The organism is Microbacterium schleiferi (assembly GCF_038150145.1).
GTDB lineage: Bacteria > Actinomycetota > Actinomycetes > Actinomycetales > Microbacteriaceae > Microbacterium > Microbacterium schleiferi_B.
On the sequence record NZ_JBBWSA010000005.1, the window covers coordinates 225,160 to 274,692 of the forward strand.

Annotated in this window: 43 protein-coding genes, 3 tRNA genes and 1 other RNA gene (1 of these 47 only partly in view); 32 read left to right on the forward strand and 15 right to left on the reverse strand. The window is 65.6% G+C overall.

The window, feature by feature from the left end; genetic code table 11:
• Both AADH62_RS07580 and holA read left to right on the forward strand, forming a co-directional pair.
• Nucleotides 1-1,684: the 3' portion of a ComEC/Rec2 family competence protein gene (locus tag AADH62_RS07580; RefSeq protein WP_341578906.1), read on the forward strand. It extends 665 nt beyond the left edge of the window; only the last 1,684 of its 2,349 coding nucleotides appear in the window; its start codon lies off the left edge, out of view; the stop codon is at nt 1,682-1,684.
• A 9-nt stretch (nt 1,685-1,693) separates the two neighbouring features.
• Nucleotides 1,694-2,722 carry a DNA polymerase III subunit delta gene (holA, locus tag AADH62_RS07585; protein WP_341578907.1) on the forward strand — a complete coding sequence of 343 codons (1,029 nt, stop codon included), beginning with the start codon at nt 1,694-1,696 and terminating at the stop codon, nt 2,720-2,722.
• A gap of 57 nt (nt 2,723-2,779) precedes the next feature.
• Here the strand turns inward: holA and rpsT are convergent, their stop codons facing one another.
• Nucleotides 2,780-3,040 carry a 30S ribosomal protein S20 gene (gene rpsT / locus AADH62_RS07590; RefSeq protein WP_341578908.1) on the reverse strand — a complete coding sequence of 87 codons (261 nt, stop codon included), beginning with the start codon at nt 3,038-3,040 and terminating at the stop codon, nt 2,780-2,782.
• Between the two features lie 107 nt (nt 3,041-3,147).
• Entirely contained in the window at nt 3,148-3,873 is a 726-nt protein-coding gene (locus AADH62_RS07595; protein ID WP_341578909.1) for an alpha/beta hydrolase, read from the reverse strand.
• A 75-nt stretch (nt 3,874-3,948) separates the two neighbouring features.
• Between AADH62_RS07595 and lepA the strand changes: the two genes are divergently transcribed.
• The 11 genes from lepA to era all read left to right on the forward strand — a co-directional run bounded on the left by lepA (nt 3,949) and on the right by era (nt 14,890).
• A complete protein-coding gene (lepA, locus tag AADH62_RS07600; protein WP_341578910.1) occupies nt 3,949-5,796 on the forward strand; it encodes a translation elongation factor 4 in 1,848 nt (615 codons plus the stop codon).
• Nucleotides 5,797-5,806: 10 nt separating this feature from the next.
• Nucleotides 5,807-6,451, forward strand: coding sequence for a DUF1990 family protein (locus tag AADH62_RS07605; protein ID WP_341578911.1), 645 nt, complete (start codon nt 5,807-5,809; stop codon nt 6,449-6,451).
• The gene (hemW, locus tag AADH62_RS07610; protein WP_341578912.1) at nt 6,451-7,659 is read left to right on the forward strand and encodes a radical SAM family heme chaperone HemW; all 1,209 of its coding nucleotides are present in this window, start codon (nt 6,451-6,453) and stop codon (nt 7,657-7,659) included. Before AADH62_RS07605 ends, hemW begins: the two co-directional genes overlap by 1 nt.
• A gap of 111 nt (nt 7,660-7,770) precedes the next feature.
• The gene (gene hrcA, locus AADH62_RS07615) at nt 7,771-8,805 is read left to right on the forward strand and encodes a heat-inducible transcriptional repressor HrcA (RefSeq protein WP_341578913.1); all 1,035 of its coding nucleotides are present in this window, start codon (nt 7,771-7,773) and stop codon (nt 8,803-8,805) included.
• 48 nt (nt 8,806-8,853) lie between these two features.
• Entirely contained in the window at nt 8,854-9,969 is a 1,116-nt protein-coding gene (gene dnaJ, locus AADH62_RS07620; protein ID WP_341578914.1) for a molecular chaperone DnaJ, read from the forward strand.
• 2 nt (nt 9,970-9,971) lie between these two features.
• A complete protein-coding gene (locus tag AADH62_RS07625; RefSeq protein WP_341578915.1) occupies nt 9,972-10,709 on the forward strand; it encodes a 16S rRNA (uracil(1498)-N(3))-methyltransferase in 738 nt (245 codons plus the stop codon).
• A gap of 37 nt (nt 10,710-10,746) precedes the next feature.
• Nucleotides 10,747-11,094, forward strand: a complete 348-nt coding sequence (locus AADH62_RS07630) for an HIT domain-containing protein (RefSeq protein ID WP_341578916.1) — start codon at nt 10,747-10,749, stop codon at nt 11,092-11,094.
• Nucleotides 11,095-11,158: 64 nt separating this feature from the next.
• On the forward strand, nt 11,159-12,187 hold the full coding sequence (locus AADH62_RS07635) for a PhoH family protein (RefSeq protein WP_341578950.1): 1,029 nt from the start codon (nt 11,159-11,161) through the stop codon (nt 12,185-12,187).
• Nucleotides 12,184-12,654: an rRNA maturation RNase YbeY gene (ybeY, locus tag AADH62_RS07640; RefSeq protein ID WP_331792321.1), complete on the forward strand. Its 471-nt coding sequence runs from the start codon at nt 12,184-12,186 to the stop codon at nt 12,652-12,654. Before AADH62_RS07635 ends, ybeY begins: the two co-directional genes overlap by 4 nt.
• The gene (locus AADH62_RS07645; RefSeq protein ID WP_341578917.1) at nt 12,651-13,994 is read left to right on the forward strand and encodes a hemolysin family protein; all 1,344 of its coding nucleotides are present in this window, start codon (nt 12,651-12,653) and stop codon (nt 13,992-13,994) included. The genes ybeY and AADH62_RS07645 overlap by 4 nt, the downstream gene beginning before the upstream one ends.
• Nucleotides 13,991-14,890, forward strand: a complete 900-nt coding sequence (gene era, locus AADH62_RS07650) for a GTPase Era (protein WP_341578918.1) — start codon at nt 13,991-13,993, stop codon at nt 14,888-14,890. The genes AADH62_RS07645 and era overlap by 4 nt, the downstream gene beginning before the upstream one ends.
• Before the next feature lie 23 nt (nt 14,891-14,913).
• Here the strand turns inward: era and AADH62_RS07655 are convergent, their stop codons facing one another.
• Complete coding sequence (locus AADH62_RS07655) at nt 14,914-15,531, reverse strand: hypothetical protein (protein ID WP_341578919.1); 618 nt, start codon at nt 15,529-15,531, stop codon at nt 14,914-14,916.
• Between the two features lie 186 nt (nt 15,532-15,717).
• On the opposite strand from AADH62_RS07655, the gene leuA reads away from it, so the two are divergent.
• Nucleotides 15,718-17,478, forward strand: a complete 1,761-nt coding sequence (gene leuA, locus AADH62_RS07660; protein WP_341578920.1) for a 2-isopropylmalate synthase — start codon at nt 15,718-15,720, stop codon at nt 17,476-17,478.
• A gap of 27 nt (nt 17,479-17,505) precedes the next feature.
• On the opposite strand, the gene AADH62_RS07665 is transcribed toward leuA, so the two are convergent.
• Nucleotides 17,506-18,231 carry a trimeric intracellular cation channel family protein gene (locus AADH62_RS07665; RefSeq protein ID WP_341578921.1) on the reverse strand — a complete coding sequence of 242 codons (726 nt, stop codon included), beginning with the start codon at nt 18,229-18,231 and terminating at the stop codon, nt 17,506-17,508.
• A gap of 36 nt (nt 18,232-18,267) precedes the next feature.
• Here AADH62_RS07665 and recO point away from each other — a divergent pair, with 36 nt between their 5' ends.
• From recO to AADH62_RS07685, 4 genes are all read left to right on the forward strand, one after another.
• Complete coding sequence (gene recO / locus AADH62_RS07670; RefSeq protein ID WP_341578922.1) at nt 18,268-19,044, forward strand: DNA repair protein RecO; 777 nt, start codon at nt 18,268-18,270, stop codon at nt 19,042-19,044.
• Nucleotides 19,041-19,853, forward strand: coding sequence for an isoprenyl transferase (locus tag AADH62_RS07675; RefSeq protein ID WP_341578923.1), 813 nt, complete (start codon nt 19,041-19,043; stop codon nt 19,851-19,853). Before recO ends, AADH62_RS07675 begins: the two co-directional genes overlap by 4 nt.
• 125 nt (nt 19,854-19,978) lie before the next feature.
• Complete coding sequence (locus AADH62_RS07680; protein ID WP_341578924.1) at nt 19,979-21,439, forward strand: APC family permease; 1,461 nt, start codon at nt 19,979-19,981, stop codon at nt 21,437-21,439.
• 56 nt (nt 21,440-21,495) lie between these two features.
• Nucleotides 21,496-22,890, forward strand: a complete 1,395-nt coding sequence (locus tag AADH62_RS07685; RefSeq protein ID WP_341578925.1) for a glutamate decarboxylase — start codon at nt 21,496-21,498, stop codon at nt 22,888-22,890.
• An 18-nt stretch (nt 22,891-22,908) separates the two neighbouring features.
• On the opposite strand, the gene AADH62_RS07690 is transcribed toward AADH62_RS07685, so the two are convergent.
• Nucleotides 22,909-23,412, reverse strand: a complete 504-nt coding sequence (locus AADH62_RS07690; protein WP_341578926.1) for a glutathione peroxidase — start codon at nt 23,410-23,412, stop codon at nt 22,909-22,911.
• Nucleotides 23,413-23,483: 71 nt separating this feature from the next.
• On the opposite strand from AADH62_RS07690, the gene dusB reads away from it, so the two are divergent.
• From dusB to AADH62_RS07715, 5 genes are all read left to right on the forward strand, one after another.
• Nucleotides 23,484-24,647: a tRNA dihydrouridine synthase DusB gene (dusB, locus tag AADH62_RS07695; protein WP_341578927.1), complete on the forward strand. Its 1,164-nt coding sequence runs from the start codon at nt 23,484-23,486 to the stop codon at nt 24,645-24,647.
• Between the two features lie 13 nt (nt 24,648-24,660).
• Nucleotides 24,661-25,956, forward strand: a complete 1,296-nt coding sequence (locus tag AADH62_RS07700) for a deoxyguanosinetriphosphate triphosphohydrolase (RefSeq protein WP_341578928.1) — start codon at nt 24,661-24,663, stop codon at nt 25,954-25,956.
• Between the two features lie 10 nt (nt 25,957-25,966).
• Entirely contained in the window at nt 25,967-27,862 is a 1,896-nt protein-coding gene (gene dnaG, locus AADH62_RS07705) for a DNA primase (RefSeq protein ID WP_341578929.1), read from the forward strand.
• 53 nt (nt 27,863-27,915) lie between these two features.
• Nucleotides 27,916-28,704, forward strand: a complete 789-nt coding sequence (locus AADH62_RS07710) for an ATP-binding cassette domain-containing protein (RefSeq protein ID WP_341578930.1) — start codon at nt 27,916-27,918, stop codon at nt 28,702-28,704.
• 84 nt (nt 28,705-28,788) lie between these two features.
• Nucleotides 28,789-28,864 (forward strand) — tRNA-Asn (locus AADH62_RS07715).
• Between the two features lie 24 nt (nt 28,865-28,888).
• Here the strand turns inward: AADH62_RS07715 and def are convergent.
• Nucleotides 28,889-29,455, reverse strand: coding sequence for a peptide deformylase (def, locus tag AADH62_RS07720; protein ID WP_341578931.1), 567 nt, complete (start codon nt 29,453-29,455; stop codon nt 28,889-28,891).
• Nucleotides 29,456-29,511: 56 nt separating this feature from the next.
• On the opposite strand from def, the gene AADH62_RS07725 reads away from it, so the two are divergent.
• Both AADH62_RS07725 and AADH62_RS07730 read left to right on the forward strand, forming a co-directional pair.
• Nucleotides 29,512-30,519, forward strand: coding sequence for a DMT family transporter (locus AADH62_RS07725; protein ID WP_341578932.1), 1,008 nt, complete (start codon nt 29,512-29,514; stop codon nt 30,517-30,519).
• A gap of 28 nt (nt 30,520-30,547) precedes the next feature.
• A tRNA-Ile gene (locus AADH62_RS07730) sits at nt 30,548-30,621 on the forward strand.
• Between the two features lie 63 nt (nt 30,622-30,684).
• Here the strand turns inward: AADH62_RS07730 and AADH62_RS07735 are convergent.
• Nucleotides 30,685-32,271 carry an SPFH domain-containing protein gene (locus AADH62_RS07735; protein ID WP_341578933.1) on the reverse strand — a complete coding sequence of 529 codons (1,587 nt, stop codon included), beginning with the start codon at nt 32,269-32,271 and terminating at the stop codon, nt 30,685-30,687.
• Between the two features lie 241 nt (nt 32,272-32,512).
• Between AADH62_RS07735 and AADH62_RS07740 the strand changes: the two genes are divergently transcribed.
• Nucleotides 32,513-33,016 (forward strand): DUF3145 domain-containing protein, encoded by a 504-nt coding sequence (locus AADH62_RS07740; protein WP_341578934.1) that lies wholly within the window; start codon nt 32,513-32,515, stop codon nt 33,014-33,016.
• A gap of 137 nt (nt 33,017-33,153) precedes the next feature.
• Here AADH62_RS07740 and AADH62_RS07745 read toward each other — a convergent pair whose 3' ends face one another.
• The 7 genes from AADH62_RS07745 to aceE form a co-directional block, all read right to left on the reverse strand.
• A complete protein-coding gene (locus tag AADH62_RS07745; RefSeq protein WP_341578935.1) occupies nt 33,154-34,443 on the reverse strand; it encodes a lipocalin family protein in 1,290 nt (429 codons plus the stop codon).
• Nucleotides 34,444-34,880: 437 nt separating this feature from the next.
• Nucleotides 34,881-36,116 carry a beta-ketoacyl-[acyl-carrier-protein] synthase family protein gene (locus AADH62_RS07750; protein ID WP_341578936.1) on the reverse strand — a complete coding sequence of 412 codons (1,236 nt, stop codon included), beginning with the start codon at nt 36,114-36,116 and terminating at the stop codon, nt 34,881-34,883.
• 51 nt (nt 36,117-36,167) lie between these two features.
• Nucleotides 36,168-36,416 carry an acyl carrier protein gene (locus AADH62_RS07755; protein ID WP_195691493.1) on the reverse strand — a complete coding sequence of 83 codons (249 nt, stop codon included), beginning with the start codon at nt 36,414-36,416 and terminating at the stop codon, nt 36,168-36,170.
• Between the two features lie 93 nt (nt 36,417-36,509).
• Entirely contained in the window at nt 36,510-37,511 is a 1,002-nt protein-coding gene (locus AADH62_RS07760) for a beta-ketoacyl-ACP synthase III (protein ID WP_341578937.1), read from the reverse strand.
• Nucleotides 37,508-38,443 (reverse strand): ACP S-malonyltransferase, encoded by a 936-nt coding sequence (locus AADH62_RS07765; protein ID WP_341578938.1) that lies wholly within the window; start codon nt 38,441-38,443, stop codon nt 37,508-37,510. Before AADH62_RS07765 ends, AADH62_RS07760 begins: the two co-directional genes overlap by 4 nt.
• Nucleotides 38,444-38,528: 85 nt before the next feature.
• Complete coding sequence (locus tag AADH62_RS07770) at nt 38,529-39,746, reverse strand: PucR family transcriptional regulator (RefSeq protein WP_292709427.1); 1,218 nt, start codon at nt 39,744-39,746, stop codon at nt 38,529-38,531.
• 10 nt (nt 39,747-39,756) lie between these two features.
• Entirely contained in the window at nt 39,757-42,486 is a 2,730-nt protein-coding gene (aceE, locus tag AADH62_RS07775; RefSeq protein WP_341578939.1) for a pyruvate dehydrogenase (acetyl-transferring), homodimeric type, read from the reverse strand.
• Between the two features lie 209 nt (nt 42,487-42,695).
• Here aceE and AADH62_RS07780 point away from each other — a divergent pair.
• The 3 genes from AADH62_RS07780 to rnpB all read left to right on the forward strand — a co-directional run bounded on the left by AADH62_RS07780 (nt 42,696) and on the right by rnpB (nt 43,922).
• Nucleotides 42,696-42,768, forward strand: a tRNA-Val gene (locus AADH62_RS07780).
• Between the two features lies 1 nt (nt 42,769).
• Nucleotides 42,770-43,501, forward strand: coding sequence for a zinc ribbon domain-containing protein (locus AADH62_RS07785; protein WP_341578940.1), 732 nt, complete (start codon nt 42,770-42,772; stop codon nt 43,499-43,501).
• Nucleotides 43,502-43,563: 62 nt separating this feature from the next.
• Nucleotides 43,564-43,922, forward strand: an RNA gene (gene rnpB / locus AADH62_RS07790) — RNase P RNA component class A.
• 40 nt (nt 43,923-43,962) lie between these two features.
• Here rnpB and ppgK read toward each other — a convergent pair.
• On the reverse strand, nt 43,963-44,760 hold the full coding sequence (gene ppgK / locus AADH62_RS07795; protein ID WP_300593656.1) for a polyphosphate--glucose phosphotransferase: 798 nt from the start codon (nt 44,758-44,760) through the stop codon (nt 43,963-43,965).
• 72 nt (nt 44,761-44,832) lie between these two features.
• Between ppgK and AADH62_RS07800 the strand changes: the two genes are divergently transcribed.
• From AADH62_RS07800 to AADH62_RS07810, 3 genes are read left to right on the forward strand one after another with little or no spacing between them, the layout of a single operon-like run.
• Complete coding sequence (locus tag AADH62_RS07800; protein ID WP_228178877.1) at nt 44,833-45,045, forward strand: SPOR domain-containing protein; 213 nt, start codon at nt 44,833-44,835, stop codon at nt 45,043-45,045.
• 22 nt (nt 45,046-45,067) lie between these two features.
• The gene (glnA, locus tag AADH62_RS07805; protein WP_341578941.1) at nt 45,068-46,405 is read left to right on the forward strand and encodes a type I glutamate--ammonia ligase; all 1,338 of its coding nucleotides are present in this window, start codon (nt 45,068-45,070) and stop codon (nt 46,403-46,405) included.
• A 17-nt stretch (nt 46,406-46,422) separates the two neighbouring features.
• On the forward strand, nt 46,423-49,416 hold the full coding sequence (locus tag AADH62_RS07810; protein WP_341578942.1) for a bifunctional [glutamine synthetase] adenylyltransferase/[glutamine synthetase]-adenylyl-L-tyrosine phosphorylase: 2,994 nt from the start codon (nt 46,423-46,425) through the stop codon (nt 49,414-49,416).
• The last annotated feature ends 117 nt before the right edge of the window (nt 49,417-49,533 follow it).

A 49,533-nucleotide genomic window follows, 5' to 3' on the forward strand; every position in this document is an offset into this window, starting at 1 on the left:
GCTCGTTCCGGGGCTCGCGGTAGGGGACACGTCAGCTGTCAGCTCCCAGACGGATGCCGACATGAAGGCATCCTCGCTGTCCCACCTCACCGCGGTCTCTGGCGCCAACTGTGCGCTCGTCGTGGGGATCGCATTCGTCGTTGCGGCTGGGCTGGGAGCAGGCCGCCGCGTGCGTGTGATCGCAGGTCTCGGCGCGCTCGTCGGGTTCGTCATTCTGGTCACGCCGGAGCCGAGTGTCGTTCGTGCCGCGATGATGGCCGGAATTGCCATGATCGCCGTTCTTCTGGGTCGCGCTGGCGCCGGTGTCGCCCTGCTGAGCGCGGCCGTCGTCATCTTGCTCCTGGCCGACCCCTGGTTGGCGGGCTCTCTGGGGTTCGCGCTCTCGGTGGCTGCCACGGCCGCCCTCCTGACGCTCGCCCGGCCGCTCGCATCGGGGCTAACGCGAGTGATGCCTGCCCCGCTAGGGCTCGCCCTCTCGGTGCCGCTTGCCGCGCAACTGGCGTGCGGCCCGCTGTTGGTGCTGATCGATCCGTCGGTGCCGCTCTGGGGAGTGCCAGCGAATCTGCTCGCAGCGCCCGCCGCCCCTGCAGCGACGGTGCTGGGGCTCGCCGCCTGCCTTGCCGCGCCATTCCCTGTGCTTCAAAGCGGCCTGGCGGCACTCGCGTGGCTCCCGGCGACGTGGATCGCCGGGATCGCGGATGTCGCCAGCGGGTTGCCCTTCGCGCGGATTCCCTGGGCGGACGGGCTGGTCGGTGCACTCGCACTGGCTCTGGTGGGCGCACTCGTCGCCCTCGCGCTGGGCCTACCAGGACAGAATCGACGGTCCGCCCGCATCCGCCGCGGTTCGGCGCTCCTGGTCGCAGCTGTCGTCACCGTCTTCACCTGCACAACGGTGGTCACCACGATCACGCAGAGGTGGGGGATCCCCGGTGACTGGTCCATTCTGATGTGCGATGTGGGCCAGGGCGACGCGGTGCTCGTTCGTAGCGAAGGAGCCACGGCGCTCATCGACACGGGCCACGACCCCGCGCTGATGAGCGCATGCCTCGACAGAGTCGGCGTCACACGCCTCGACCTGCTCGTACTGACTCACTTCGACAAAGACCACGTGGGCGGCACCGAGGCGGTGATAGGGCGCGCCGCGACCGTACTCCACGGTCCGACGGACGGAAGTGCCGACGAACGGCTCTTGGCAGATCTCGCGCAAGCTGGAGCGGAAGTGGTCTCGGCGCAGCACGGGATGACCGGAACGCTCGGTGGCGCCCACTGGAGCGTGCTCTGGCCGCGTGCCACAGCGCTGTTCGCTGCGGGTAACGACTCGTCGGTGACCGTGAGCATCGAAGGCGGCGGCGTCCCCCGATCGCTCTTTCTCGGCGATCTCTCGGCGGATCCGCAACGGATGCTGCGCGCGAGCATCCGCGGCGCCGTCGAGGTCGTCAAAGTGTCGCACCACGGCAGCGCTGACCAGGACCCTGGCTTGTACGACCAGATCGCACCGCGCATCGGACTCATTGGCGTGGGAGCCGACAACACCTATGGGCACCCCACCGCAACGACACTGGCGATGCTGCAGGGCAGCGCCGTCGGACGCACCGACCAGGATGGGATCGTCGCGGTCGTCGGAGAGGGCGACACCCTCGCCCTGTGGCGGGAGCGCACCGCGTCTGTCGCGGGTGCCGGATAGGCTTTCGGCATGGCCGCACCCCGTCGCTCGAGTTCCTCGAAGTCGGCGATCCGGCAGGTGCCGTGGCGTGATCCGCGCCCCGCGTCCATCGTGCTGGTGTCAGGTCCTGAAGACGTCTGTGCAGAGCGAGCCATCGCTGGCCTGCGGGACTACGTGCGCGCCGAGGATCCGGCAGTGGAGGTGACCGATCTCCGCGCCGACGACTACGTCGCGGGAACGCTGCTGACCGTCACCTCGCCCTCCCTCTTCGGCGAGCCGCGCCTCGTGCGCGTGTTCGGGGTCGAGAAGGCATCCGACTCGTTCCTCACCGAAGCGCTCGCCTACCTCGAGGCGCCCCAAGAAGGTGCAACTGTCGTCTTGCGCCACACGGGCGCGAGCGTGCGGGGCAAGAAGCTCCTGGACGCGATCCGCAGCGGCACGGCGGATGCCGTCGAGATCGCGTGCCCGGCCATCAAGCGCGATAGCGACCGCTACGACTTCGCCGCCGCCGAGTTCGCCGGAGTGAGCAAGCGCATAGCGCCCGCAGCCCTGCGAGCGCTCGTCTCGGCATTCTCCGACGATCTGACCGAGCTCGCTGCAGCGTGTCAGCAGCTGATCGCGGATGTCGATGGCGATGTCACCGAAGAGATCGTGCGGCGGTACTACGGTGGTCGCGTCGAGACCACGGCCTTCGCGGTGGCGGACACTGCGATCGCGGGACGCTACGGCGAAGCGCTGATCACCCTGCGGCACGCATTGGCGAGCGGCGCTGATCCGGTGCCACTTGTCGCGGCGATCGCATCAAAGCTGCGAACGATGGCGCGCGTTGCCGGTCTGCGCGAGTCATCCGCCGCGATCGCTGCCCGGATCGGCGTGAAGGACTGGCAGGTCGACCGTGCTCGTCGGGATCTGGCCGGCTGGAACGAGGAATCCCTGGGCCGGGCGATCCAGGCGGCGGCACGAGCGGATGCCGAAGTCAAGGGAGCCTCCCGCGACCCGATCTTCGCCCTAGAGCGACTTGTGACGGTGGTCGCGACGCGCAGTGAGTTCGGGAGCTGACCGTCGGATAACGACAAAGCCCGCCCCGAAGGGCGGGCTTTGTGTGAAGCGTGAGGCTTAGAGAGCCGCGACCTGCTTGGCGATCGACGACTTGCGGTTGGCAGCCTGGTTGGCGTGGATGACGCCCTTGCTGACAGCCTTGTCGAGCTTCTTGGTCGCCGTGGCAAGAGCCTTCTCGGCGGCGACCTTGTCGCCGGCGGCGATGGCCTCGCGGGTGCGACGCACTTCGGTCTTCAGCGCGCTCTTGACGGCCTTGTTGCGCTCGTGAGCCTTCTCGTTGGTCTTGTTGCGCTTGATCTGCGACTTGATGTTCGCCACGTGGAGACGTTCTTTCGTTCGAGTGATGGATGGACTGCCGGCGACGAGAGAGGGGCGTCCACCAGCGATCGTGAGGGCAAAACCCACACACAAGCCAATCAGCGAGTCTACCAGGTCTGCTCGATGGTCGTGAGCGCGAGGTTCAGGACCGCGTTGAACACTCGCGGTCGCATGGCCGTGACCAAGTGACTCGTCCGTGGAACAACAATCAGTTCGGCATCCGGTGCGACCCGCGTGAACAGTCGCTCGTTGACCCGCAGCTGGTCGAACTGTCCGTTCACAAACCACAGCGGAACCTCGATCCGACTGAGTGCAGACAGCAGATCCAGCACCGACAGGCTCCGAAGCGCCGTGTCTTGCGCGTCGAGCGCGTAACCCCCGGCGCCGAAGTCCGCCCGCGTCTCGGGCGGGAGCGTGGCATCCAGTACCCGTTCGCTCAGCCATGCTCCGCGGTCGGGGAGCGAGTCGAAGCCGCGCGCGAGCAGGCGGTATGTCTGCAGGGCGGCACCCCGAGGGATCGCGGTGCATGATGCGGCGATGAGGCCAGCAAGCGGAGGGGCATCCTCGCTCCCGGCGTACTCGATCGAGAGCAGCCCGCCCATCGAGTGAGCGACCACCAGGACGGTGCCGTGTTCCTCCGCGGCACGGCGAACAGCCGCATCGATCGTTGCGAAGGCCCCGCCCAGCGAGAACGTCTCGCTCATCCGGGATCCGTGCCCGGGAAGATCGACCGCTGTCACGGGGTTACCGCGGTCGATCAGGTACTGCTCTTGCGCCCGCCACATCGTTCGCGAGGTGCGGATGCCGTGAACGAGAACCACCGCGACCGCCATGTCGGTAGAGTAGCCCGCCGACGCGCAGTGGCAGGGGCGATGCGACAGTACGCGCGCCGGTAGAATCGTGCGGATATGTCCCCCCGTGCCTCCACGCCGCTGCAGCCGGCAGCCACGCCACCCTCGCAGATCCGCAACTTCTGCATCATCGCCCACATCGACCATGGCAAGTCGACCCTGGCCGACCGCATGCTGCAGATCACGGGTGTGGTGTCCGATCGCGATATGCGCGCGCAGTACCTGGACCGCATGGACATCGAACGTGAGCGCGGGATCACCATCAAGAGTCAGGCGGTGCGGATGCCGTGGCAGACCGATGCCGGGACGTTCGCGCTCAACATGATCGACACTCCCGGTCACGTCGACTTCACCTATGAGGTGTCACGCTCGCTTGCAGCATGCGAGGGCGCAGTTCTGCTCGTGGATGCCGCGCAGGGCATCGAGGCGCAGACCCTCGCCAACCTGTACCTGGCGCTTGAGAACGACCTGCACATCATCCCGGTGCTCAACAAGATCGACCTCCCCGCTGCCGACCCCGAGAAGTACGCGGCGGAACTCGCGAGCCTCATCGGCGGCGATCCGGCTGATGTGCTTCGGGTCAGTGGCAAGACCGGTCAGGGCGTCGAGGAACTTCTCGACAGAATCGTCGCCGAGATCCCGGCACCCACCGGCGACGCGGACGCGCCGGCCCGCGCGATGATCTTCGACTCCGTCTACGACGCGTATCGGGGCGTGGTCACGTACGTGCGAATGGTGGACGGGAAACTGGAGCCGCGTGAGCGCATCCAGATGATGTCGACCCGGGCGACGCACGATCTGCTCGAAATCGGTGTTTCGAGTCCCGAACCGACCCCGACCAAGGGCCTCGGCGTCGGCGAAGTGGGCTACCTGATCACCGGTGTGAAGGACGTGCGCCAGTCGAAGGTCGGCGACACGATCACGAACCAGCGAAAGCCGGCATCCGATGCCCTCCCGGGCTACACCGACCCAAAGCCCATGGTCTTCTCGGGTATCTACCCGATCGACGGCAGCGACTACGCGGATCTGCGCGAGGCGCTCGACAAGCTCAAGCTCTCGGATGCCTCGCTGCAGTACGAGCCCGAAACGTCGGTGGCGCTGGGCTTCGGCTTCCGTTGCGGATTCCTCGGTCTTCTGCACCTCGAAATCATCACGGAGCGCCTGTCCCGTGAGTTCGACCTCGACCTCATCACCACGGCGCCGTCGGTGACCTACACGGTCACGACCGACACAGGCGAAACCGTGACGGTCACCAACCCCAGCGAGTACCCCGACGGTCGGGTTGCCGAGGTGTCGGAGCCGGTGGTGAAGGTCGGCATCCTGTTGCCCAAGGACTATGTGGGTACGGTCATGGAGTTGTGCCAGTCCCGGCGCGGGTCGCTGCTCGGTATGGACTACCTGAGCGAAGACCGCGTCGAGCTGCGCTACAACATGCCGCTCGGTGAGATCGTCTTCGACTTCTTCGATCAGCTCAAGTCCAAGACGCAGGGTTACGCGAGCCTGGACTACGAGCCGGCTGGGTCGCAGACCGCCGATCTCGTGAAGGTCGACATCCTCTTGCAGGGTGAGAAGGTGGATGCCTTCAGCTCCATCGTCCACCGGGAGAAGGCTTACGGGTACGGCACGATGATGACCGAGCGCCTGCGAAAGCTCATCCCGCGCCAGCAGTTCGAGGTGCCCATCCAGGCCGCCATCGGAGCGCGGATCATCGCCCGCGAGAACATCCGCGCGATCCGCAAGGATGTGCTGGCCAAGTGCTACGGCGGTGACATCACCCGAAAGCGCAAGCTGCTCGAGAAGCAGAAAGAGGGCAAGAAGCGCATGAAGATGGTCGGCCGCGTCGAGGTCCCCCAGGAGGCGTTCATCGCAGCGCTCTCGGGCGACGTCGAAGGCAAAGACAAGTAGTCTGATCGCCATGCGCCGCGGAACCTTCCGGGACGAGACCGTCGACTATGCAGCAGTCGGGGCCACACAGGCTCCCGACCTCATGCAGTACCCGCCGGAAAAGAGCGTCCCCGCCGAGGAGTCCTGGCGGATCGGCAGCGGTCAGGCACGATTCGAGTCGGCGACCGAGTCGCTCTTGTCGTGGGCGCCGCTGCGCGGGGCAGGGTTGTCGTTGGCCGACATCCGTCCGGCATCCGGGTCTGGTTACGCCGGGGTCGCGTACGACTCGGATGGCGCGCCGATAGCGCCGTCGCGACGCGACGCCGAGCAGCGTTTCGACGCCGAAGGCACTCCGTATGTCAGCGCCGGCGCGACGGTGCACGTGACCGGCCGGCTCAGCGGATACCGCGCGGATGCCGAACTGCGTGTCATCCTGGCCGTCGAAGAACCCCGGCGCACGGCATTTGCACTCGGCACCGTGGGCGGCTCTGTCGTCAGCGGCGAGGAGCTGTTCCTGGTCGAGTGGCGCGACAACGACGAGGTCTGGTTCACCGTGCGCGCGTTCGATCGTCCCGTCTCGACGCTGTATCGCCTGGTGCCGCGCTTCGTGCGCGGGCGGCGGCGACGGCTCTTCCGGGCCTACCTGACGGCGGTATCGCCCCTGTTCGCTTCCTGATGGGCGCAGCGCTTCCGCTCGGCGATCCCGTTCCCCGTGACGGATCGCTTCCCGGGGCGGTCATCGACCCAACCGCGCCCCTCTCTGCATACGTCCATATCCCGTTCTGCCGCGTCCGCTGCGGCTACTGCGACTTCAACACGTACACGGCACAGGAGTTGCGGGGCGCGCGCCGCGAGGACTACGCGGGCACGCTACTTCGCGAGATCGACCTCGCGTCGGGGGTCCTTTCTGCCCATCCGCGGCCACTGAGCACGGTGTTCTTCGGCGGCGGAACGCCGACGCTGCTTCCTGCCCGCGACCTTGCGGTCATCCTCGCAACCCTGCGGGATCGGTTCGGGCTCGTGCAGGATGCCGAGGTCACCGTCGAGGCGAACCCCGACACCGTGACTCCGGAGGTGACGGAGGAACTGGCCAGTGCAGGAGTCACGAGGTTGTCGATCGGGATGCAGTCCGCGGTGCCGGAGGTGCTGCGGACGCTCGACCGCACGCATCGGCCCGAGAACGTCGCAACGGCGGTGCGCGCAGCACGAGACAGTGGCCTGGCTGTGAGCGTCGACCTCATCTACGGCGCGCCGGACGAGACCCTCGACCACTGGCGACGCAGTGTCGAGGCTGCCCTCGCACTGGAGACCGACCACATCTCGGCGTACGCGCTGATCGTCGAAGAGGGCACTGCGCTGGAGCGCCGCATCCGACGCGGAGAACTCGCCACACCCGACGACGATCTGCAGGCCGCGATGTATGAGCACGCCGACACAGCGTTCGAGGATGCGGGCTACGGCTGGTACGAGGTGTCGAACTGGGCGAAGACCCCCGCCGACCGTTCGCGGCACAATCTCGCGTACTGGCGTGGGCACGACTGGTGGGGTTTCGGTCCTGGCGCCCACAGTCACGTCGGAGGTGTGCGGTTCTGGAATGTCAGGCATCCTGCTGCGTACACTCAACGCCTTGCCGGCGGTGAGTCGCCCGGGGCTGGAATGGAGGTCCCCGATGAGCAAGCCCGACTCCTCGAGCGTGTGATGCTGAGGGTGCGCACGGTCGACGGTCTACCCGTGTCGGATCTGTCGCCGGAAAGTCGGCGGGCCGTTGCAGGTCTCGTTGCGGACGGACTCGTCGACGGTCGAGAGGCGGTCCGGGGGAACCTTGTGCTCACGCGCGCCGGTCGACTGCTTGCTGACGCGGTTGTCCGCGCGCTGACCGCGTGATCCGGGGCGTGGGGGAGAGGCATCCGCTAGAATTGGCACTCTGAGGATGTGAGTGCCAGTACTCGGTCGGGCCTGCGGGCAGGGTCGACGCCGGATGCGGAAGGAGGCGACATGGTCAGCGAGCGAGGGCTTCAGGTACTGCGGGCTATCGTGCAGGACTACGTCGATACCCGCGAACCCGTCGGAAGCAAGGCGATCGTTGAGCGTCACGCGTTCGGCGTATCAGCGGCCACAATCCGCAACGACATGGCGCTTCTCGAAGACGAAGAACTCATCGCGGCGCCCCACACCTCGTCGGGTCGCGTTCCGACCGATAAGGGCTATCGCGTCTTCGTCGACCACCTCGCCGAGATCCGGCCGCTCTCACCGGCCCAGCGCGCAGCCATCGCGAGCTTCCTGCAGGGGCCCGGCGACCTCGATGATGCTCTGGCGCGAACGGTACGGGCACTCACGCAGCTCACCGGGCAGGTGGCCATCGTGCAATATCCGTCGTTTGCCAAGGCGACCATCACGCACGTTGAGCTCGTGGCGCTCGAGCCCACCCGGGTGCTTGTGATCGTCGTCACCGATACAGGACGTGTATCGCAACGCCTCGCGCTTCTGACCGGGGCACTCGATGAGACAGATCTCGCTCGTGTGCGAGCTGAGGTCTCAACGCTCCTGGTTGGTCGCAGTGTGCGTCAGGGGGCGAAGCGCGTCGAGGAGCAAGCAGACAGTGACGTGCGCACCGCCCACCAGTCGGCGGTCACCGAGATCCTCCGAGTCGTGCAAGAAGAGCTAGACGAGTTCCGTCAGGACCGGCTCGTGATGGCCGGTGCAGCTAATCTCGCGCGACGCGAGAGTGACTTCCGGGGGAGCATCTACCCGCTTCTGGAGGCGATCGAAGAGCAGGTGACGATCCTTCGCCTGATGGGTGAAATGGTCGCTGATGACAACGGGCTCGCGGCCAGCATCGGACGCGAGAACGAGGCGTTCGGGCTTTCGGAGGCATCGGTCATCGCCAGTGACTACGATGCGACGGGCGCGCGGGCACGCGTCGGGCTGATGGGTCCGACGCGAATGGACTATCCCAGCAACCTTGCGGCGGTGCGGGCTGTAGCGCGCTACCTCACCGGACTGCTGGCCGAGGACGAAATGGGCCGATGAGCCCGCACGAACTGCCCGCGACAACGCGCGGGATGCAGAAAGGTGACCGTGGCTGACCACTACGAGGTCCTTGGCGTGTCGCGAGACGCGTCGCCCGAAGAGATCAAGAAGGCATATCGTCGCCTTGCTCGAGAGCTTCACCCGGATGTGAACCCGGGTGAAGACGCCGCAGAGCGGTTCAAACTCGTCACGCACGCCTACGACGTCCTCAGCGACCCGCAGCAGCGCCAGCGCTACGACATGGGCGGCGGCCAGAACGGCGGTTTCGGCGGTGCAGGCGACTTCGGCGGCTTCAGCGACATCTTCGAGAGCTTCTTCGGCGGTGGTGGCGCTGCTCGTGGCGGGCGCCCGCGCTCTCGGAAGGAGCGGGGCCAGGATGCGCTGGTCCGCGTCGACCTCGAGTTGAAGGATGTCGTGTTCGGTGTTCATCGCGACATCGACGTCGACACCGCCGTCATGTGCGAGACCTGCAATGGTTCCTGCACGCAACCCGGAACGACGCCGGTGCGCTGCGATATCTGCCACGGCACGGGCCACATCCAGCGCACTGTTCGAAGCCTGCTCGGCAACGTGGTGACCTCGCAGCCGTGCGGCACCTGCCAGGGGTATGGCACGACGATCCCGTACCCGTGCGCGACGTGCCAGGGGCAGGGCCGCGTTCGCGCTCGTCGCACGGTCTCGATCGACATTCCGGCCGGTGTTGACACGGGTCTCCGGCTTCAACTTCCCGGATCGGGCGAAGTCGGACCGGGCGGCGGCACCCGGGGCGACCTGTACATCGAGGTCTCCGTCGCGACGCATCCGGTGTTCAGCCGTGAAGGTGACGATCTGCTCGCAACGCTGGAAGTGTCGATGCCGGATGCCGTTCTCGGCGCGGCCACGACGATCGAGGGACTGGACGGACCGGTGGATCTCGAGGTGCGTCCTGGCGTCCAGTCGGGAGACGTGCTGACCATCAAGGGTCGAGGCATTACGCCGCTGCGTGGCAATTCACGCGGTGATCTGCGCGTGGGTGTTCATGTGGTCACACCGACGAAGCTCGACGCCAAGGACCGGGCCCTCATCGAGGAGTTCGCCAAGCGGACGAAGGCTCCCGCGCCCCACCTGGCGGAGTTCCATCAGGGTCTGTTCTCGAAGTTGCGCGATCGGTTCCGGAACGGCTGATCGTGCCGCTTCATTTCGTCGTCGACGAGCGGCTGGACGCCGAGGCCGGCCAGACCGTGACCCTCACCGGGGCTGAGGCGCACCACGCAGCTACGGTACGCAGGGTGCGCGTCGGCGAGACGGTAACGCTCGGCGACGGCGCTGGCGTATGGCTCGAAGGCACGTGCGAGGCCGTCGCGGCGCGCGAGGTCGTCGTGCGTGTTACGAACCGGGATAACATGCTCCGCCCATCCGTGCGGATCGAACTCGTGCAGGCGCTCGCGAAAGGCGACCGCGACGAGCTGGCGGTCCAAGCGTCGACCGAACTCGGCGCGGATGTCATCACGCCCTGGCAGGCTGCCCGGAGCGTCTCGCGGTGGGACGCGGCCAAGCGTGAGAAGGGTGTCGCCCGCTGGCGCCAGATCGCGCGGGAGGCGGGTAAGCAGGCGCACCGAGCGTGGCTTCCAGAGGTTGGCGCACCGGTGACGACGGCGCAGTTGTGCGAGCGGGCAACGACATCCCGGATGCTCGTGCTCGAGCCGACAGCGACCGTACGCCTGGCGCAATGGATGCCCGAGCAGACCGACGGCCGTGACATCGCCCTTGTCGTCGGGCCTGAGGGTGGGATCGATGACGCGGAGTTGAGTTCGCTCGAAGCTGCCGGCGCGACGCTCGTGCGCTTGGGTGACCACGTCTTGCGCACCTCGACGGCAGGTCCTGCAGCGATCGCTATCCTCAGCGCCAGCCTCGGCCGGTGGTAGCTGGGCCCGTGGGAGAGGCCGTCGGTAGACTGAGAGCATGACCGAACCCTCCGTCTTCACTCGTATCCTGCGTGGCGAGATTCCCGCAGAGATCCTCAGCGAGACCGAGAACGTGTTCGTCATCCGCGATATCGCTCCGCAGGCGCCGCTGCACTTGCTTGTGATTCCCAAGACTGCCGAATACCGCGATGTCACCGAGCTTGCCGCGGGTGATCCTGCGTTGCTCGCCGAGATGGTGGCCGTGGCCAAGGCCGCCGCTGCAGAGCACGGCAGCGGTGATTTCAGGCTGGTGTTCAACACCGGGTCTGGCGCGGGGCAGACAGTCTTCCACGTGCATGCCCACGTGCTCGGCGGCGACCTCGCAGAAGGCAGTCTCGGTGGCTGATCCGGACAGCAGCGCGGCATCCGAAGATCGCGTCACGGAGCGACTGTTCGCCGACGGTGTCGCCATGGTCCAGCTTCTCGGGCCGCAAGACAGGCTCCTGCGCGTTGTCGAGCGGGAGCATCCGGATGTCGACGTGCACGTCCGCGGAAACGAGATCACTCTCGCGGGCAGCGCAGCAGCTGTGGCCGCGGCACGAGACCTCGTCGAGGAGCTGCTCACCATGACCCGCACCGGTCACGATCTCGCGCCAGCAGATGTCTCCAGTTCGAACCGCATCCTGCGAAGCGATGGCAACCCTCGTCCATCCGAGGTCTTGGGTGAGGCGATTCTCTCCAGTCGTGGAAGGGTGATCCGCCCGAAAACGCTGGGGCAGAAGTCGTACGTGGATGCGATCGAGCAGACCACGATCACGTTCGGCATCGGGCCGGCCGGCACCGGCAAGACCTACCTGGCCATGGCCAAGGCCGTGCAGGCGCTGCAGCGAAAAGAGGTCAGCCGCATCATCCTGACCCGCCCCGCCGTCGAAGCCGGCGAGCGACTCGGTTTTCTTCCCGGAACGCTGACCGACAAGATCGACCCGTACCTGCGCCCGCTCTACGACGCGCTGAACGAAATGATGGATCCAGAGATTGTGCCCAAGCTCATGGCGACGGGCACGATCGAGGTCGCGCCCCTCGCATACATGCGTGGCCGCACGTTGAACGACTCTTTCGTGGTTCTGGACGAAGCTCAGAACACCACCCCCGAGCAGATGAAGATGTTCCTGACCCGCCTCGGCTTCAACACGAAAATGGTGGTCACGGGCGATATCACTCAAATCGACCTCCCCCAGGGGGCATCGGGTCTGCGCCTCGTGACGAAGGTGCTGAGCAGGATCGACGACATCCACTTCGCATACCTCACGAGCGACGACGTCGTGCGCCACTCGCTCGTCGGCAAGATTGTCGACGCCTACTCCGAGTATGACGAGCAGCGACTGTCAGCAAAGCGGGAACGCGACGAAGCGAGCGAACTCAGCAATCGTGCTGAGCGCCGCGGCACGAGCCGGCCCGCCGGTCCCCGCGATCACATGCCCAAACGAGGACGCCGATGACGATCGAAATCACCAACGAATCCGGAATCGACGTCGACGAGACAGTCCTGCTCCGGCTCACAGAGAACAACCTCGCTGAGTTGTTCGTCAGCCCGGATGCCGACCTCGCGATCCTCCTGGTCGACGAGGGCGCGATGGAGTCGCTGCACGTCCAGTGGATGGATGAACCCGGCCCCACGGATGTGCTCAGCTTTCCGATGGACGAACTGCGCCCGGGAACGGAAGATGCGCCGACCCCCGAAGGGCTGCTGGGTGACATCGTGTTGTGCCCGCAGGTCGCTGAAACCCAGGCTCAGGCCGCCGGTCACTCCACGATGGACGAACTGATCCTGCTCACCACCCACGGACTCCTGCACCTGCTCGGTTTCGACCACGCCGAGCCGGCGGAAGAGCGTGAGATGTTTGCCCTCCAGCGCGACCTCATCGTCCGATTCCACGCGGCAGAACGCCGTCGTCTCAAGCCGTGACCGCGGCCCTCCTACTGGCTGCGGCAGCCCTCTTGGTCGCCTTCGGTGGTCTGATGGCGGCGGTGGACGCAGCACTCGGAGTGACCTCCCGCTCAGACCTCGAGGAGATGAGTCAGTCCGGTCGCAATGCCGCGTTCCTCCGCGGAATCGCCGATGACCCTGCGGCGCACGCCAACGCCGCGGGCTTCATGCGCGTCTTGTCCGAGACCACCGCGGCGGTGCTCGTGACGGTTGCGCTGACGATCCTGTTCGACAGCATCTGGTGGGCGATGCTCGCTGCCGCGATCATCATGACGGGTATCTCGTTCGTCGTGGTCGGCGCGAGCCCGCGCAGCGTCGGGCGCCTGCATGCGAAGGGGCTCCTCCGGGGCGCTGGTCCCGTCATCCGCGCTATGCGCATCGTGCTGGGCCCTCTCGCTCACGGTCTCGTGGCGCTCGGTGACCGTGTGACGCCCGGTGTCGCCCGTGGATCATCGTTCGCCTCTGAAGAGCAGCTACTCAGCATGGTGGACGAGGCGGCATCGCAGGACCTCATCGAGGAGGACGATCGCGAACTCATCCACTCCGTGTTCGACTTCACCGACACGTACGTGCGCGCGGTCATGATTCCGCGCACAGAGATGGTGACCGTCGAGGCTGACACCACCACGAAGGACGCCATGGAGGTGTTCCTCGACAAGGGAGTCTCGCGGGTTCCCGTCGTCGATGACGAAGCCGATGACGTCATCGGAATGCTCTACCTCAAAGACCTGGTGCAGTTCGCGTACCGCGACGAGGCCGGGTGGCGGGCTGCCGCGATCTCGCAACTCGCGCGACCTGCCGTGTTCGTGCCGGAGTCCATGCGAGCCGAGACTCTTTTGCAGCAGATGAAGCGCGAAGCCGTGCACGTGTGCATGGTGGTGGACGAGTACGGCGGGGTCTCGGGCCTCGTGACCCTCGAGGACCTGATCGAGGAGCTGGTGGGCGAGATCGCTGACGAGTTCGACCCGCGGGCCACCGAGATCGCCGAAGTCGCAGAAGGACGCTACCGCGTGAGTGCCCGATTGGGGCTGGCGGAGGTCGGGGAGCTCTTCGACCTCGATCTCGAGGACGACGAGGTCGATTCGATCGGGGGACTTCTGGGCAAGCAACTCGGCAAGGTGCCGCAGCCCGGAGCGGTGACGGATTTCGAAGGGCTGCGAATCACCGGCGGCGCTTCCCGCGGCAAGGGTCGCGGCATCTCGACCGTGTTTGTCGAACGCATTCCGCTCGAGACCGACGCGGAAAGCGACGCAGCTGCCGACGACGAGGGCTTGGCTGCGGTATCCGAGACGTCATCTGAACGGAAGGTGCGCTCGTGAGCGACGGCAATTTCCGATCCGGCTTTGTGACCTTCGTGGGGCGCCCCAATGTCGGCAAGTCCACGCTCATGAATGCGCTCGTTGGCGAGAAGATCGCGATCACCAGCGACAAGCCGCAAACCACCCGGCGGGCCATTCGCGGCATCCTGAATCGCCCCGGCGGGCAGATCGTGATCGTCGACACCCCAGGTCTCCACCGCCCGCGCACGCTCCTCGGTCAGCGCCTGAACGATCTCGTCGAAGAGGTTCTCGGAGACGTTGATGTGATCGCGTTTTGCGCACCAGCGACGGAGAAGGTCGGCCCCGGCGATCGACGGATCGCCGAGTCTCTCGACGGGTACGCGTCGGCGAAGAAAATCGCCCTGGTAACCAAAACGGATGCCGCATCCCGTGATCAGATCACGGAGCGGCTCATGGAAGTCGACGGTCTGCGTGAGGACTGGGCGGCGGTGATTCCGCTTTCAGCGGTGACGGCTGATCAGCTCGGGGTTCTGGCTGATGAGATCTTGAAGCTGCTTCCCGAAGGGCCTGCCCTGTATCCGGACGGCGTCGTCACTGACGAGTCGGACGATGACCGGATCGCCGAGATCATTCGGGAGGCTGCGCTCGATGGCGTCCGTGACGAGTTGCCACACTCCATCGCCGTCGTCGTGCAGGATGTCGAAGCACGTGAGGACTCGGACCTGATCGATGTCTATGCCGACATCGTGGTTGAGCGCGACAGTCAGAAGGCGATCATCATCGGCAAGAAGGGGTCGCGGCTCGCACGCGTCGGCGCCACTGCCCGTGAACAGATCGAGCCGCTCCTCGGGTCCCGTGTCTTCCTGTCACTGCACGTGAAGGTAGCCAAGGACTGGCAGCGAGACCCGAAGCAGCTCGGTCGCCTCGGCTTCTGACCCTCACGTGCAGATCCCGCTCCTCAGCCGAGTGAGCGGAGGGCTGACTGGATGATCACGACACCGTCGCCATACTCGGCATCCGCGGCATCCTGCAGCGTGCCGTCATCCCAGATCACCTGTGCCCAGACGTAGCCGTCCTGCGTCCATGTCGCCAGCAGCAGATCGCCGAGAGCTGTCGGTAGCTCACTTGCGATCTCGTCGAGCTCTGCGACTGGCGTTTCGCCCGAAACTCCTCCCGTTGGGTCCTCTGGACGAACCGGATCGTAGAGAGCGAGCATGATCGGCGGCTGAGTGGCGGTGAAAACATCGCCATCGAATGTTCCAAAGACCGCGTAGGTGCCCCATCTCATGTCACCGGATTCTTCGAAACCGTCGACACCGTCCCAGCTCCAGTCCATGAGCGGCAACCCCTCGCACTGCGGCGGGTAGGACTCGGCGATCGGGCCGAGGCAGAGACTCACATCCCCAGCGACATCAAGCACAGTTCCCGTGCCGACCAGTTCGCCGTCCGGCGGGCTGATTTGTGTGGTTGACAGTGACCCGCCGGCGGCACCGGACCCGCTGGCGCATCCGGCGGTGATCAGCAGGAGCGCTGCAGCGGCGAGCGCGGCAACACCGAGACGAGCGGTGATCCTCATACCCATACTGTGTCGAAGGCGAAAGAAACGTCTCACGGATCAGGGGACGAATTGCTGGTAGCATCGCCGTATGCGTGCACTCTCGCTTCTTCTTAGCTGCCGCGGCGGGGCCATCTAGGGCCTACCTCGTCGCGGAGCTTCGTGTCGGCCCGTTCACCTCGAGCCAGGAGCAGGAAGAGCGACACCATGAAGAACACTCAGCAGCCGTCGGGGATGCCGACGCACAAGTACGTTCCGTATCACGAGCAGATCCGCGTGTCGGTTCCCGACCGCACGTGGCCCGACGCGAAGATCACCCAAGCGCCCCGCTGGTGCGCCGTAGATCTGCGCGATGGGAACCAGGCGCTCATCGATCCGATGAGCCCGGAGCGCAAGCGGATCATGTTCGATCTGCTGGTGAAGATGGGCTACAAAGAGATCGAGGTCGGCTTCCCGTCCGCGAGCCAGACCGACTTCGACTTCGTGCGTCACCTGATCGAAGACGATGTCATCCCGGATGACGTCACTATTCAGGTCCTGACGCAGGCGCGCGAGCACCTCATCGAGCGGACGTACGAATCCATCCGCGGCGCAAAGCGCGCGATCGTACACCTCTACAACTCCACGAGCATCCTGCAGCGCGATGTCGTGTTCCGCACCGACAAGGAGGGGATCATCGACATCGCCCTCGAAGGTGCTCGCCTGTGCCGCAAGTTCGAGGCGACGGTTCCCGACACCGAGGTCTTCTACGAGTACTCGCCTGAGAGCTACACCGGGACCGAGCTCGAGTTCGCGGTCGACGTGTGCAACCAGGTTCTCGAGATCTTCGAACCGACGCCTGAGCGCAAGGTCATCATCAACCTGCCGGCGACGGTCGAGATGGCGACGCCGAACGTCTACGCCGACTCCATCGAGTGGATGAGCCGCCACCTGAACCACCGTGAGAACGTCATCATCTCGCTGCATCCGCACAACGACCGTGGCACTGCGATCGCTGCTGCCGAGCTCGGCTATATGGCCGGGGCCGACAGGATCGAGGGATGTCTGTTCGGCAACGGCGAGCGCACCGGCAACGTCGACCTGGTCGCGCTGGGAATCAACCTGCTGACGCAGGGAGTCGACCCTCAGATCGACTTCAGCGACATCGACCAGGTCAAGCGCACCGTCGAGTACTGCAACCAGCTGCCCGTGCATGAGCGCAGTCCCTGGGCTGGTGACCTCGTCTTCACCGCCTTCAGCGGGTCGCACCAGGATGCGATCAAGAAGGGCTTCGAATCGATGGATGCCGCGGCCGCGGCGCAGGGGGTCTCTGTCGACGAGCTGGTGTGGGCTGTGCCGTACCTGCCGATCGATCCCAAGGATCTCGGCCGCTCCTACGAGGCCGTCATCCGCGTGAACTCGCAATCGGGTAAGGGTGGCGTCGCGTACCTCTTGAAGACCGACCACGCCTTGGACCTGCCGCGTCGACTGCAGATCGAGTTCTCGGGCGTCGTGCAGGCAAAGACGGATGCCGAGGGCGGCGAGGTCACGAGCGACCAGATCTGGTCGATCTTCACCGACGAATACCTGCCGAGCACGGTTGCCGACGAGCGCTGGGGCCGGTTCGAGTTGCTCTCGACGCGCACCGAAAGCGACATGACCGGTGACGTCGTCCTCGACGTGCGGCTGCGTGACGGCGATGCCGAGATCTCGGCTCGCGGAAACGGCAACGGACCAGTCGCGGCGTTCCTGTCCGTGCTGCGCGAGCAGGGGTTTGATGTCACCGTCTACGACTACGTCGAGCACGCTCTCAGCGCCGGCGGCGATGCGCAAGCGGCTGCCTACGTCGAACTTCAGGTCGAGGGCGAGCGGCTGTGGGGTGTCGGAATCGACGGTGACATCTCGACGGCTTCGCTGAAGGCGATCGTCTCGGGCGTGAACCGCGCCATCCGCGTCCGCGAGGAGTCCGGAGCTCTCGCCGCGGTCTGACAGCCGAGTGTGCGCGGGGGTTACCGGTCAGCCGGTTGCCCCCGCGTCGCCGTTGTCAGGACTTCCGGCATCACCGACGACGGTGATCGCCGAGGTCTCGACGGCGACCTTCCGGCGGTAGAGGGCACGCTGTTCCGGAAGCGAGATATCGAAAACGACAGCGAGCAGGCGGATGACTGTGGTCACGGCGACGGCCATGATCGCCGCGGCGGTCAGTGGCGCCCCCAGCGAGAACGAGACGGTGAGGACGACGCACCCCGCACCCGCCGCTACCGCGTAGAGCGATCCGACGTGCATGATCGCGACAGGCAGGCCCATCAGCACATCGCGCAGGATGCCGCCACCCACCGCAGCGGCGACGCCAACGAAGATCGCGGGCACCTCGGGTAGGCCGAGATACAGCGCCTTACTTGTGCCGAAGGCTCCGAACAGGCCGATAACGAGAGCGTCGAGTCCGACGATCAGCCAGCTGACGCGCTCGAGGATCGTCGCGAGCAGCATCCCCAGGAGCGCGGCGGCGACTGCCGTGATGAGGTACCAGTTCGACTGCAGCGTCGACGGGGTGACGTTCAGCAGCAGGTCACGGATGAGACCGCCACCCATCCCCATGACGATCCCGATGATCGCGACGCCGAGGAGATCCAGGCGCCGCTGGCCGCGGAATCCCGAGGCGAACAGCGCGCCCTGGAGCCCGCCCAGCGCCACGGCAGAGAGATCTGCCCAGAGCGGGATCACAAAGAGCGGCTCGTTCACCCGTCCATTGTCGCTCGATGCCGGGATAATCGAGGGGTGCCCACCTACCGTGACGAAGTCGTGGTTCTGCGCACCCACAAATTGGGTGAAGCGGACCGGATCGTCACGCTCCTGAGCCGACGCCACGGCAAGGTCCGAGCCGTGGCCAAGGGCGTGCGCCGCACGTCGTCGCGGTTCGGCGCTCGTCTCGAGCCCTTCATGGTCGCCGACGTGCTGCTGTATCAAGGGCGCTCGCTCGACGTCGTGCAGCAGGCTGACAGTCTTGGCGCGTATGGCGCCGACATCGCGCTGCACTACGACCGGTACACTGCCGCGCACGCGATGGTCGAGACTGCGGACCGCCTGAGCGAGTCCGAGGCGACGACACAGCAATATCTTCTGCTGCTCGGCGGCCTCCGGGCGCTCGCTCGGGGGGAGCACGCGTCGCGCAGCATCCTCGATTCGTACCTGCTTCGCGTCATGGCCCTGTCGGGATGGGCGCCCGGGCTTGAAGCGTGCGCCCGCTGCGGGCGCGTCGGCGAGCACACCTCGTTCGTTGCGCAGCTTGGTGGGATGGTCTGTCCCGACTGCGCGCCGGTCGGGTCTGCGCGGGTGGATGCGGAGACTCTCGGGGTGTTGCGCGCGCTCATGACGGGGGAGTGGGACGTGGTGGATGGGGCATCGGCCGGAGCAGGTGGAGCGGCATCGGGCCTGATCGCGGCGTACACCCAGTGGCACCTCGAGCGCGGCATCCGTTCACTCGTACACCTCGGTACTTTTGCGCCACCCACACAGCAGCCGGCAGCCGTTCAGACGATGGAACCCACTCCATGAGCCCCAAGCCCTACACCCACCGTGACGCCGTGCCCTATCGGCCGATCGATTGGACGGGTCTCTACCCGCCCGCGCTCCCCAAGGGTTCGGTGCCAAACCATGTCGCGATCGTCATGGATGGAAACGGACGCTGGGCGAACCGCCGCGGTCTGACGCGTGTCGAGGGGCACAAGGCCGGGGAAGCAGCGCTGCTTGATGTCGTGGCCGGTGCCATACAGGCCGGCGTCAAGCACCTGTCGGTGTACGCGTTCTCGACCGAGAACTGGTCTCGCTCACCCGACGAAGTCCGCTTCCTCATGGGGTTCAATCGCGACGTGCTGCACCGCCGTCGTGACCAGCTGAACGAATGGGGGGTGCGTGTGCGATGGGCGGGTCGCAAGCCCCGGCTGTGGTCGAGCGTCATCAAGGAACTGCAATTTGCCGAGCAGCTGACCGCAGGCAACAACGTCCTGACGCTCACGATGTGCGTCAACTACGGCGGTCGGGTAGAGCTCGTCGATGCGGTGCGCTCCATCGCCGATGACGTGGCCGCGGGCCGGCTGCGTGCCTCCGCGGTGAGCGAGAAACTGATCGCGCGGCGGCTCTATCAGCCGGACATGCCAGACGTGGATCTTTTCATTCGGTCCAGCGGCGAACAGCGCACATCGAACTTCCTCCTCTGGGAGTCGGCATACGCGGAGTACGTGTTCCTCGACACCCTCTGGCCGGACTTCTCTCGGGCAGACCTGTGGCGGGCGATCGACCTCTACCTCGGACGAGACCGTCGGTTCGGCGGAGCGGTCGACACCCCCGAGCCTCCCACCCTCTGACCTCGCGACCCCGGGCGTCGTGAGCATCGCCTCCCTACGTGACCTTCGTCCCTGTCTCGGCATGCTCGCCGGGAGTAATCCAGGTACGAGAGAGTGCGACGTACGCACAGCAAGGGGGCTGAAGGATGAGCACTGCACCACGCTCTGGCACGGCGGCCGCGCCGGCGATGGGAATGTCGGCGACGACGATGGCACTGCTCATCGCTACCGCCGTAGCGAGCGTTCGCGGCCTGCCTGCTATGGCGGTCTACGGCTGGGCTTCCGTCTTCCTGTACATCCTGCCCGCCATCGTGTTCATGATCCCCGTGGCGCTTGTGGCAGCGGAACTCGCGAGCGGATGGAAGGGAGGCGTCTTCGTCTGGGTCAAGGAAGCGTATGGGGACCGAATGGGCTTCAGCGCCATCTGGCAGCAGTGGATCCAGAACGTCGTCTGGTACCCGGCGCAGCTCGCGTTCTTCGCCACGGCGCTGGCCTACGTGTTCAACCCCGCGCTGGCTAACAATGGCCTGTTCACCGGTTTCGTCATCCTCGTCGTGTACTGGGGATCGACCCTCATCGCCTTCCGTGGTGTGAAGGCCTTCGCATCGGTCAGCAGTATCGGATTCCTCGCCGGGACGATCGTGCCGTCGGTTGGCCTCGTGGTGTTCGCGATCTTGTTCCTGACCGGGGGAGGAGCGTCGAACTTGCCCGCGCCGGCGGCCGCGGATTGGATGCCAGCGTGGACCGGGATCACGAGCATCGTGCTCATCGTGAGCAACTTCCTGGCGTACGCCGGCATGGAGATGAACGCCGTTCACGTCAATGAGATGGATCGGCCGCGCCGCAACTTTCCGCGCGCAATCGTGCTCTCCGCGGTTCTGATCCTCATTGTCTTCATCTTCCCGACGTTGGCGATTTCGGTCGGCGTCCCTGCCGACAAGGTCAATCTCACCCAGGGGGTGCTGCAGGCCTTCGACGTGTTCTTCCAGCAGCTGGGCATCCCGTGGGCGACGACGGTGATGTCGCTGCTCATCGTCTTCGGCATTCTGGCTTCCGTCGTCACCTGGATTCCGGGGCCGAGCAAGGGCCTGTTGCTGGTGGGCCGTCAGGGTTACCTCCCACCAGCCCTGCAGGGCACCAACAAGTACGGGATGCAGTCGCCGATCATGATTGTGCAGGGGCTCATCGTGACGGTGCTGGCGATCGTCTTCGCCATGATTCCGTCGGTGCAAAGCGTGTTCTGGATCTTCTCGGCGATGGCAGTGCAGTTGTACCTGATCATGTACATGGTGATGTTCCTCGCCGCCATGCGTCTGCGCCGCACGCACGCGGATGTGCAGCGCGGATTCCGGGTGCCCGCGATGCCGGTGGTCGGGTGGATCGGGTTCGTCGCGAGCCTGCTGGCGTTCCTCATTGGCTTCGTCGAACCTGCAGGCAGCGGCGTGGGACAACTGCCGTACACGCTGTTCCTCGTCGGGGGGATCGTCGCCCTCGGTATCTGGCCGTTCATCCTGTACGCGGTGCGCAAGCCCAGCTGGAAGGTGCATCCCGACGTCTCGCACGTGCACGAACCAGAACCGAGTCCGAACACGCCGCCATCGCCCTGACGTGCGCGGGCAGGAACTGAAAGACTCTCAACCACAACCCGGAGGGACGCACGACCATGCTTCACGAACGTGACAACATCCGCGACGAGCTGTTCGACGAAGTCTTCGCGTCGACGGATCTTTCGGTCGCGTTGCCGAAGTTCCGGATGCCGGAGAAGGAGCATCTCGCCCGCCACGCCTATCAGGTGGTCTCGGACGAGCTGATGCTCGATGGGAACTCGCGGCAGAACCTTGCGACCTTCTGTCAGACCTGGCTCGAACCCGAGGTCCGACAGCTGATGGTTGAGACGCTCGACAAGAACATGATCGATAAGGACGAGTATCCGCAGACCGCAGCCATCGAGGCTCGGTGCGTCCACATTCTCGCGGACCTGTGGAACTCCCCCGAGGCCGCGAACACGCTCGGCACATCCACGACCGGATCCAGCGAAGCCGCAATGCTCGGCGGAATGGCGCTGTTGTGGAAGTGGCGGGAGCGCAGACGTGCCGCAGGCAAGCCGACCGACAAGCCCAACCTCATCTGCGGGCCGGTGCAAGTGTGCTGGCACAAGTTCGCCCGGTACTGGGACGTCGAGCTTCGGGAGATCCCCATGGAAGGGGATCGGCTGATCATGACGCCTGACGAGGTCCTCAAGCGGGTTGATGAGAACACGATCGGTGTTGTGCCGACGCTCGGGGTCACTTTCACCGGTGCTTTCGAGCCTGTGCAGGCGGTCAGTGACGCCCTGGATGGTCTTCAGGAGCGCACTGGCCTCGATGTGCCGATGCACGTGGACGGTGCCAGCGGTGGATTCCTTGCTCCCTTCACCGCGCCGGACATCATCTGGGACTTCCGTCTGCCGCGGGTCAAGTCGATTAACGCGTCCGGTCACAAGTTCGGTCTCGCGCCGCTGGGCGTCGGCTGGGTGGTGTGGCGCGATGCGTCAGATCTTCCCGAGGACCTGATCTTCGAAGTCAACTACCTGGGTGGCAACATGCCCACGTTCGCGCTGAACTTCTCGCGTCCGGGCGGTCAGATCATCGCTCAGTACTACAACTTCATTCGCCTCGGAAAAGAGGGTTACCGTCGGGTCCAGCAGGCCTGCTACGACACGGCGATGTATCTCGCACAGGAGATCGCGGCGCTCGGCCACTTCGACATCATCAACGACGGCAGCCCGGAGGTGGGCATCCCGGCAGTGTCGTGGAAGCTCAAGGAGGGAGTGGAGCATCCGTTCACCCTGTTCGATCTCGCCGACCGCCTTCGTACCCGTGGATGGCAGGTGCCCGCGTACACAATGCCCGCGCACCGCGAAGACATGGCAGTGCAGCGCATCCTCGTGCGCGCCGGATTCAGCAGGGACGAGGCATCCCTGCTGATGAACGACTACCGCGACGCCATCGCTCACTTCGACAAGCACCCCGTCTCGGTGCCAATGACTGAGGAGGAAGCGGGAAGCTTCCACCACTGAGTCAGAACATCAGCGCGGTCAGCTGACGAGGTTGCTTTCGATCACAGCGACAATCGCCGGGTCGTCAGGCTTGGTTGTCGGGCGGAACCGATGCACAGTGCCGTCGGGCGTGAGCAGGAACTTTTCGAAGTTCCACAGCACGGGACCACGCTTGCCCTCGGCATCCTTCGCCTTCTTGAGGGCCTTGTAGAGCGGTGCTGCGTGGGAGCCGTTGACTTTGACCTTCTCGACCACCGGGAACGAGACGCCCCAGGTGGTCGCGCAATAGTCGAGGATCTCGTCCATGCTGCCCGGCTCTTGGCCCATGAACTGGTTGCAGGGGAACCCGATGACGGTGAACCCACGAGCGCCGTAGGTCTTCTGCAGCTGTTCGAGCTGCTCGTACTGTGGCGTCAGACCGCATTTCGAGGCGACGTTGACCACCAAAACGACGCCGTCACCGTAGTCGGCCAGCGTCGCAGTTTCGCCGTCGGCTGTCGTGAAGGGGATGTCGCGGAGGGAAGTCTGCGGTGCGTCGGTCATGGGTTCAGGCTACCGTCGCGTCTGAGGGGACAGCGCGGCGAGGCAACGCGTAGGTCTGGGAGAATGGGTGGATGCCGTCATCACCGTCCGCCACGTCCGTCGCGCCGCTGCGCATCGGTCCGATCACGGTCGATGCGCCGGTCGTGCTCGCACCGATGGCCGGCATCACCAACACGGCGTTTCGGCGGTTGTGTCGGGAGTACGGCGCAGGCCTCTACGTCAGTGAGATGATCACGTCACGTGCACTCGTGGAGCGCAATGAGACGACGATGCGGTTGATCACTCATCACGAGTCCGAGACCCCGCGGTCTATTCAGCTGTACGGCGTCGATCCCGCCACGGTGGAGGCTGCAGTTCGGATTCTTGTCAAGGAGGACCGAGCAGATCACATCGACATGAACTTTGGATGCCCCGTCCCCAAGGTCACGCGAAAAGGAGGCGGCGCCGCCCTCCCGTGGAAGCTCGGCCTGTTCCGTGAGATCGTGACGCGCGCCGTTGCCGCAGCGGGACCCATCCCCGTGACGGTGAAGATGCGCAAGGGAATCGACGACGACCATCTCACCTACCTCGAGGCGGGCAGAATCGCCGAGGACGCCGGCGTCTCAGCGGTCGCACTTCACGCCCGCACAGCCGCCCAGTTCTATTCGGGGGAGGCTGACTGGGAAGCGATCGCTCGCCTCAAAGAGCACGTGAGCTCGATTCCGGTGCTCGGCAACGGTGACATCTGGGCAGCCGAGGACGCGACGCGGATGATGGCCGAGACCGGATGCGACGGCGTTGTCGTGGGTCGCGGGTGCCTCGGGCGGCCCTGGCTGTTCGGAGAGCTGGCGCGGGCGTTCGACGTGGATGCCGGACCGATTGTCGACGCGAATCTGGGCTTCGTCGCGCGTGCCTTCCGTCGGCATGCTGAGCTTCTGGTCGAGTTCTTCGAGGACGAGGGCCGCGGATGCCGCGACATCCGAAAGCATGTCGCCTGGTACTTCAAGGGTTATCCGGTGGGCGGCGACCTCCGAGCCAGACTTGCGACGGCATCCTCCATCGCTGAGATCGACGAGCTGCTCGCGGAACTGGACCTCGACGCTCCCTATCCGGGAAGCGCAGCCGAGGGTCAGCGCGGGCGCGCCGGAACCCCGAAGCGTCCTGCTCTGCCGGAGCGCTGGCTTGATTCTCAGGACATTGACGGCGTCGACTCGTGTGCGCTGGCCGACGCCGAACTGGACCACAGCGGTGGCTGAGCGAGGTGTCCCGGTGCATCGCGGGTATGCGGATGCCGATGCCGAACGCTTCTATGGCGAGCACCACCGATCGCAGCGCGACGGTTTCGCGCGGGACCGGGCGCGCGTACTGCATTCGGCGGCGCTTCGCCGCCTTGCCGCCAAGACCCAGGTCCTGAGCCCCGCAAGCCCGGCTGATTTCGCTCGCAATCGCCTGACCCACTCGCTCGAGGTCGCCCAGGTCGGACGTGAGCTTGCCACGGCGCTCGAACTGGCGCCCGACGTCGTCGACACCGCGTGCCTGAGTCACGACCTGGGGCATCCTCCCTTCGGTCATAACGGCGAGCGTGCCCTCAATGACTGGGCAGAAGACATCGGTGGATTCGAAGGAAACGCCCAGACCCTGCGGATCCTCTCTCGCCTGGAACCCAAGGTCATCGACGCCAACGGCCGGAGCCACGGCCTGAACCTCACGCGCGCAAGCCTGGATGCCACGTGCAAGTACCCCTGGACGTCTGAGCATCCGCTTCCAGACCCGGGCGGACGACTCAAGTACGGGGTCTACGACGAGGACGAGGCGGTCTTCACCTGGATGCGCGAGGGTGCACCCGGTCGCGTCCGCTGCATCGAGGCCGAGGTCATGGACCTCTCCGACGACATCGCGTATTCCGTCCATGATTTCGAGGACGCGATCGTCAACGGCTACCTCGATCCGGCGCGCCTGGCCGATCCAGCTGAGCATGATGCTCTGATCAGCGCGATTCAGACTTGGGTGGGCTACGACTTTGCGCGAGACGAGCTCGAAGATGCCCTCTATCGTTTGATGCGGATGCCTGAGTGGGTGGCGAGTTTCTCGGGTACGCGCTCCGACCTTGCCCGGCTGAAGAACCTGACCAGCGACCTCATCGGACGTTTCGCCCGGGCGGCCGTGACCGCGACCCGCGCGGCAGCCGCAGGCCCAGATCTGACCCGCTTCCATGCTCACGTCGTGGTGCCGCGCGTCATCGAGGCCGAGATGGGGGTGCTCAAGGGCATCATTGGTGCTGTGGTGGTGAGCATCGATGGTCGTAAGGCGCTCTATAAGGAGCAGCGCCGCCTGCTCAAGCGCTTAGCCACAGCGCTCTGGGAGAACCCGCACGAGCTGGATGCCGTATACCGCGAAGACTTCCATCACGCCGCGAGCGATCGCGAACGGCGCCGCACGATCGTCGACCAGGTCGCTAGCCTGACCGATCAGCATGCGATCTCGTGGCACGGCCGGCTTGTCGGCGAGGTGGATGTCGCATCCCTCGGGATCTGGGTACCTGGCACGCCGATGCGGGCACAGTAGGGGCCTCCGGATGCCAGGACGTATCGCTCAGGCCGACATCGACGAGGTGAAGGCCCGCACGAACATCGCGGATGTGATCGGCGAACGTGTTGCGCTCAAGCCCGCCGGTGTCGGTTCGCTGAAGGGATTGTGCCCCTTCCACGATGAGCGCAGTCCGAGCTTCCACGTGCGACCACAGGTCGGCTTCTATCACTGCTTCGGGTGTGGCGAGTCGGGCGATGTGTATTCGTTCCTGCGCAAGATGGACCATCTGAGCTTCACCGAGGCCGTCGAACGCTTGGCAGGCCGCATCGGTTACACCCTGCACTTCGAGGAGGGTGGCGCAGCGCCGGAGAACTCGGGCCGCAGCCGCCTCTACGCGGCCAACGCTGCCGCTGCCGAGTACTTCCGCGCCCAACTTCTGACGCCCGAGGCCGAGATCGGACGTCGGTTCCTGGGGGAGCGTGGCTTCGACGCTGCTGCCGCTGCTCACTTCGGGGTGGGCTTCGCGCCCAAGGGTTGGTCGAACCTGTCGGATGCCCTCACTGCGCAGGGGTTCACGCGTGAGGAGCTGTTGGCTGCCGGACTGCTCTCGCAGGGTCAGCGCGGTACGTACGACCGCTTTCGTGGCCGACTGATCTGGCCGATCCGTGATGTGACGAGCCAGGTCGTCGGTTTCGGGGCGCGGCGGCTGCTCGAAGATGACCAGGGCCCGAAGTATTTGAACACGCCAGAGACGTCGATCTACCGAAAGTCCCAGGTGCTCTACGGGCTTGATCTGGCTAAGCGTGACATATCCCGGGAGCATCGGGTCGTGGTCGTCGAGGGCTACACCGACGTCATGGCGTGTCACCTCGCGGGCGTCACAACGGCGATCGCGACGTGTGGCACGGCCTTCGGCAGCGACCACATCACTGTGCTCCGGCGCGTTATGGGCGACGATTCGAGTGGGGGAGAGGTGGTCTTCACCTTCGATCCCGATGCCGCAGGCCAGAAGGCTGCCCTGCGGGCCTTCGCCGACGAGAAGCGCTTCTCGGCGCAGACCTACGTCGCTGTCGCTCCGGACGGCCTCGACCCGTGTGATCTACGCCTCGCCCGCGGCGACGATGCAGTGCGGGCCCTCATGACGACCAAGGCGCCGATGTTCGAGTTCGTCATCGACCAGCGTCTTGAACAGTACGACCTCGCGACTGTCGAGGGTCGGGCTGCGGCGCTTCGGGCGGCGGCACCGGTGGTTGCCGACATCCGAGACCCATCCTTGCGTCCCGGCTATGTTCGCGTGCTGGCGCGCCGGATCGGACTCGACCTCGACGAGGTGGGTGCCGCGGTGACTCGTGCTTCCCGCTCCCGCGACGCGGGCGGAGGGTCGCAGCGACGCGGCAGCGACGGTGCGGCGTCCGAGCGCCAGCATCCGGATGATGGACCCGTGGTCGCGGCCCCGCCGGTGCTGGTCCCCACGATTGCGTCGCTTCCTCGCACGCGTGATGTCGTGATCGAGCGGGATGCGCTCATGGCTGCATTGCAGTTCGGGCACCGCCTCGACGATGCGACAGTCCGGCGCGCCCTGGGAGCCGCGTTTCAGCATCCCGCGCTCGATGCGGTTCGCATGGCCGTGGTTGAGGCGCCCGATTACACGCGGGCGGGATGGGCGGTGCAGGCCGTAGACACCATCCGCGAGCCCTACCGCGCCCTCGGCTCGGAGCTGCTGATGTCTTCGTTCCCTGCGCTCGGTGAGGCGGATGCCGCAGCGTCTGCATCTGATCTGATGCGTCGACTTATCGTCCGACGCGTCGATTCGGAAAAGGCGGAACTGGTGCGCGCCGTCCAGCGGGTGCCACCGGATTCGGAAGATGGGCGTCGGATTCGGTTGCAGTTGCGCGAGCTCGACCTTGAGCGGCAGCGGTGGACAGGAGACAGCGAGCGCTGATCGGTCCGGAGTCCAGACTGGATCCCAGCGCGACGGCACGGCAGGATGAGAGTATGTCTCCTCGTCGCAGAGCCACCGAAGCGGCGATCGTGTGCTCGGACCTCTCGATCAGTCACAACGGTCGCGGCGAGATCGACAAGCTCATCGACGGGATCACGTTCACTGTTGCGCGTGGTTCGGTCCTCGCGCTCATGGGTCCTACAGGTGCCGGGAAGTCGAGTCTGCTCTCGGTGCTCGCCGGTCGTGCACACGAGGGGGTTTCGGTCACGGGCGGAGACGCGCTCGTCGATGGCATTTCGGTGCGGCGGCCCGGCAGGGCAATCCGTGAACTGACCTACTTTGCCGGCTACCTGCCGCAGTCTGCGGGAGCGTACCTGCCATCCCGGCTGACGGTCTCTGAGGTCATTGCCGAGCCGATCACCTCGCGAGAGCGCCGCATCAATCAGAAGGCCCTCGCGATCCGGGTCGCAGGGCTGCTCGATGAACTCATGCTTCCCCTCGGCGCTGCAGGCAAGTTCCCGTACGAGCTGTCGGCCGGGATGCGCCAGCGCGTGGCCCTCGCTCGATCCCTTGTCGTCGACCCGCGGATCCTCGTGGCCGATGAACCGTTTGCGAACCTCGATGTCGAAGTCCGCAAAGCTGCGCGCGATGCCATCACGAGGCGACGGGATGACACGGGCATGGCCGCTGTCATCTCCACGCATGACCCCGAAGCCGTCAAGGAACTCGACGCCAACGTGCTCGTGCTCCGAGGCGGGCACGTCGTAGCCTTCGGCCACGGCACGAACGATCTCATCTGGACACCCAGTGCAGAAGCAGATCGCCGATTCGTCGTGTCCTGAGGGCGCGCCGCGGGGCTGACTCGCGTCGTTGAAACGCCTCCGGCTTTGCTAAGATAGTGGGGTTGCCCGCTGCGGCGGGCATATTCCTCGGTAGCTCAATTGGCAGAGCAATCGGCTGTTAACCGATAGGTTCTTGGTTCGAGTCCAAGCCGGGGAGCCATTACTTCTCTTTCTCGTCGACAGTTCAGGCGTCGAGGTCGTCGACGCCTGGCATCCACGAATTGCCCGGCGTTCCCCAGCCGCGCTTGCGAGAGATCTTCTGCGCGGTGCGCCAATCGCGGTCAGCGAGCCTGTCCACATAGAGCACGCCGTCAAGGTGATCGAATTCATGCTGCAGGATGCGAGCGCGCCATCCGTCGACCTCGATATCGACCTGCTGACCCTCGAGATCGATTCCTGTTACTCTGGCACGCTCGGACCGGCGCAGCGGGAACCGCTCACCGGGGAAGGACAGGCAGCCCTCGGACTCCTCGTCGGGATCTGGCTCGCCAGGCTCGAGGGGAGCGATCCACAGTTCCGGGTTGATGACCACGCCACGCCACGGCGCACCGTCGTCATCGGTGTAGCTGTAGGTGAAGATCCGAAGCCCCACGCCCACCTGCGGGGCGGCGAGCCCGACGCCGGGCGCGGCATCCATCGTCTCGTACATGTCCTGGACGAGCTGATGGATGTCGTCGTCGATCTCCGCGACGGGAGCGGCGGGAGCGTGGAGGACGGGATCGCCCATGATGCGGATCGGGAGAACTGCCATGCGACAAGCCTATTGAGACACACGGCGTCTGGCCGACGCCGGGATAGGGTCGAAATGTGCTCCTCCTGACCGTGTCGGCAAGTGTGACCGACCAGATCACCGAGGCGTTCCGCGACCCCGCTATTCTCGCGGGTATTCCTCTCGCGCTGCTCGGCGCCATCTTCATGTCGTTCGGAGCGCAGTATCAGTACCGGGGAGTCCAGAAGGTCGAGAAGGTCACCGGCCGATCCGGTGGGAACGGACTCGACCGCAACCACCTTCTGAACTTGCTACGACGGCCATCGTGGTTGGCGGGCACCATCATGCTCGGCCTGGCAATCGTTTGTCAGCTGGCTGCACTCTCCGTAGCACCGCTGATCGTCGTCCAGCCTCTCGGCGCCGTCTCGCTGGTCATCACGACCCTGTTGAACGCGCGCATCAGCGGACATCGCCCGACACGCCAATCGATCCGGTCGATCGTTGCCGCGGTCGGCGGCATCTTCATCTTCGTCACGATTGCCGCGTTCTTCGCCACCGAGCGTCCCGTCACTCAAGCGCAGCTGCTCATCATCCTCGGTCTGTTGGCCGTGACCATCGTCATCTTCGCGGTTCTCTGGCTGGTGTTCCGCAAGCACGGCCTCGCGCTGTTCTATATCGTCGCTTCGGGGGTTCTGTACGGTTTCGTGGCGACGCTCGCGAAAGTCGTCTTGAGTAGGATCCGCGACCAGAACTTCGACTGGCTCACTTTGTTGTGCGTGGTTGCCTTGCTGGCTGCGGTTGGGGTCGGGGCGTACTTCGTCCAGACTGCATACAGCCTCGGTCCACCCGATCTTGTGATCGCGGGTCTCACCGTGATCGACCCGATCGTTGCGGTCGCGATCGGCCTCGTCGTCCTGCAAGAGGCCGAGACTGCACCACTGTGGGCTTTCATCGGGTTCGGCATCGCCGGCGCGCTTGCGATCTACGGAGTGATCAGCCTGGCGCGCAACCACCCGCAGGTGATCAGCGACAGCCTGGAGCTACCGTTCACGCGCGGAAGCTCGTCCGATGATCCGTCCTCAGACGGACCGAAGTCCTCGTCGTGAGCGCACGCCCGGTACGCTGATCTGACAGGGGGCGGTGGCCAAGCTGGTCAAGGCAGCGGGCTCATAACCCGACGATCGTGGGTTCAAGTCCCACCCGCCCTACGAAGAGAACCCCGCCCTCTGGTGGGGTTCTCTTCGTTGTGGGGGTGTTGCCGGTGAGTACTACTACGACTTCGGCTTTACCGCGCCCTTCGATGCCCTCGGGACGGATGCGGGGTCGCTCGCAGCGGCATCCGCCATGCCAGCGCCGAAGGCGCGGCCAACGGTCTGCCCCTGGATGATTGAGGCGAGGTCGATGCCGGTCGCCGCCTGCACACTGTCGAACACGGACTTCATTGCTGTCGCGCTGTCGGCGCCGATGACGCGGGATGCGCCCTCCTCGCCGGAGCCGCCGCCGACGATCGACACGTTGCCGATAGCAGAATAGCCCTTCGCGAACTCCGCCATGATCGAGGGGAGAACATCGAGCACACGCTGAGACAGGATCGCCTCTTGGTTGGAGGCGATGGCTTCTGCCTCGGCCTCGATCGACTCGGCACGAGCCTGACCTTCGGCCCGGATTGCGTCGGCCTCCGCCTCTGCGCGCAGGCGCCGTGCGGTGGCTTCTGCGTCAGCAAGGGCACGCAGGGCACTCGCCTCACCGGCGGCGCGAGCCTCGGCAGCGGCTGCCTCACCGGCGGCGCGGGCGCGATCTGCCTCTGCCTGCTGCTCGGCGATCCGCGTGCGAGCCTCCGCCTCTTTGATCTTCTCGATGGCAGCAGCCTCTGCCGCGCGCTCACGGGTGTAGAGCTCGGCCTGAGCACGCGTCTCGGCCTCGTACCGCTGAGCGTCGGCGACACGTTTGACGTCGGCATCCAGCTGCGCCTGCCGGTTCTCGGCCTGCTGCTGCAACACGGCCTGTTCAGCCTGAGCTCTCGCGAGCTGCTCGGCCTGTTCGGCCTCCGCGCGAGCGCGACCGATACCGGCGTTCGCATTGGCGGTGTTGGTGTCCAGCGCCGTCTGCTCGATCAGGTTCGCTTCCTGGTTCGCGATGTTCTTCTGGTTGATCGCACGGTCGGCGTTGGTCTGCGCGATTTCGGCAGCCTGGCGCTTGGCCTGGATTTCTGGCGCTCCGAGGGACTGGATATACCCCATTGCGTCGGTGATCCCCTTGATCTGGAAGGAGTCCAGAATGAGTCCCTGCTCGGCGAGCTCCTGGGAGACATCGGCGGCAATCTGATCCGAGAACTTCTTGCGCTCCCGCATGAGCTCGACGACAGACAGCGTCGCGACGATTCCGCGGAGCGCTCCCTCAAGCTGCTCGGTGGTGAACTGCTCGATCGCCTTGTCCTGCGACGCGAAACGCTCGGCGGCCCGGCGGACGAAAACCGGGTCCGATCCGATCTTGACGATAGCGACGCCATCGACGTTGAGCGTGACGTTGTCGAGCGACTGGGCCTCGGCGTTCAACGACACCTGGCGAGAGCGCAGCGAGATGATCTCGTGGCGCTGGGTGAGGGGATTCACGAGCGACTTGCCGTTGACGATCACGGTGACCGGCGACTCGGTCATCTCCGACCTACTCGTGCCGTCGGCATCCATCACTGTGGTCTGGACGCGCTGCTTGCGGCCCGAGATGACGAGGGCTTCGTCTGCGCGGGCCACCTTGATCCAGGCCCTCGCGAGCAGGAGCCCGATGAGCGCGACGATGATCGCTGCGACGACTGCTACCCCGATGATGATCAGAATGCCGACAAATCCGGCTGCCTCCATGGACGTCTCCTTCGGTTTGGGCAGGCACGCCAGAGCAGGCGCGCTGCGAGAGTCGCGTGTGGCCCCCCAACCCAGCCTTTCAGACGGTCGGTCTCTGGCAAAGCCCCAGTTCGCGCCGAGGTCACCTCGGAATGACAGGCTTGTGATTCGGGTCGCAGCGGGCGATAATGGGCGCGATAAGAGAACAGCCACAGATCTCCTGAGGACGTTGGGGAAGACGCACCTCAGAACGGAGATCAACATGGCTACATCAATGACGCGCGGTGTGGTGATGATTCACTCCGCGCCGCGGGCGTTGTGCCCCCACTTGGAGTGGGCGGTGGGCCGCGCGCTCGGTCGCGCGGTGAACTTTGACTGGGTGGACCAACCCGTATTGCCAGGCGCCCGACGGGCGGAGTACTTCTGGTCGGGACCCATCGGCACAGGAGCCGCGATCACCTCCGCCATGCACGGCTGGGAGCACCTGCGTTTCGAGGTGACCGAAGACCCGTCGGCGACCTCAGACGGTGCGCGATGGATGCACACCCCGGACCTCGGCATCCATCACGCTCAGACGGATGCCGCGGGTAACGTCGTCGTGGGGGAGGACCGGATCCGCTACGCGATGGAGCTCGCGGCACGGGACATCCATGACATGCAGCGCGAACTGCAGGTCGCGCTCGGTTCGGCATGGGATGACGAACTCGAGCCGTTCCGTCACGCCAGTGACGACGCGCCGGTGGTGTGGCTGCACAAAGTGGGGTAGAAGCTTCGCGTGCCGCGCGCGTGCGTACCGGATGTCGGATGAAACGATTCCCGGCGCTGGGAGAGCGTGGCAGCACGTGACGATGAGAACGGGTTCCTCTGAGCGATGGTGCGGAGGAACCCGTTCTGCCTCTGGCGTCAGCAGTTCGGCGGCGTTGGATGCCCGGCCGGCGGGCGGCCTTGGATCTCGCCCCAGGCGTACCCGCTGACAGCCTTTCCGTCGAGTGTGCCGGAGTAGGAGAAGAGACCCTCGTAGACCGCGCGTCCGAGAGCGTTCAGTTCCTGATCCTGCGCGGTGGCACGGAACACGAGGTCAGCGCCGGGGCGCGATGCTGAGGCATCCAGTTTCACGGCGTAGGAAAGCTCGTAGACGTAGCAGCTGTGCGGCGAAGTCCACGCGCTTGCCGGGTCTGGCGTGATGTGGATCGCGCCCTGCGGCCAGTTGGTGGTCGGCTTCAGCGTGCCATTGGCTGATTGCGAGGAGCCGGCACCGCCGAGCATGGCGTAGTACAGATTTCCGACATCCTGCTGACCTGTCACCGCGATCAGCATGCCCTGTTCGGTATCGGGGAGTTGGACCGAGAACTCCGTCCATGCGTACCCGTTGCTCACGATGTACTTCGCGGAATCGTTGTACGTCTCAGTCAGATTGTCGAAGAACAGCACGCCGCCCGTGCCGCCGCCGGCGTATGTCGAACCGATCTGAATCGACCACGACTCGACCTCGACGAGCGGCATCGAGTAGTAGTGCGAGCCCTGCCCGGTCATCGGGTCGCCTGTGGCGGCCAGGTAGCTTCCGATGTCTCCGCCATACGTGTTCATGATGGCCGTGCGCTGATCGGTCGTGGCGATCGGGCCACCGGATGAGGGCAGCGGAGTCCCATCGAACATCCACAGCGGGAAGAACCCGTTGGGTCCGTACCCCCACTGAATGATCCCTGTCGTATCGCGTGCCCGGATTGTCAGTGTGGTCGGCTCGCTGACGCCGGACTGGTAGATCCCGGTGTCGAGCGAGACGGTGAGCTCGTAAACCGCGCCCACGGCACCGATGGTGCCGGAAACGATCCTCATATCGACCGTCTGAGGCAGCTCGCCGTGGTTCTGCTGCTCGACGTGGATGGCCCACGGCTGGTAAGTGATGCTCGTGGGAACCGTGATGTCGGCAAGGCCATCGATTCCGCCGAACGCGGGACCGGTGTTCTGGTCGAGGCGGTTGAAGATGAGACCTGACTCCTCGATGGTGAGGAGGGGCACCTGGAGGCCCGGGATGACGGAGTTTCCCTGTGACATCAAGGCGATCGCGTTGATGCTGCCGTCACTGCCGACAAGGTGCCCGAAAAACTCATAGGACTGCGAGTCGTACTGGGGGAGCCCCGTGGACAGATAGGCCCGAAATCCGGTGCAGTCGCGCCCCTGCGCGAGCGGCACCGGGGAGTACTCGGCGATCGAGCCAAACGCGAGGACGGGATCTGTCGGGGGAGTGTTGCTGGTGGGGCACGCCGGTGGAATTGTCGGCGTCGGGGTGGGCGTCGGCGCGGGATTCGGTGTTGGCTGCGGCGCCGGGCGATGGGAACTACCGCCACCGCCACCGCCGCCGCCGCTTCCTGGACCTGTTGGTGTGGAAGGCGACGGCGTCGGACGTGTGATTGCCGTGGGGGCGGGGGTCGGGGTCGCCACACGTCCCTGGATGGTTGCAGACGGCGATGCCGAGGGGGATGTTGCGGCATCAGGCGCAGCCGTCGGAGGTCCGAACGTGCATGCGTTCAGCCCAAGGAGGCACAGCGCAAGGACCGGAGCCAGCACCATCGCGCGAACAGAACCCACGTGTCGAGTCTTCCACATGAGGTCAGCCGTGCAGGGTGCCCTTAGATACTGCGGAACGCAGCGACGGCGTTGTGTCCGCCGAATCCGAAGGAGTTACTGATCGCGACGTGATCGCCGTCACCGAGTTCGACAGCTTCGCCCACCCGCAGCGGGATCTCGGGATCCTGCTCCGTGATGTTGATCGTCGGGGGAGCGATACGGTTGTGCAGCGCCAAGACGGTGAAGACGGCCTCCAGAGCGCCGGTACCGCCGAGCAGGTGTCCCGTGGAGCCCTTGGTTGCCGACACGGGGATCTCGTGAACGCGGTCACCGAAGACCGACAGCAGCGCCTTGTATTCGGCGATGTCTCCGGTCGGTGTCGAGGTGGCGTGTGCGTTGATGTGCGTCACGTCATCGACGGATGCGTCAGCTTGCGCGAGAGCCTGCAGAACTGCGCGGGAAGCGCCGAGACCCTCGGGCTCGGGAGCCGTGATGTGGTACGAGTCAGCCGTGACGGAGCCGCCGGCCACGACGGCGTAGATCCGGGCACCGCGGGCACGCGCGTGTTCTTCGGTCTCGAGCACCAGGGCGGCGGCGCCCTCACCCATGACGAAACCGTCACGGTCGATGCTGTAGGGGCGTGACGCGTGAGCCGGGTCGTCGTTGCGGCGTGACAGGGCCTGCATCGAGGAGAAGGCGGCGAGAGTGATCGGGTGGATGACCGACTCGGTGCCGCCCGCGATCACGACATCTGCGAGGCCGAGGCGGATGTGCTCGACCGCGTTGACGATCGACTCGGTGCTGGATGCACAGGCCGAAGCCACAGTGCGCGCGTATGCCCGCGCTTCCAGGTGCATCGAAATAGCCGCAGCAGGAGCATTGGGCATGAGCATGGGAACCGACATCGGCATGACGCGACGCGGTCCCTTTTCGCGAAGGGTGTCCCACCCGTCGAGGAGAGTCCACAGGCCGCCGATTCCGGTGGCGAAGTCGACGCCGAGGCGCTCGGGGTCGACGTCCGGGCTGCCGGCATCGGCCCACGCTTCGCGGGCAGCGACCAGTGCGTACTGAGACGACGGGTCGAGACGCTTGGCTTCGGGCCGGGCGAGCACGGTGTCTGCCGGGACGCGTGCCGAGGCGGCGAACGTCACGGGAAGCTCGTACTTCGCGACCCAGTCGTGCTCGAGCGAGCGCGCACCGGATTCGCCGGCCAGCAGTGCCGACCAGGACTCTGGCGCCGTTCCTCCGATGGGGGTCGTGGCTCCGATACCGGTGACGACGATACGTGAACTGCTCATGTAGTCCTCAGGGATGGTCCGGTGGGGGCGGCGCCCCCACCGGAGATGGGGTCACGCCTGGTTCGACGTGATGTAGGTGACGGCGTCGCCGACGGTCTTGAGGTTCTTGACCTCGTCGTCGGGAATCGTCACGCCGAACTTCTCCTCGGCGTTGACGACGATGGTCATCATCGAGATCGAGTCGATGTCGAGGTCGTCGGTGAACGACTTCTCCATGGCGACCTCGTCGGCAGAGATGCCGGTCTCGTCGGTAATGAGCTCGGCGAGTCCTGCGAGGACGTCGTCGTTTGTGAGTGCCATGGGTATCTCCCTCTGGGTTGATATGGATGGGTTGTGGTCGGTGTGGGCCTCAGGTGAGGCCGTCCTGCCAGTCTAGAGTTCGAGGCTCGGGCCTCACGGAAGGACGACGACCTGCGCGCCGTACACCAGGCCCGCTCCGAAACCGATCTGCAGGGCCAGGCCGCCGCTCAGTTCGGGGTGTTCCTCGAGAAGCCGGTGCGTGGCGAGCGGGATGGAGGCGGCGGAGGTGTTTCCGGTCGTCTCGATGTCGCGTCCGATCACGACGGACTCGGGAAGCCCGAGCTGCTTGGCGAACTCGTCGATGATTCGCATGTTCGCCTGGTGCGGAACGAAGGCAGCGAGGTCGGATGCCTCAACTCCCGCAGCCGCAAGGGCCTCACGGGCAACCTTGACCATCTCCCATACCGCCCAGCGGAAGACCGTCGGGCCCTCCTGGCGCAGCGTCGGCCACGGTGCTTTACCGTCGCGGAACTCCGTCAGGGTGTGGTTCATCCCGACGGCGTCCGCCTTCGAGCCATCCGAGCCCCACACCGTCGGGCCGATCCCCGGTGTCTCCGAGGGGCCGACAACGGCAGCCCCCGCACCGTCGCCGAGGAGGAAAGAGATCGAGCGGTCGGTCGGGTCGACGATGTCACTGAGCTTCTCAGCTCCGATCACGACGGCGTAGTGTGCGCCGCCCCCGCGGATGAGAGCATCGGCCTGCCCCACGCCGTACGCGAACCCCGCACATGCGGCGTTGAGGTCGTACGCTGCGGCATCCTTTGCTCCGATGCGCTCCGCAACAATCGCCGAAACTGACGGGGTCTGCCGGGGGTTGGAGATCGTCGCCACGATCACGGCGTCGATCTTGTCCGGCGAGACGCCCGACTTCGAGACGGCTTCGGCGGCGGCATCCGCCGCGAGGTCGATCGCGGTGGTCGTTTCCACCGCGCGCACGCGGGTCACGATTCCCGTCCGCTGGCGGATCCACTCGTCGCTTGAGTCGATCGGGCCGACGAGCTCATCGTTCGGAACGACGCGCTCGCCCCGCGCTGCGCCGTAGGCATAGATCCGGGTGTGCGCAGCGCCCTGGGGCTGACGAAGGGACGCGGTCATTCGGCTTCTCCTTGAGCGGATGCGGTGGCCACAAGCTCGGCGGCTGACGTGAGGTCTTCGGGAGTCTTGACCGCGACTGAGGGTACTCCGCGCAGAGCACGCTTCGCGAGGCCGACGAGCGTGCCGCCGGGAGCGAACTCGATGAGTCCCGTGACGCCCGCGGCTGCGAACGATTGCATGCACGCGTCCCACCGAACGGGGGATGCAACCTGATCGACGACGAGTGAAAGCGCTTCTGAGCCGCTGCTTACCAGCGAACCGTCCCGATTCGTCCACAGCTGCGTGCCCGGATCGGACGGGGCCACGGCTGCTACGGCTGACCGCAGTGTCTCGACCGCTGGCGCCATGTAGTGCGTGTGGAAGGCGCCCGCAACCGAGAGCGGAATCACGCGGGTCCCCGCCGGTGGCTCGGCGCTCAGCGCGGCGAGCGCCGCTGCCGCACCTGCCGCCACAATCTGGCCACCCCCGTTGAAGTTCGCCGGTGTGAGCTCAAGGGCGGCGAGGCGCTCCTCGACGATGGCCTGGTCGCCACCGATGACGGCGCTCATTCCGGTTTCTGCGAGCGATGCGGCATCGGCCATCGCCCGGCCGCGGATCCCGACAAGTCGTAGGGCAGTCTCCGCATCGATGACACCCGCCGCAGCCAGCGCGGCGAACTCGCCCACGGAATGCCCGGCTACCCCGTCGACAGGCGCAGAGACGCGCTGGGTGAAGAGCTCCCACGACAACACCGAGGCCGCGACGATGAGCGGCTGCGCAATGCGCGTGTCGCGGATGGTGTCGGCATCCGCCTCGGTTCCCGCTTCGATGAGGTCGACCTCTGCCCACTGCGAGAACTGCTCGAGCCGCGCACGGACTCCATCGAGCTCGAGCCAGGGCCGGAGGAATCCTGGTGTCTGGGAGCCTTGACCGGGGAAGACGGCGATCATCACCATCCCATCCTGCCAGCGTGTTGTGAGGTCATTCTGGAGATTCTGATCGAGAAACCGCGCATTCGTTTGTCGCGCGTCTACACGATCACGCTGATACGCGGCGGTGCAGCGCGGCAGGTCGGCGACGCACTGACTCGGTGCCCATCGACCCCAGGATGAGCGCGGTCTGGAGGATGAGGGCCTCGCGGGGACCTGTGGCATCCCAGCCGATGACTTCCGAAACGCGCTTGAGGCGATACCGAACGGTGTTGGGGTGCACGAACAGCTCGCGCGCTGTGGCCTCGAGCGACCGACCGTTGTCGAGGTAGCTCCACAGGGTCGTAACCAGGTCCGTCGAATGGGCGTGCAGCGGGCGGTAGATGCGCTCGATCAAGGTCTGTTTTGCCAACGGATCACCGGCCAGGGCGCGCTCCGGAAGCAGGTCATCGGCCTCGACCGGCCGCGGCGCATGCCGCCACGCGCGGGCAACGGCAAATCCCGCCAGTGCCGCGCGGGCGCTCATGCTGGCATCGACTAGCGCCGGCACCGCGGGGCCGAGCACGAGGTATCCCGGCCCGAAGCCGGGCTCGAGGCGCCGAGCGATCTCGGGGAAGGGCAAGTCCTGCTCTGCGTCTTCCGAGCGCGGTGACGGCTCTGACCTCCCAATCACCAGAACCAATCGGGATCCCTGCACCCCGATGAGCACATCCACGCCGAGCTTGCGTGCGGTTCGGCGCAGCTGGTCGACGTCGAACTGCGGCGGTGTCGTGCCCACCAGAACGGCGACTTCTCCGTGACCGTGCCATCCGAGCGCCGCGATCCGGCTTGGAAGCTCCTCATCGGTTTCGCCCGTGAGGATCGAATCTACGACGAGCGCTTCCAGCCGTGCATCCCACAGCCCGCGCGCCTCGGCGGCTCGGGCATACACGTCGGCCGCCGCGAACGCGACCTCCCGTGAGTAGAGGAGGATCGCTTCGCGCAGGCTCTCGCTCTTGCTCGCGATCCGCTCCTCGGTCACCGTTACCGACACGCGGATGAGCTGCAGCGTCTGCTGCAGGCTCACACTGCGCAAGAGTTCTCGGGGCGCAGCGGCGAAGATGTCGGCGGCGATCCACGGTGTCGACTGCGGATCGTCGTACCACTGGATGAACGACGTGATACCGGCCTGGGCTACCAGGCCCACCGCGGACCGACGTGCAGGCGGCATCTCGGAGTACCAGGGCAGGCTCTGCTCGAGCCGCTGGATCGTCGCGGTGGCGAGATCCCCCGAGATGCGGCGTAGCCACGCCAGAGTCTCGGCCTTGTCGGTGGGATGCGCTGTCATGGCCGGGGCGTCAGCTCTCCCCGCCCGCGTTTCCGCTGGTGCCCGCCTTGACGTTGTGCAGGTCGTACTTGCGGATCGCCTGGCCGGCGAGGGCGCGGTCGATGACGCCGTCCTCAGCCAATGCCTGCAGCGTGCGAACCACAATCGAGGGGCCGTCGATCTTGAAGAAGCGTCGTGCTGCCGGGCGGGTGTCCGAGAAGCCGAAGCCATCGGCGCCGAGCGTTGCAAAGCGCCCCGCAACCCACGGACGGATCTGATCCTGAACGGCGTGCATGAAGTCACTGACGGCGACCACGGGGCCCTCGGCATCCTGCAGCTTCTCGCTGATGTAGGCGCGGCGAGGCTCATTCTCGGGGTGCAAGAAGTTGTGCTCGTCGGCGGCGAGTCCGTCGCGGCGCAGCTCCGTCCACGACGTCACCGACCACACGTCGGCCTGAACGCCCCAATCGTCGCGCAGCAACTGCTGGGCTTCGAGCGCCCACGGCACACCGACCCCCGACGCCAGAATCTGCGCGCGCGGGCCGTCGCCTTCGGCGGTGGAGATGCGATGGATGCCGCGCACGATGCCTTCGACATCCACGCCCTCGGGCTCCGCGGGCTGCACGATCGGCTCGTTGTAGACCGTGAGGTAGTACATGACGTCGGGATCGGGGTGGTGCCCGCCGTACATCCGCTCCAGGCCGGACTGCACGATGTGCGCGATCTCGTACCCGTACGCCGGGTCATACGAGACCGTTGCCGGGTTCGTTGAGGCCAGGAGGTGGGAGTGGCCGTCGGCGTGCTGTAGACCTTCACCCGTCAGGGTCGTGCGTCCGGCGGTCGCGCCGATCACGAAACCGCGAGTCATCTGGTCGCCGGCAGCCCACTGGGCATCGCCCGTGCGCTGGAATCCGAACATCGAATAGAAGACGTAGACGGGAATGAGCGGCTCGCCGTGCGTTGCGTACGACGTGCCCGTAGCGGTGAACGCAGCCAGCGCGCCGGCCTCGTTGATGCCGACGTGCATGATCTGACCCTGCGGGCTCTCCTTGTAGGCAAGAAGCAGATCGCGGTCGACCGACGTGTAGTTCTGGCCGTGCGGGTTGTAGATCTTCTGGGTGGGGAAGAACGCGTCGATACCGAAGGTCCGTGCCTCGTCCGGAATGATCGGCACGATGCGGTTGCCGAAGCCCTTCGCGCGCAGCAGATCCTTCAGGAGTCTGACGAACGCCATCGTCGTGGCGACTTCCTGCGTTCCCGAGCCCTTCTTCGGAAGCGCGTAGACATCGTCGCCCGGCAGCGTGATCGGGGTGTGCGAGGTCCGGCGCTGGGGGAGGAACCCGCCGAGTGCGCGGCGTCGCTCCATCATGTACTGGATCGTCTCGTCCTGCGGGCCGGGGTTGTAGTACGGCGGCAGGTACGGGTTCTCCTCGAGCTGGGCATCCGAGATCGGGATGCGCATCGAGTCGCGGAAGTGCTTGAGGTCCTCGAGCGTCATCTTCTTCATCTGGTGGGTCGCGTTGCGTCCCTCGAAGTGATGGCCGAGACCGTAACCCTTGATCGTCTTGGCGATGATCACGGTGGGCTGGCCCTTGTGCTCGACTGCTGCCTTGTAGGCGGCGTAGACCTTGCGGTAGTCGAGACCACCGCGGCGCAGTTTGCCCCAGATCTCCTCGTCGCTCCAGTCCTTCACGAGGGCTGCGGTGCGTTCGTCGCGGCCGAAGAAGTGCTCACGGATGAACGCCCCATCTTCAGCACGGTAGGTCTGGAAGTCACCGTCCGGGGTGGTGTTCATGAGGTGCACGAGCGCGCCGTCGGTGTCTTTGGCGAGCAGCTCGTCCCAGCCGGTTCCCCACACGACCTTGATGACGTTCCAGCCCGCACCCCGGAAGAAACTCTCCAGCTCCTGGATGATCTTCCCGTTGCCGCGCACCGGCCCGTCAAGGCGCTGGAGGTTCGCGTTGATGACAAACGTGAGATTGTCCAGGCCCTCGTTCGCGGCGACCTGAAGCTGGCCGCGGCTTTCGACCTCGTCCATCTCGCCGTCACCGAGGAATGCCCAGACGTGGCTGTCGCCGACATCCTTGATGCCACGGTTCGTCAGGTACTTGTTGGTCATCGCCTGGTAGATCGCGTTGATCGGCCCCAGACCCATCGACACTGTCGGGAACTGCCAGTAGTCCGGCATGAGACGCGGGTGCGGGTACGACGGAAGACCGTTGGGGGCCGCTGACTTCTCCTGCCGGAAGCCGTCGAGCTGCGCCTCGGTCAGGCGACCTTCGAGGAACGAACGAGCGTAGGTTCCGGGCGAGGCGTGCCCCTGGATGAAGATCTGGTCGCCGCCTGAGGGGTGATCCGGACCGCGGAAGAAGTGGTTGAAGCCGACCTCGTAGAGGGATGCCGAGGAGGCGTAGGTCGAGATGTGACCACCGACGCTGATGCCGGGGCGCTGCGCGCGGTGCACCGTGATGGCCGCATTCCAGCGGATCCAGCGCCGGTAGCGGCGCTCGAGCTCTTCGTCACCGGGGAACTCGGGCTCGGCATCCGGCGAGATCGTGTTGATGTAGTCCGTGGTCGGCACCTGCGGCACATTGAGCTGGAGCTCGTGCGAGGTCTGCAACAGGCTCAGCATGATTTCCCTGCCTCGCCCGTGGCCCTTGGCCGAGACGAGCTGCTGGAGGGACTCCTGCCATTCCGCGGTCTCGTCGGGGTCGCTGTCGAGCGGTCCCTGCGAGTACGGATCCTGATCGTTGACGGTCACGTGAAACCTTTCTTCGACGGGCAGGGTGTGCCACGAACGGGCGGCCGTGCGCTGCAGGGTGAGCATCGCAGGGTCTGGTCGTGCGCGTGTCTGTACGGCAGACCACGACCCAGCCTAGCGAGTCCCGCATCCGGTGGGAGCGGTCGGGGCGTTGCGGCCGGGTCATCCGAAACGGCGGATGCCTCCTGCGCCCCGTAGACTCGCCTCGAGGGCCTTTAGCTCAGCTGGTAGAGCGCCACGTTTACACCGTGGATGTCGTCGGTTCGATCCCGGCAGGGCCCACATGAATGCGAGTCCCGACGATCAGCGCCGTCTTCTCGAGGTCGCTGCCCTCGATGCCCGCATCCGTCGTGCCGCGGTCGAGGCGCGCTCACCTGCTCAGGCAGCACGGATATCGGAGCTGATGCAGACGCGGACGGAGCTGAATCAGGAGCTCGTCCGCGCGCGTGGAGATGTCGATGATGTCCGTGCTGAGCAGCGTCGCCTGGACGACGATCTGAAGGTCGTCGAGGCGCGCATTGCCCGGGATGGCGCACGGCTGGCCGACTCAGCTAATGCCAAAGAGGCGCAGAACCTCGAGCACGAGCTCGCCGCGCTGGCGCGGCGAAAGAGCGATCTCGAAGACGCGGACCTCGAGGCGATGGAGCGGGCGGAAGCTGCCGAAGAAATCGTTGCGGGTCTCGAGGCGCGCCTGCGTGAGGTCAACGACGAAGGCGCGTCTTTGAGCGCCGCTGCCAAGGCAGCCGTCTCGGACGCCCAGGCAGGCCAGGAGGCAGCATCCCGTGACCGTCAGGCTGTCGCCGCGACGGTGGCGTCGGATCTTCTCGGCCTCTACGACAAGCTCGCCCAGCGCAGTGCCGGCGCCGCCTTGTTGACACGACAGACGTGTGGCGGGTGCCACATGGTGCTTGCTGGCAGCGACCTCAGCGCGCTGCGTGCCGCCGCACCGGAGACGGTCGTCACGTGCCCCGAGTGCGGCTGCATCCTCGTCCGCACGGAAGAGTCGGGCCTTTAGCCCACGCGCGCCACACCGGCAGGTCTACCCCGAGGGACCCCGCGTAGACTCGGCGGTGCGAATGGGTCGGCCGGACGGTCGCGTCGTGGCGATGCCACGCCGAGGAACGTCCGGGCTCCACAGGGCAGGGCGGTGGGTAACACCCACCCGGAGCAATCCGCGAGACAGTGCCACAGAAAGCAGACCGCCGGGCTCGTCCCGGTAAGGGTGAAAGGGTGGTGTAAGAGACCACCGGGGTCGTGGTGACACGGCCCGCACGGTAAACCTCGCCCGGAGCAAGGCCAGACAGGGGATGACGACGCGGCTCGCCGAGTCCCCGGGTAGGCCGCTAGAGCGGCGCGGTAACGCGTCGCCGAGAGAGATGACCGTCGACGGAGCTCACGCTCCTGAACAGAACCCGGCGTACAGGCCGGCCCATTCGCCCTGTCGGGAGTCCTACGGTTCCCGACAGGGCTCGCTGCTCAGTCCGCTGCGGTGGTCTGAGCCAACTGAGGCATCGCGCCCAGCGAGAGAGCGGCTGCGCCGATGATCCCTGAGTTGTTGCGGTGCACCGCCGGCACGATCGGGGTGTTCAGCTTCAACAGGGGCAGGAACTCTTCCGGGTGCTTCGAGACCCCGCCGCCCACGACAAAAAGGTCGGGGGAGAAGAGGAACTCCAGGTGGCTGTAGTACCACTGCAGCCGCTTGGCCCACTTCTCCCAGGACAGTTCCTCGCGCTCCATCGCTGAGTAGGCGGCGTAGTACTCGGCATCCTTGTCCTTGCCGGGTCGGGCAAGGTGGCCGAGCTCGGAGTTGGGAATGAGCACACCGTTGTAGATCATGGCCGAGCCGATGCCGGTTCCGAGGGTTGTGAGCAGAACGAGGCCTTGGACGCCCTTCGCGGCGCCGTACCGGACCTCGGCGACGCCGGCGACATCCGCATCGTTGGCGAAATGGATGTCGCGGCCCAGGCCGTCCTCGAAGAACTTCTCAGCCTCGAAGCCGATCCACTTGTCCGAGACGTTTGCGGCCGACAGGGTCTTGCCATTCTTGACGATCGCGGGGAATGCAACGCCGAGCGGGATGTCGGTGTCCGCGACCTCGAGCGTCTCGAGAACCTGCTTGACGGCATCCAGAACTGCTGGCGGCTCCGCTCCCGGGGGAGTGGGCACCTTGATGCGATCGGTGACGAGTTCACCCGCTTCGAGGTCGACAACACCTCCCTTGATTCCCGTGCCGCCGATGTCGATGCCCACTGCTCGGGTCAGGTCAGATGCCATGCGATCAGCCTACCCATCCGCGCGCCTGTGATCAGTAGGATCGAGTCAACGGAACCCACCGAGGGAGCAGACGTGTCCGCTGACGCCGAGAAGTACTGGTACAACCTGACCACTGGTCAGGTGGAGAAGGGCTTTGAGTCGCCCGCGGTCGACCGTGCCGGCCCGTTTGAAACCGCAGAAGAGGCGGCTCGGGCGCCGGAGATCATGAAGGAGCGCTCGCGCGCATGGGCTGACGATGAAGCTCGTGAAGACTCCTGGGGTTCCGGCGGCAGCGCCGCCCACTGACGTTCGTACCGAGAGGACCTCCATGGACAAGCAGCGGGACTTTGTTCTTCGCACGATCGAGGAGCGCGGCGTCAAGTTCGTGCGCCTGTGGTTTACCGACGTAATCGGCACGCTCAAGTCGGTGGCCGTCGCGCCAGCCGAGGTTGAGGGCGCGTTCACGGAAGGCCTGGGTTTCGACGGATCCGCGATCGAAGGGCTCACCCGCTCCTACGAGTCCGACCTTCTGGCGCACCCGGACCCGACGACGTTCCAGATCCTGCCGTGGCGCGGTGAGATCGACCCGACCGCGCGCATGTTCTGTGACATCACGACTCCGGATGGTCAGCCCGCCGTCGCCGACCCGCGTCATGTGCTCAAGCGGACCCTGGCCAAGGCTGCGGACGCGGGATTCACGTTCTACACGCATCCCGAGATCGAGTTCTATCTCCTCAAGTCATCGACGTACGGAGCCGACGGCCCAGAGCCGGTCGATTCCGCAGGATACTTCGACAACGTTCCCGGCGGCACGGCGCACGACTTCCGTCGTCGGTCCGTGAGGATGCTGGAAGACTTGGGGATCTCGGTCGAGTACAGCCACCACGAGGGCGGTCCCGGGCAGAACGAGATCGACCTGCGTTACGCGGACGCATTGGCGACGGCGGACAACATCATGACCTTCCGCACGGTCATCAAAGAGGTCGCGATCGAGCAGGGCGTCTACGCAACGTTCATGCCCAAGCCCCTCAGCGGTCAGCCTGGCAGCGGCATGCACACGCACATGTCTCTGTTCGAGGGCGATGTGAACGCGTTCTACGAAGAGGGCGCCCAGTACCAGCTGTCGAAGGTTGGACGGCAGTTCATTGCGGGGCTCCTGCGCCACGCAAATGAGATCAGTGCTGTGACGAACCAGTTCGTGAACTCGTACAAGCGTCTCTGGGGCGGTGACGAGGCGCCCAGCTTCATCTGCTGGGGCCACAACAACCGCTCAGCGCTCGTGCGTGTTCCGATGTACAAGCCCAACAAGGGTCAGTCCTCGCGTGTCGAGTATCGTGCTCTGGATTCGGCAGCCAACCCGTACCTCGCGTATGCGTTGCTCCTGGCTGCCGGTCTCAAGGGCATTGAAGAGGGATACGAGCTTCCCGCCGAGGCTGAGGACAACGTGTGGTCGCTCACTGACTCTGAGCGCCGAGCGCTGGGCTACGCGCCGCTTCCGGCCAGCCTCGACCACGCGCTGGAGTACATGGAAGACTCCGAGCTCGTCGCGGAAACCCTGGGTGAGCAGGTCTTCAACTACGTCCTGCTGAACAAGCGCCGTGACTGGCAGCAGTACCGTGCGCAGGTCACCCCGTACGAGCTGAAGAGCAACCTCGAGATGCTCTGACGCGCACGGTACCGTCGATGGCATCCACCGAACGGACCACGGGTCTGACCGACCTTGCGCGCGCGGGCTTCAGTGAACTTGCTCAGGCCGATGCCGGGCTCACCGAACTAGCGGAGACTCTCGGAATCGACCGCGCTCAGGTCGCGGCGCCGGCGGCAAGCGCCGCCGACCCCGACGCCGCGCTGCAGGCTCTTCTCCGTGTTGCGCGTCGTGATTCCGACACGCTGCGAGTAGCGGCGCTTGACGAACGCAGATGGGCCCACCTGTGGCTGCTCCTCGGTGCTTCGCGAGGTTTCGGCGAGTTCTACGGCAGGCATCCACGAGAGATCGTGCATCTCGAGGGCGGCGCAGACAATCTGCCGACCGAGGTTGAGCTTCGTGAAGCTCTCCTGAGTGCAGTCGGGATGGAGGGAGGGTTCGCCGACGACGGGTCCGAGGCTGCCTGGGTGCGTCTGCGGGTCGCGTATCGGACGCAACTGGCCCGTATCGCGCTGTTCGACCTCTCGCACGTCGCTCCGGAGGCAGTCCTGGACGCGGTGTCGGCTGCACTCGCTGATGCGGCGGGAGCGGCTCTCGAAGCATCCCTGTGCGTCGCAAGGACCCGCATCTCGACGGGGGGACCCGCGGGCCAGTTCTCTCGGGAGCAGGTCGATGCGACGCAGTTCGCGATCATCGGGATGGGCAAGTGCGGGGCTCGCGAACTGAACTATGTCTCTGACGTCGACGTCATCTTCGTCGCGGGAACGGATGACGAGACTCTCGTCTCTGAGGCTCGTGCCGTTGACATCGGCACGCGCCTGGCCGTTCAGACAATGCGGGGCATCTCTGGTGTCGAGATCGAGCCTCCACTGTGGGAGGTCGATCCGAACCTGCGACCTGAGGGCAAACAGGGAGCTCTCGTGCGCACGCTCGAATCCCACGTGGCCTATTACGAGCGCTGGGCGAAGAGCTGGGAGTTCCAGGCACTTCTGAAGGCTCGGCCCATCGCGGGCAATAGAACCCTCGGAGACGCGTATATCGACGCAGTCCGGCCGGGGGTGTGGGCAAGCGCGACGCGCGAGAACTTCGTGGACAGTGTGCAACGGATGCGCGAGCGCGTCACAGACCACATCCCGCCCGACGAGGTGTCCCAGCAGATCAAGCTTGGTCCGGGCGGCATCCGCGACGTGGAGTTCACGGTGCAGTTGCTGCAGCTGGTGCATGGCGTCAGTGATGAGGCGATCAGGCAACGGGGCACGCTCGCTGCGATCGACGCGCTGGTGACCGAGGGCTACATCGGGCGCACGGATGCCGCGGCCTTCGCGCGCGACTACCGCCTGTTGCGGCTGCTCGAGCACCGTCTGCAGTTGCGTCGGCTCTCACGCACCCACCTGATGCCGACTGATCCCGACGAGTTGCGGGTCTTGGCGCGTTCGTCCGGTCTCGCTGATACCGGCGCAGATCTCGTCGCGCAGTGGGAATCGATCAAACGGGAAGTCCGCGATATTCACGTTCGGCTGTTTTACCGGCCGTTGCTGTCGGCAGTTGCCGCACTACCCGCCGAGGAACGCGCCCTGTCGGAAGACCAGGCTCATGATCGGCTCGCGGCGATCGGTTTCCGTGATCCGCCTGGGGCGCTTCGCCACATCCGCGCGCTCACGACAGGGCTCAGCCGAAAAGCGACCATCCAGCGCCACCTCATGCCGGTGATGATCCGTTGGTTCGCCGACGGCGTCGATCCGGACTACGGTCTGATCTCGTTTCGGCGCCTGAGCGAGCGTCTCGGCGATACTCCCTGGTTCCTTCGGATGTTGCGGGATTCCACGGGCGCGGCTGAACGCCTGACGCGTGTTCTCTCCGGCTCGCGGTACGTCGGAGAGCTCGTCGAGTGGATTCCGGAGTCGGCAGCCTGGCTGGACGGCGAAGACCAGCTGAGACCGCGATCAGGCGTCGCCCTGCAAGAAGAAGCGCGGGCCATTCAGACCCGACACAGCTCCATCGAGGATGCAGCGCGAGCGGTGCGGGCGTTGCGTCGACGGGAGGTGCTGCGCACCGCAATGGGCGGTGTCCTCGGCATCCTGTCGATCGACGAGATCGCAGAGGCGTTGACCACGATCACCGAAGTGACGATCCAGGCAACCCTTCGGGCAGTGCGCCGGGACGTCGTGCCTCCCGAGGACGACGCCCTTGACTTCTCGGTCATCGCGATGGGGCGCTTCGGCGGTTCGGAACTGGGCTTCGGCTCGGATGCCGATGTGCTCTACGTCTACCGCGCCAACGGCGTGGACGACGGGCGTGCTGCACAGCTGGCCAACGCGCTCGTTGCAGGTCTTCGTCAGCACTCTGAAGACCTGAGGCTCCCGCTCGATCTGGATGCCGACCTTCGGCCGGAGGGGCGGTCGGGCCCCATGGTCCGGTCGCTGGATTCCTATGCGGCTTACTACCAGCGGTGGTCGCTGTCGTGGGAGGCGCAGGCGCTCCTTCGCGCGCGGGGTGTGGCGGGGAGTGTGAAACTCATCGCTGCCTTCACGGAGCTCGCCGATACAGTCCGCTATCCCGAGCGCGCCGATGAGAACGGGTTACGGGAGATCAAGCGCATCAAGGCGCGCGTCGAGAACGAACGGCTCCCGCAGGGGATCGATCCGGCTCGCCATCTCAAGCTCGGCCCTGGTTCCCTCAGCGACGTCGAGTGGCTCGTGCAGCTGCTCCAGCTTCAGCACGCGTGCGCGGTGCCCGACCTCCGCACGACATCGACGCTGCGCGCACTGGACGCCCTCGTGACGCACGGTCTCGTTCCCGTGAGTGCTGCGGATCGCCTACGACACGCCTGGGTGCTCGCGAGTCGGCTGCGTTCGGCGAACACGCTGCTTTCAGCGCAGACGAGCGATGTGCTGCCCAGCGACCGACAGAAGCTCGACGGCCTCGCGCGTCTGCTTGAGTATCCGCCCCACTCGGCATCCCAGGTCGAAGAGGACTACTTGGGTGCGACCCGGCGTGCCAGGCGAGTGTTCGAGAAGTACTTCTACGGCTGAGCACACACGTATCTATTCACGCGAAAGCCCCGCATCCGATCGGATGCGGGGCTTTCGTCGTACCGGGTCTCAGACCCCGAAGTACAGCTCGGCTTGAGGATCTGAGAACCGGAGGGG

Coding starts and splice junctions, on each gene's coding strand:
- AADH62_RS07735 (WP_341578933.1), bottom strand. CDS start 32,271: ATGGAGGCAGCCGGATTTGTCGGCATTCTGATCATCATCGGGGTAGCA.
- AADH62_RS07605 (WP_341578911.1), top strand. CDS start 5,807: ATGCGCCGCGGAACCTTCCGGGACGAGACCGTCGACTATGCAGCAGTC.
- holA (WP_341578907.1), top strand. CDS start 1,694: ATGGCCGCACCCCGTCGCTCGAGTTCCTCGAAGTCGGCGATCCGGCAG.
- AADH62_RS07675 (WP_341578923.1), top strand. CDS start 19,041: ATGAGCCCCAAGCCCTACACCCACCGTGACGCCGTGCCCTATCGGCCG.
- lepA (WP_341578910.1), top strand. CDS start 3,949: ATGTCCCCCCGTGCCTCCACGCCGCTGCAGCCGGCAGCCACGCCACCC.
- AADH62_RS07685 (WP_341578925.1), top strand. CDS start 21,496: ATGCTTCACGAACGTGACAACATCCGCGACGAGCTGTTCGACGAAGTC.
- def (WP_341578931.1), bottom strand. CDS start 29,455: ATGGCAGTTCTCCCGATCCGCATCATGGGCGATCCCGTCCTCCACGCT.
- AADH62_RS07655 (WP_341578919.1), bottom strand. CDS start 15,531: ATGAGGATCACCGCTCGTCTCGGTGTTGCCGCGCTCGCCGCTGCAGCG.
- AADH62_RS07810 (WP_341578942.1), top strand. CDS start 46,423: ATGGCATCCACCGAACGGACCACGGGTCTGACCGACCTTGCGCGCGCG.
- glnA (WP_341578941.1), top strand. CDS start 45,068: ATGGACAAGCAGCGGGACTTTGTTCTTCGCACGATCGAGGAGCGCGGC.
- AADH62_RS07760 (WP_341578937.1), bottom strand. CDS start 37,511: ATGACCGCGTCCCTTCGTCAGCCCCAGGGCGCTGCGCACACCCGGATC.
- hemW (WP_341578912.1), top strand. CDS start 6,451: ATGGGCGCAGCGCTTCCGCTCGGCGATCCCGTTCCCCGTGACGGATCG.
- AADH62_RS07710 (WP_341578930.1), top strand. CDS start 27,916: ATGTCTCCTCGTCGCAGAGCCACCGAAGCGGCGATCGTGTGCTCGGAC.
- AADH62_RS07635 (WP_341578950.1), top strand. CDS start 11,159: ATGGTCCAGCTTCTCGGGCCGCAAGACAGGCTCCTGCGCGTTGTCGAG.
- AADH62_RS07680 (WP_341578924.1), top strand. CDS start 19,979: ATGAGCACTGCACCACGCTCTGGCACGGCGGCCGCGCCGGCGATGGGA.
- dusB (WP_341578927.1), top strand. CDS start 23,484: ATGCCGTCATCACCGTCCGCCACGTCCGTCGCGCCGCTGCGCATCGGT.
- ppgK (WP_300593656.1), bottom strand. CDS start 44,760: ATGGCATCTGACCTGACCCGAGCAGTGGGCATCGACATCGGCGGCACG.
- dnaG (WP_341578929.1), top strand. CDS start 25,967: ATGCCAGGACGTATCGCTCAGGCCGACATCGACGAGGTGAAGGCCCGC.
- AADH62_RS07630 (WP_341578916.1), top strand. CDS start 10,747: ATGACCGAACCCTCCGTCTTCACTCGTATCCTGCGTGGCGAGATTCCC.
- AADH62_RS07740 (WP_341578934.1), top strand. CDS start 32,513: ATGGCTACATCAATGACGCGCGGTGTGGTGATGATTCACTCCGCGCCG.
- hrcA (WP_341578913.1), top strand. CDS start 7,771: ATGGTCAGCGAGCGAGGGCTTCAGGTACTGCGGGCTATCGTGCAGGAC.
- leuA (WP_341578920.1), top strand. CDS start 15,718: ATGAAGAACACTCAGCAGCCGTCGGGGATGCCGACGCACAAGTACGTT.
- ybeY (WP_331792321.1), top strand. CDS start 12,184: ATGACGATCGAAATCACCAACGAATCCGGAATCGACGTCGACGAGACA.
- AADH62_RS07770 (WP_292709427.1), bottom strand. CDS start 39,746: ATGACAGCGCATCCCACCGACAAGGCCGAGACTCTGGCGTGGCTACGC.
- AADH62_RS07785 (WP_341578940.1), top strand. CDS start 42,770: ATGAATGCGAGTCCCGACGATCAGCGCCGTCTTCTCGAGGTCGCTGCC.
- AADH62_RS07755 (WP_195691493.1), bottom strand. CDS start 36,416: ATGGCACTCACAAACGACGACGTCCTCGCAGGACTCGCCGAGCTCATT.
- AADH62_RS07690 (WP_341578926.1), bottom strand. CDS start 23,412: ATGACCGACGCACCGCAGACTTCCCTCCGCGACATCCCCTTCACGACA.
- AADH62_RS07750 (WP_341578936.1), bottom strand. CDS start 36,116: ATGAGCAGTTCACGTATCGTCGTCACCGGTATCGGAGCCACGACCCCC.
- AADH62_RS07595 (WP_341578909.1), bottom strand. CDS start 3,873: ATGGCGGTCGCGGTGGTTCTCGTTCACGGCATCCGCACCTCGCGAACG.